General features: G+C 42.8%; 59 protein-coding genes and 1 rRNA gene (1 of these 60 running past the window's edge). 38 read left to right on the top strand and 22 right to left on the bottom strand.

The window, feature by feature from the left end; translation table 11 throughout:
- The 4 genes from FTU92_RS11350 to FTU92_RS11335 all read left to right on the top strand — a co-directional run.
- On the top strand, positions 1-374 hold the 3' portion of the coding sequence (locus tag FTU92_RS11350) for a hypothetical protein (RefSeq protein ID WP_179995475.1). 202 nt of this gene lie to the left of the window's left edge; only the last 374 of its 576 coding nucleotides appear in the window; its start codon lies beyond the left edge, outside the window; the stop codon is at positions 372-374.
- 18 nt (positions 375-392) lie between these two features.
- Positions 393-1,721: a DUF445 domain-containing protein gene (locus tag FTU92_RS11345; RefSeq protein ID WP_180038027.1), complete on the top strand. Its 1,329-nt coding sequence runs from the start codon at positions 393-395 to the stop codon at positions 1,719-1,721.
- A gap of 158 nt (positions 1,722-1,879) precedes the next feature.
- Complete coding sequence (locus tag FTU92_RS11340) at positions 1,880-3,034, top strand: methionine aminotransferase (protein WP_180096276.1); 1,155 nt, start codon at positions 1,880-1,882, stop codon at positions 3,032-3,034.
- Positions 3,035-3,148: 114 nt separating this feature from the next.
- Positions 3,149-4,516 (top strand): MATE family efflux transporter, encoded by a 1,368-nt coding sequence (locus tag FTU92_RS11335; protein ID WP_096901501.1) that lies wholly within the window; start codon positions 3,149-3,151, stop codon positions 4,514-4,516.
- Positions 4,517-4,542: 26 nt separating this feature from the next.
- Here the strand turns inward: FTU92_RS11335 and FTU92_RS11330 are convergent, their stop codons facing one another.
- A complete protein-coding gene (locus FTU92_RS11330) occupies positions 4,543-5,382 on the bottom strand; it encodes an SDR family oxidoreductase (RefSeq protein ID WP_180096274.1) in 840 nt (279 codons plus the stop codon).
- Between the two features lie 213 nt (positions 5,383-5,595).
- On the opposite strand from FTU92_RS11330, the gene FTU92_RS11325 reads away from it, so the two are divergent.
- The 3 genes from FTU92_RS11325 (at position 5,596) to phoR (ending at position 8,880) form a co-directional block, all read left to right on the top strand.
- The gene (locus FTU92_RS11325; protein ID WP_004974164.1) at positions 5,596-6,315 is read left to right on the top strand and encodes a TetR/AcrR family transcriptional regulator; all 720 of its coding nucleotides are present in this window, start codon (positions 5,596-5,598) and stop codon (positions 6,313-6,315) included.
- Between the two features lie 486 nt (positions 6,316-6,801).
- Positions 6,802-7,512, top strand: a complete 711-nt coding sequence (phoB, locus tag FTU92_RS11320; protein ID WP_004974162.1) for a phosphate regulon transcriptional regulator PhoB — start codon at positions 6,802-6,804, stop codon at positions 7,510-7,512.
- Positions 7,513-7,521: 9 nt separating this feature from the next.
- Positions 7,522-8,880, top strand: a complete 1,359-nt coding sequence (gene phoR, locus FTU92_RS11315) for a phosphate regulon sensor histidine kinase PhoR (protein WP_178867065.1) — start codon at positions 7,522-7,524, stop codon at positions 8,878-8,880.
- Positions 8,881-8,976: 96 nt separating this feature from the next.
- Here phoR and asd read toward each other — a convergent pair whose 3' ends face one another.
- The 3 genes from asd to pncB form a co-directional block, all read right to left on the bottom strand.
- Positions 8,977-9,837, bottom strand: a complete 861-nt coding sequence (gene asd / locus FTU92_RS11310) for an archaetidylserine decarboxylase (RefSeq protein ID WP_096901498.1) — start codon at positions 9,835-9,837, stop codon at positions 8,977-8,979.
- The gene (locus FTU92_RS11305) at positions 9,834-10,676 is read right to left on the bottom strand and encodes a sulfurtransferase (protein WP_180080029.1); all 843 of its coding nucleotides are present in this window, start codon (positions 10,674-10,676) and stop codon (positions 9,834-9,836) included. Before FTU92_RS11305 ends, asd begins: the two co-directional genes overlap by 4 nt.
- Positions 10,677-10,839: 163 nt before the next feature.
- Positions 10,840-12,045: a nicotinate phosphoribosyltransferase gene (gene pncB / locus FTU92_RS11300; protein ID WP_131261228.1), complete on the bottom strand. Its 1,206-nt coding sequence runs from the start codon at positions 12,043-12,045 to the stop codon at positions 10,840-10,842.
- A 234-nt stretch (positions 12,046-12,279) separates the two neighbouring features.
- On the opposite strand from pncB, the gene dtd reads away from it, so the two are divergent.
- Complete coding sequence (gene dtd, locus FTU92_RS11295) at positions 12,280-12,720, top strand: D-aminoacyl-tRNA deacylase (RefSeq protein WP_004974142.1); 441 nt, start codon at positions 12,280-12,282, stop codon at positions 12,718-12,720.
- 62 nt (positions 12,721-12,782) lie between these two features.
- Here dtd and FTU92_RS11290 read toward each other — a convergent pair whose 3' ends face one another.
- The 3 genes from FTU92_RS11290 to serB all read right to left on the bottom strand — a co-directional run bounded on the left by FTU92_RS11290 (position 12,783) and on the right by serB (position 15,429).
- Entirely contained in the window at positions 12,783-13,262 is a 480-nt protein-coding gene (locus FTU92_RS11290) for a hypothetical protein (RefSeq protein WP_004974140.1), read from the bottom strand.
- Positions 13,263-13,471: 209 nt separating this feature from the next.
- Positions 13,472-13,807, bottom strand: coding sequence for a ciprofloxacin tolerance protein AciT (gene aciT / locus FTU92_RS11285; RefSeq protein WP_004974137.1), 336 nt, complete (start codon positions 13,805-13,807; stop codon positions 13,472-13,474).
- Between the two features lie 401 nt (positions 13,808-14,208).
- Positions 14,209-15,429, bottom strand: coding sequence for a phosphoserine phosphatase SerB (gene serB / locus FTU92_RS11280; RefSeq protein WP_004974136.1), 1,221 nt, complete (start codon positions 15,427-15,429; stop codon positions 14,209-14,211).
- Between the two features lie 78 nt (positions 15,430-15,507).
- Between serB and FTU92_RS11275 the strand changes: the two genes are divergently transcribed.
- Complete coding sequence (locus FTU92_RS11275; RefSeq protein WP_004974135.1) at positions 15,508-16,767, top strand: hypothetical protein; 1,260 nt, start codon at positions 15,508-15,510, stop codon at positions 16,765-16,767.
- Between the two features lie 106 nt (positions 16,768-16,873).
- Here the strand turns inward: FTU92_RS11275 and ppk1 are convergent, their stop codons facing one another.
- The 4 genes from ppk1 to mhpT form a co-directional block, all read right to left on the bottom strand.
- Positions 16,874-18,937 carry a polyphosphate kinase 1 gene (gene ppk1 / locus FTU92_RS11270; RefSeq protein ID WP_131261229.1) on the bottom strand — a complete coding sequence of 688 codons (2,064 nt, stop codon included), beginning with the start codon at positions 18,935-18,937 and terminating at the stop codon, positions 16,874-16,876.
- 232 nt (positions 18,938-19,169) lie between these two features.
- Positions 19,170-19,796, bottom strand: a complete 627-nt coding sequence (gene pncA / locus FTU92_RS11265) for a bifunctional nicotinamidase/pyrazinamidase (protein WP_104852749.1) — start codon at positions 19,794-19,796, stop codon at positions 19,170-19,172.
- Positions 19,797-19,843: 47 nt separating this feature from the next.
- On the bottom strand, positions 19,844-20,245 hold the full coding sequence (locus FTU92_RS11260; protein WP_131261230.1) for a hypothetical protein: 402 nt from the start codon (positions 20,243-20,245) through the stop codon (positions 19,844-19,846).
- 196 nt (positions 20,246-20,441) lie between these two features.
- Positions 20,442-21,668 carry a 3-(3-hydroxy-phenyl)propionate transporter MhpT gene (gene mhpT / locus FTU92_RS11255; RefSeq protein ID WP_131261231.1) on the bottom strand — a complete coding sequence of 409 codons (1,227 nt, stop codon included), beginning with the start codon at positions 21,666-21,668 and terminating at the stop codon, positions 20,442-20,444.
- A gap of 971 nt (positions 21,669-22,639) precedes the next feature.
- On the opposite strand from mhpT, the gene dapA reads away from it, so the two are divergent.
- The 4 genes from dapA to FTU92_RS11235 all read left to right on the top strand — a co-directional run bounded on the left by dapA (position 22,640) and on the right by FTU92_RS11235 (position 25,481).
- Positions 22,640-23,539, top strand: a complete 900-nt coding sequence (gene dapA, locus FTU92_RS11250; protein WP_180096272.1) for a 4-hydroxy-tetrahydrodipicolinate synthase — start codon at positions 22,640-22,642, stop codon at positions 23,537-23,539.
- 14 nt (positions 23,540-23,553) lie between these two features.
- Positions 23,554-24,153: a hypothetical protein gene (locus tag FTU92_RS11245; RefSeq protein WP_026438344.1), complete on the top strand. Its 600-nt coding sequence runs from the start codon at positions 23,554-23,556 to the stop codon at positions 24,151-24,153.
- A 36-nt stretch (positions 24,154-24,189) separates the two neighbouring features.
- On the top strand, positions 24,190-24,909 hold the full coding sequence (gene purC / locus FTU92_RS11240) for a phosphoribosylaminoimidazolesuccinocarboxamide synthase (RefSeq protein WP_154320162.1): 720 nt from the start codon (positions 24,190-24,192) through the stop codon (positions 24,907-24,909).
- 359 nt (positions 24,910-25,268) lie between these two features.
- Positions 25,269-25,481 (top strand): cold-shock protein, encoded by a 213-nt coding sequence (locus FTU92_RS11235; protein ID WP_004974113.1) that lies wholly within the window; start codon positions 25,269-25,271, stop codon positions 25,479-25,481.
- Between the two features lie 114 nt (positions 25,482-25,595).
- Here FTU92_RS11235 and FTU92_RS11230 read toward each other — a convergent pair whose 3' ends face one another.
- A complete protein-coding gene (locus tag FTU92_RS11230) occupies positions 25,596-26,864 on the bottom strand; it encodes a replication-associated recombination protein A (RefSeq protein WP_004974112.1) in 1,269 nt (422 codons plus the stop codon).
- Between the two features lie 117 nt (positions 26,865-26,981).
- Positions 26,982-27,434, bottom strand: coding sequence for a YcgN family cysteine cluster protein (locus FTU92_RS11225; protein ID WP_136144131.1), 453 nt, complete (start codon positions 27,432-27,434; stop codon positions 26,982-26,984).
- A 191-nt stretch (positions 27,435-27,625) separates the two neighbouring features.
- On the opposite strand from FTU92_RS11225, the gene FTU92_RS11220 reads away from it, so the two are divergent.
- The 10 genes from FTU92_RS11220 (at position 27,626) to FTU92_RS11175 (ending at position 34,922) form a co-directional block, all read left to right on the top strand.
- Positions 27,626-27,784 carry a DUF1328 domain-containing protein gene (locus FTU92_RS11220; protein WP_004974108.1) on the top strand — a complete coding sequence of 53 codons (159 nt, stop codon included), beginning with the start codon at positions 27,626-27,628 and terminating at the stop codon, positions 27,782-27,784.
- Between the two features lie 206 nt (positions 27,785-27,990).
- Entirely contained in the window at positions 27,991-28,731 is a 741-nt protein-coding gene (locus FTU92_RS11215; protein ID WP_131261234.1) for a dienelactone hydrolase family protein, read from the top strand.
- Between the two features lie 69 nt (positions 28,732-28,800).
- Positions 28,801-29,163, top strand: a complete 363-nt coding sequence (locus tag FTU92_RS11210) for an HIT family protein (RefSeq protein WP_070155794.1) — start codon at positions 28,801-28,803, stop codon at positions 29,161-29,163.
- Between the two features lie 136 nt (positions 29,164-29,299).
- Positions 29,300-30,334, top strand: a complete 1,035-nt coding sequence (mutY, locus tag FTU92_RS11205; RefSeq protein WP_131261235.1) for an A/G-specific adenine glycosylase — start codon at positions 29,300-29,302, stop codon at positions 30,332-30,334.
- Between the two features lie 60 nt (positions 30,335-30,394).
- Positions 30,395-30,934 (top strand): M23 family metallopeptidase, encoded by a 540-nt coding sequence (locus FTU92_RS11200; RefSeq protein WP_131261236.1) that lies wholly within the window; start codon positions 30,395-30,397, stop codon positions 30,932-30,934.
- An 18-nt stretch (positions 30,935-30,952) separates the two neighbouring features.
- The gene (locus FTU92_RS11195; protein ID WP_104852758.1) at positions 30,953-31,198 is read left to right on the top strand and encodes a hypothetical protein; all 246 of its coding nucleotides are present in this window, start codon (positions 30,953-30,955) and stop codon (positions 31,196-31,198) included.
- A 40-nt stretch (positions 31,199-31,238) separates the two neighbouring features.
- Positions 31,239-31,802, top strand: a complete 564-nt coding sequence (locus tag FTU92_RS11190; protein WP_180008545.1) for a DNA-3-methyladenine glycosylase I — start codon at positions 31,239-31,241, stop codon at positions 31,800-31,802.
- A gap of 94 nt (positions 31,803-31,896) precedes the next feature.
- Complete coding sequence (locus FTU92_RS11185; RefSeq protein ID WP_180096270.1) at positions 31,897-32,919, top strand: NAD(P)-dependent alcohol dehydrogenase; 1,023 nt, start codon at positions 31,897-31,899, stop codon at positions 32,917-32,919.
- Between the two features lie 552 nt (positions 32,920-33,471).
- Positions 33,472-34,176, top strand: coding sequence for an FKBP-type peptidyl-prolyl cis-trans isomerase (locus tag FTU92_RS11180; protein WP_004974091.1), 705 nt, complete (start codon positions 33,472-33,474; stop codon positions 34,174-34,176).
- Between the two features lie 56 nt (positions 34,177-34,232).
- Positions 34,233-34,922 (top strand): FKBP-type peptidyl-prolyl cis-trans isomerase, encoded by a 690-nt coding sequence (locus tag FTU92_RS11175; protein ID WP_004974089.1) that lies wholly within the window; start codon positions 34,233-34,235, stop codon positions 34,920-34,922.
- A 77-nt stretch (positions 34,923-34,999) separates the two neighbouring features.
- Here the strand turns inward: FTU92_RS11175 and murJ are convergent, their stop codons facing one another.
- Together murJ and ampD are read right to left on the bottom strand one after the other, a co-directional pair.
- The gene (gene murJ, locus FTU92_RS11170; RefSeq protein ID WP_171287394.1) at positions 35,000-36,550 is read right to left on the bottom strand and encodes a murein biosynthesis integral membrane protein MurJ; all 1,551 of its coding nucleotides are present in this window, start codon (positions 36,548-36,550) and stop codon (positions 35,000-35,002) included.
- Between the two features lie 50 nt (positions 36,551-36,600).
- Complete coding sequence (gene ampD, locus FTU92_RS11165) at positions 36,601-37,200, bottom strand: 1,6-anhydro-N-acetylmuramyl-L-alanine amidase AmpD (protein WP_004974083.1); 600 nt, start codon at positions 37,198-37,200, stop codon at positions 36,601-36,603.
- Positions 37,201-37,377: 177 nt separating this feature from the next.
- On the opposite strand from ampD, the gene nadC reads away from it, so the two are divergent.
- The gene (gene nadC, locus FTU92_RS11160; RefSeq protein ID WP_180096268.1) at positions 37,378-38,223 is read left to right on the top strand and encodes a carboxylating nicotinate-nucleotide diphosphorylase; all 846 of its coding nucleotides are present in this window, start codon (positions 37,378-37,380) and stop codon (positions 38,221-38,223) included.
- 106 nt (positions 38,224-38,329) lie between these two features.
- Here nadC and FTU92_RS11155 read toward each other — a convergent pair whose 3' ends face one another.
- Positions 38,330-38,551, bottom strand: coding sequence for a hypothetical protein (locus FTU92_RS11155; protein ID WP_179994338.1), 222 nt, complete (start codon positions 38,549-38,551; stop codon positions 38,330-38,332).
- 177 nt (positions 38,552-38,728) lie between these two features.
- On the bottom strand, positions 38,729-39,445 hold the full coding sequence (gene rph / locus FTU92_RS11150) for a ribonuclease PH (protein ID WP_004974074.1): 717 nt from the start codon (positions 39,443-39,445) through the stop codon (positions 38,729-38,731).
- A 204-nt stretch (positions 39,446-39,649) separates the two neighbouring features.
- On the opposite strand from rph, the gene FTU92_RS11145 reads away from it, so the two are divergent.
- Complete coding sequence (locus tag FTU92_RS11145; protein WP_180096266.1) at positions 39,650-40,306, top strand: TetR family transcriptional regulator; 657 nt, start codon at positions 39,650-39,652, stop codon at positions 40,304-40,306.
- Positions 40,307-40,420: 114 nt separating this feature from the next.
- Here the strand turns inward: FTU92_RS11145 and FTU92_RS11140 are convergent, their stop codons facing one another.
- The gene (locus tag FTU92_RS11140; protein ID WP_004974070.1) at positions 40,421-41,041 is read right to left on the bottom strand and encodes a thiol:disulfide interchange protein DsbA/DsbL; all 621 of its coding nucleotides are present in this window, start codon (positions 41,039-41,041) and stop codon (positions 40,421-40,423) included.
- Between the two features lie 181 nt (positions 41,042-41,222).
- Between FTU92_RS11140 and ubiG the strand changes: the two genes are divergently transcribed.
- From ubiG to FTU92_RS11095, 9 genes are all read left to right on the top strand, one after another.
- Positions 41,223-41,939 carry a bifunctional 2-polyprenyl-6-hydroxyphenol methylase/3-demethylubiquinol 3-O-methyltransferase UbiG gene (gene ubiG / locus FTU92_RS11135; RefSeq protein ID WP_004974063.1) on the top strand — a complete coding sequence of 239 codons (717 nt, stop codon included), beginning with the start codon at positions 41,223-41,225 and terminating at the stop codon, positions 41,937-41,939.
- The gene (locus FTU92_RS11130) at positions 41,936-42,643 is read left to right on the top strand and encodes an HAD family hydrolase (RefSeq protein ID WP_131261238.1); all 708 of its coding nucleotides are present in this window, start codon (positions 41,936-41,938) and stop codon (positions 42,641-42,643) included. The genes ubiG and FTU92_RS11130 overlap by 4 nt, the downstream gene beginning before the upstream one ends.
- A gap of 81 nt (positions 42,644-42,724) precedes the next feature.
- A complete protein-coding gene (locus tag FTU92_RS11125) occupies positions 42,725-43,471 on the top strand; it encodes a YciK family oxidoreductase (RefSeq protein ID WP_131261239.1) in 747 nt (248 codons plus the stop codon).
- A 207-nt stretch (positions 43,472-43,678) separates the two neighbouring features.
- Complete coding sequence (locus tag FTU92_RS11120; protein WP_004974057.1) at positions 43,679-44,098, top strand: hypothetical protein; 420 nt, start codon at positions 43,679-43,681, stop codon at positions 44,096-44,098.
- A 129-nt stretch (positions 44,099-44,227) separates the two neighbouring features.
- Positions 44,228-44,383 (top strand): hypothetical protein, encoded by a 156-nt coding sequence (locus FTU92_RS11115; protein WP_004974054.1) that lies wholly within the window; start codon positions 44,228-44,230, stop codon positions 44,381-44,383.
- Positions 44,384-44,629: 246 nt separating this feature from the next.
- Complete coding sequence (locus FTU92_RS11110) at positions 44,630-45,019, top strand: RcnB family protein (RefSeq protein ID WP_180096264.1); 390 nt, start codon at positions 44,630-44,632, stop codon at positions 45,017-45,019.
- A 202-nt stretch (positions 45,020-45,221) separates the two neighbouring features.
- Positions 45,222-45,605 carry an RcnB family protein gene (locus FTU92_RS11105; protein WP_004974051.1) on the top strand — a complete coding sequence of 128 codons (384 nt, stop codon included), beginning with the start codon at positions 45,222-45,224 and terminating at the stop codon, positions 45,603-45,605.
- 145 nt (positions 45,606-45,750) lie between these two features.
- Positions 45,751-47,097 carry an amino-acid N-acetyltransferase gene (gene argA / locus FTU92_RS11100; protein ID WP_004974049.1) on the top strand — a complete coding sequence of 449 codons (1,347 nt, stop codon included), beginning with the start codon at positions 45,751-45,753 and terminating at the stop codon, positions 47,095-47,097.
- A 418-nt stretch (positions 47,098-47,515) separates the two neighbouring features.
- Entirely contained in the window at positions 47,516-48,193 is a 678-nt protein-coding gene (locus tag FTU92_RS11095) for a TetR family transcriptional regulator C-terminal domain-containing protein (protein WP_136144515.1), read from the top strand.
- Positions 48,194-48,273: 80 nt separating this feature from the next.
- On the opposite strand, the gene FTU92_RS11090 is transcribed toward FTU92_RS11095, so the two are convergent.
- Positions 48,274-48,840, bottom strand: a complete 567-nt coding sequence (locus FTU92_RS11090; RefSeq protein ID WP_004974047.1) for a hypothetical protein — start codon at positions 48,838-48,840, stop codon at positions 48,274-48,276.
- Positions 48,841-49,046: 206 nt separating this feature from the next.
- On the opposite strand from FTU92_RS11090, the gene ribF reads away from it, so the two are divergent.
- The 4 genes from ribF to FTU92_RS11070 all read left to right on the top strand — a co-directional run bounded on the left by ribF (position 49,047) and on the right by FTU92_RS11070 (position 53,969).
- Positions 49,047-50,048: a riboflavin biosynthesis protein RibF gene (ribF, locus tag FTU92_RS11085; protein ID WP_131261250.1), complete on the top strand. Its 1,002-nt coding sequence runs from the start codon at positions 49,047-49,049 to the stop codon at positions 50,046-50,048.
- 67 nt (positions 50,049-50,115) lie between these two features.
- Entirely contained in the window at positions 50,116-52,962 is a 2,847-nt protein-coding gene (gene ileS / locus FTU92_RS11080; RefSeq protein WP_180096262.1) for an isoleucine--tRNA ligase, read from the top strand.
- Positions 52,955-53,494, top strand: a complete 540-nt coding sequence (gene lspA, locus FTU92_RS11075; protein ID WP_004974039.1) for a signal peptidase II — start codon at positions 52,955-52,957, stop codon at positions 53,492-53,494. Before ileS ends, lspA begins: the two co-directional genes overlap by 8 nt.
- Positions 53,487-53,969, top strand: a complete 483-nt coding sequence (locus FTU92_RS11070) for a peptidylprolyl isomerase (protein ID WP_179990202.1) — start codon at positions 53,487-53,489, stop codon at positions 53,967-53,969. Before lspA ends, FTU92_RS11070 begins: the two co-directional genes overlap by 8 nt.
- A 424-nt stretch (positions 53,970-54,393) precedes the next feature.
- Here the strand turns inward: FTU92_RS11070 and FTU92_RS11065 are convergent, their stop codons facing one another.
- The 3 genes from FTU92_RS11065 to rrf all read right to left on the bottom strand — a co-directional run.
- Positions 54,394-55,563: a PQQ-dependent sugar dehydrogenase gene (locus FTU92_RS11065; protein ID WP_180096260.1), complete on the bottom strand. Its 1,170-nt coding sequence runs from the start codon at positions 55,561-55,563 to the stop codon at positions 54,394-54,396.
- Between the two features lie 191 nt (positions 55,564-55,754).
- Entirely contained in the window at positions 55,755-57,113 is a 1,359-nt protein-coding gene (locus tag FTU92_RS11060; RefSeq protein WP_004974034.1) for an MFS transporter, read from the bottom strand.
- Positions 57,114-57,443: 330 nt separating this feature from the next.
- Positions 57,444-57,548: ribosomal RNA gene (gene rrf, locus FTU92_RS11055) — 5S ribosomal RNA — on the bottom strand; the annotation flags it as partial.

The following is a 57,548-nucleotide window of genomic DNA, read 5'->3' as shown; positions in this document are numbered from 1 at the left end:
CAGCACAAACCACGCTGCAACATGGTTTTCGCTTTTTTAAAGTTTTAGATGATCCGAGTAATCGTAGCCAGAAACCACCTAGACAAGCCGTGGTTTACCCTGCACCAAGTTACTATCCGTATAGCTATTCGCCGTATGGATATTATCATCGTCGCGCACCATTCTGGCCTGACCCATTCTATGATATGCCGCAAGTGGTCACCCTCGATCCGACTCAAGTGTCTTACACCATTCAGTGTTTTAAAGATCAAAAATCTGCACCTGAAGATGCCTTTGATGCGAGCCTAATTTTACAATCACTGGGGGCAAAATATGGTTTAAGTCCAACAGGACAACCATTAACCCCACCAACCTCTGCCCCTGCCGCGCCCTAATGAGATAAGGATGCCTGCATGAATACAGCGTCTGACCACACTTTAGCGAGCAGCTCGCAGCATAGCTCTCCGAGCCTGCAACGCAGTAAACGCTTTGCCACCATTGCTTTAGTGATTGCCGTGCTAGCATGGCTGGCATTAATGCTGACCGCAAAATTACTGCCTGAATATACGTGGTTGATTCACATACTAATGCTGTCTGCCGAAGCAGGCGTGGTCGGTGGTCTGGCAGACTGGTATGCGATTACGGTGCTGTTTCGCAATCCTTTTGGCAAAATGCCAATTCCTAAATTCTTACGTGATCACACCGAAATTATTCCACGCAACAAAGACCGTATTGCCGAGTCGATGGGGCGTTTCGTACAGGAAAACTTTTTATCGCCCCAAGTGGTACAAAAAAGCCTGCACAGCACTGACTTATCTTTATCCGTGGGCAAATGGTTGGCGAATCCACAAAATAATGCGCAAGTGACCCAAGTCATTCAGCAGACTGTACCGAAAATTTTTGAATTTGTCGGGCAAGAACAAATTGGGCGCTTTATTCAAAGCAACAGTGTGCAATGGGTTCGCAACACGCAGGTCAACCACTTGGCCAGTGAAATGCTGCGTGCGGTTTTGGAAAATGACTTTCATCAGGATGTGCTGCAACGCGGTTTAGACCTTGCCCATGACTGGATGCTGAAACATCCTGAAAAAAGCCGTGAATTGACCCGTCAATTGTTTAAAGAGCTTGGCGTGTGGAAACTGGCCAAAGGTGCGAGCTGGATTGGAATTGATGTGCAGCAACGCACCATAGATTCTTTACTGCAACGGGTCGAATCTATGTTGGCAGACCCTGAACACCCTTGGCGACAAAAAATTGAAGATGCTGGGCAACAACTGATGTTACAACTGGCAGATAACAACAGCAGTGCCAGTCTACGTCTAAATGACACTAAAAATGCCCTATTAGACAGTCCGCAAGTCTTGAATTTTATTAGTGGTGCAGTGGTGATTCTCTGCAATGCGATTAAGGAAGATTTACAAAAATCTGATTCGGGAATTGCGCAAAACCTGCGTATTGCCATTCAGCAAGTCGGTGAAAATATCATTGCCAATACCGCAGTACGTCAATTACTGAATGAAAAAATGAGTACGATTGCGGTGAACTTGTCAGATCAATATAGTGAAAAAGTGATTCGCTTTATTAGTGAGCGCATTCATGAATGGGACTCGCGCGAAATGATTGGCAAAATTGAAAACGAAGTCGGTGGTGATTTACACATGATTCGGGTCAATGGTGTAGTGGTAGGTGCATTTATTGGTCTGGGATTGGGGATTATTCGGGCATTGGTGGAGTTGATTTGAGATGAAATTTTTTTGATAAGTCGATCTTGAGGTGTTCAATCAAAAATAACGCCTCGAACGATCTATTCAAGCCACATCATCACCCTTTACCCCATTTGCATTCCCCCCTGAAAACGCTACGATGTAAAACAAGCTGCTGCCACAACCAGAACCCCACTATGCTCGATATTCACGCGAAACTGCCTGCTCAAGGTCTGAGTATTTTTAGTACCATGTCTAACTTGGCACAACAACTGAATGCCTTAAATTTATCGCAGGGTTTTCCCGACTTTCCCCCACCTGCAGCATTACTGGATGCTTTAAGCCAAGCCACACACGCAGGCTTCAATCAATATCCTTCGGGCGATGGTTACTTGCCACTACGCGAACAACTGGCACAGCAGTTTTTACAACGTGATCAGCTAACACTTGACCCGATGAGTGAAATTACCATCACACCTGGGGCAACACTGGCTATTTTTAGCATTATGCAAACCGTGCTGCAGGCAGGCGATGAAGTCATTCTTTTTGATCCAAGTTATGACAGTTATGCACCCTGTGTAAAATTGTTGGGTGCAAAAGCTATTCATATTCCAATGCAAGCTCCACATTTTCAGGTGGACTGGAATAGAGTCAAAGATGCCATTCATGCAAAAACCCGCATGATCATCATCAACACGCCACATAATCCCACAGGTACAGTGTGGTCAGCGCAAGATTGGCGGCATTTAATTGATGTTATTCAGGAACATAATATTATGGTGCTGTCCGATGAAGTCTATGAACATTTAGTCTTTGATACGCATCAACATCGCTCTGCGCTGTCTTTTCCTGAGCTTAGGGAACGCAGTTTTGTCGTGGGTTCCTTTGGTAAAACTTTTCATGTCACAGGCTGGAAAACAGGCTACTGTGCAGCGGCACCTGCCTTAATGCAGCTCTTTCGCCAAGCCTATCAATTTATTAATTTCTGCGGGGTTAGCGCTGTGCAAGTGGCTTTGGCAAATTATATGCAGCAGCATCCTGAACATATTGCAGAATTGGCAAAGTTTTATCAGGACAAACGTGATTTGTTTAATCAAGGGATTGCCAATTCACGTTTTCAATTCAGCCCTGCTCAAGGCACTTATTTTCAAAATTTAGATTACAGCAATATCCGTCCCGGCTTAAATGCTGTCGATATGTGCCATTTTCTAGCCGAGCAGCACGGCATTGTCGGTATTCCTGTGTCTGCATTTTATCAAACCCCACCCGATGATTTACGTTTAATCCGTTTCTGCTTTGCTAAAAAAACCGAAACCCTGTTGCGTGCAGGTGAAATTTTATCGGCAATTTAAGCGATGAAGCTCCACTGAAATGTCACTGAGTTACTGAAAAGCTAAGGCTTTTTATGACCAAATCATGCTAGGGTGAAATTTCAAACAACCGCATATTGAAGCGCAGGATTTGGCATGGCAAGACCTCAGGCACTGGTCGATCACCCTCAGCTTTGGAAAACCTTTTTGGTGTTTCTATTGCCACTGATTGCCACCAATATTTTGCAAAATCTTTCGGGCACCATTAACACGATTTTTGTCGGGCAAATGCTCGGTGTGGAAGCCATTGCTGCGGTGTCGGTATTTTTTCCCATTATTTTTTGCCTGATGGCCTTTGTGATTGGGCTTTCGGCAGGATCGACCGTGTTGGTCGGGCAAGCGTGGGGCGCACAAAATGTCGAAAAAGTGCGTTGTATTGTCGGTTCGACTTTATTTATGACCCTAATTGGCGGCAGTTTCATTGCCTGTTTGGGGGTGATTTTTGCCGAACAAATTTTAATATTATTAGGCACAGACCCTAAAGTGATGCATCTATCCCTGCCGTATGTGCAATGGATGTTGGCAGGCAGCCCACTGCTGTTTGTTTATATTATTTATACCTCTATTTTACGTGGAGTGGGCGATAGCCTTACGCCACTCATTGCCCTGAGTTTGACTAGTTTAATGGGATTGGTGATTACCCCCATCCTGATTGCAGGTTATTTTGGCTTTCCTCGCTTGGGCATTATTGCCCCTGCAATTGCCACCATTCTGGGCTATCTGGCTGTTTTAATTTTTTTGGTGATTTACCTGAATAAAAAGAATCATCCCTTAAAAATGGATGTGCATCTACTACGTCAAATTCGGCATCAACCCAATTTAAGCAAGGTGATTTTACGCTTAGGGATTCCCACAGGCTTACAAATGGTCACTACCTCTATGGCAGGTTTGGTGATTGTCGGTTTGGTCAATCGGCATGGTGCTGAGGCCACTGCCGCCTATGGCGCAGTTAATCAGGTGTTGAACTATATTCAATTTCCTGCGCTATCTATTGCAATTGCCGCTTCAATTTTTGCTGCACAAGCCATTGGTGCAGGCAAAGCCGAATTACTGGCTAAAGTGACCCGTACAGCCTTAGGCATGAATTTGCTGATTACAGGTATTTTAGTCACCTTGGGTTATTTATTTTCTAAATATCTGATGGCGTTGTTTATTACCGATCCTGCGGTGGTGGTACTGGGTCAGCAGCTCTTATTTATTGTGTTATGGGCCATTTTATTTTTTGGTGCCAGTGCAATTTTTGCCTCCATTATGCGCGCCAGTGGCACGGTCAATGTTCCAATGATCATCAATATTTTAGCGATTGTTTTAATTGAAGTACCGTGTGCTTATTTCTTCAGTCAGTGGTGGGGTTTGCAAGGAATTTGGTATGCCTATGCCTTGGCATTTGTGAGTCTGTGCATCGGTCAAGGTGCGTATTATCAATTTGTCTGGAAGAAAAAAACCATTCAGGTTTTGGTCTGAATGGTCTGTTATATTTGTAAGTTAGATTAACCGCGTTTCTTGCCCAACTTAGTCGCCCATGCGGTAACTTTCTGATAACCCGTTGGAACAATACGCTGGATTAAATCCAAAGTTTTGGCATCATTACCAATCAATAAACGGCGCTTGTCTTTTTGTACCGCTCCTAAAATTTGGCGCGCCGCTTCTTCAGGCGGGCAACGCAATAATTTATTAAAAGCACGTGCCGATTTTTCAGGATTCATGCCCAAAGTGCGCATGCTGTCGTTCATTTTAGCATTGTTGGCAATATTGGTACGAATCCCGCCTGGATGCACGCTCAACGCACTCACACCACAATTTTCCAAATCCAATTCCTGACGCAAAGACTCGGTAAAACCGCGCACCGCAAATTTGGTTGCGTTATAAGCCGACTGCGTTGGCTGTGCAGTTAAACCAAATAAACTGGAAATGTTAATGATATGACCATCTCCCGTTTGTTTGATTAAAGGCAAAAATTCTCTGGTGCCATAGACCACACCCCAGAAATTAATACCAACAATCCACTCCAACTCTTCGTAACTTGCACCTTCTACGGTAGAACCCAACGCCACGCCTGCATTATTAAAAATCATATTGACCGAGCCGTGGTCTCGCACAGTTTCAGCTGCCCATTCGCGCATTTGTTCTAATTTAGAAACATCCACCTTTTTAATGGTCACGCGCACATTACTGTCTTTGAGCAAATCCACTGTTTGCGCCAAACCTTGTTCATTCACATCACTGAGCGATAAATGACAGCCTTGCTTCGCCAATAGAACAGCCAATTGCTGCCCAATACCCGAGCCTGCGCCTGTAATTGCGGCAACTTTATTTTTAAAATTTTTCATGTGATTTCCTTGAGTATGTGGCGTGCACAGTTCAGACCTGCTTGTTGTTTTGTAGGGCTGTGCGATGCGCTGTGGTTTAAATATAATTTTGACAATAAGTATTGTCAATATAAGCCAGTACGAATATCGCAAATGAATCTGAAAACATAGGTTTAACAGATAATTATTGCTAGTATAAAGCCTAATTACGGTTCTTATTTGGCTTAACTGAACATGACAGAACAACTGCCCGTGACTGCAGAAACAGAAAAAACCACCCAGAAACAACAAAAAGAACGTCAGTTTAAAGGCTTGTCTTTAACTGAGCGCAAACAGGCGCGTCGTGAAAAACTGATTGAGGCAGGTATTCAAGCCTATGGCACGCATGGTTTTTTTGCCGTGACCGTAAAAGATATTTGTACCGAAGCCAAACTAACCGAGCGCTATTTCTACGAATCCTTTAAAAAAAGCGAAGAACTGTTTCAGACCATTTTTTTAAAATTGATTGATGAATTACAGCAAAATGTCATGCAAGCCATTATGCAAGCCTCGGCTGATCCTAAAAAAATGATTGATGCAGGACTGACTGCTTTACTGACCACGCTAAAAAATAACCCGCAAATGGCACGTATTATTTATATTGATGCCATGCTGGTGCAAGAACTACATAACCAAGCCACCATTCACGAAACTATGTCGCGTTTTGACCGCATGATTCAGGCCTTTGTCATGCTGATGATGCCGCATTTAGACCGCCCCAACCGAGAAATTTCACTGGTAGCGACAGGCTTAAATGGTTATGTCACCCAAATTGCGATTCGCTGGGTGATGAGCGATTTCAAACAATCCATGGAAGATGTCTTGTCTTCTTGCCGTATTGTATTTTTATCGTTATTACAGACCTTTTCGGAAAAAGAGCAAGCTTTTGTGAAAGATTCTTCGACATTGTCATAAAATCGAAAAATATTCATAATATTTTTCAAATTCAGAGGGGTCTGCTGACATTTCATAAATGGCTTGCGCTGTAGGCTAAAACTGAGCAGATCAGGCAGGGAATAGTGGGTCTATTGCCAAGTTTCATAACGCAATCTGAGAAAGTTTTAGCTACAGTCCTTCGGAACGAGCATATTTTTTTGCCGCTATTGCGTTATGAGTCAGTCACTTAGAATAACTAAATTTCCTGCCTCATGCCTTATATCAGCTAAAAAATCTTGCGAGATATATCTCTCACGTCGCAAACATAGACGAAGTGTCAGCAGACCCTATTTACTTTGACTGAACCTGTTCAGTTTTTTCATCAAATCGACACTATTTTGTCACAAATTATTGCAAAAATAGCCCATTCAACCCTTTCTGCAATGATACTGTCATAATTAATCTTTGTAATAAGCCTGTCATAAATAAAACGGTCCACCGTTAACATCTATAGGATATTGCGTTGTGAAAGATGACTACATTTTAATCGTCGATGACGAACTTCCAATTCGGGAGATGATCCATACCTCTTTAGATATGGCAGGCTTTCAGTGCTTACAAGCAGAAGATGCAAAACAAGCTCATCAGATGATTGTCGATCAACGTCCAGCGCTTATCTTGCTTGATTGGATGATGCCAGGCGGTGTCAGCGGTGTAGACTTGTGCCGTCGCCTAAAACGCGATGACAACCTTGCTGAAATTCCTGTGATTATGCTCACTGCACGTGGCGAAGAAGATCACAAAGTTCAAGGTTTAGATGCTGGCGCGGACGACTACATGACTAAGCCGTTCTCGACCCGTGAACTGGTGTCACGTATTAAAGCGGTCTTACGTCGTGCCAATGCCTTAAGCGGTGAAAAAACTATTGATGCCAACGGTTTAATTTTGGACCCAGTCAGCCAGCGTGTTAGTTTTGGTGACAATATTTTAGAAATGGGCCCAACCGAATATCGTCTATTGGCGTTCTTTATGACGCACCCAGAGCGCGCTTACACCCGAGCGCAATTGCTTGACCAAGTCTGGGGCGGCAATGTATATATTGAAGACCGAACTATTGATGTGCATATTCGTCGTTTACGTAAAGTTTTAGAACCGTATGGCGTAGACCGTTTTGTACAAACGGTACGTGGTACAGGCTATCGCTTCTCGACACGTGCGGATGTTGCTTTAGGCTAAAATTATTTTATGTACGAACCTTACCCAGTCCCTGAACTCGCCCGTGACCTCAAACAAGTTCGTTACAGCAGTTTATGGACTTTTGCCAAACAAGATTTTCGTTTATTGGCCTTTTTCCTAATTATTGCAAGCTTGATTGGTTTTGGGATTGGGTATTTTTGGATTTGTATTAGCCTCGCCTTTTTGCTGTTTTTTCTTCAGCAAATGCGCTCCCTCTATTTAGTTAATGATTGGATTTCCAATCGTCCTTATGATGTGCCGCCAAATCTGCATGGTATTTGGGGTGCATTACTGTTCAATGTTTATCGCTCACAACGTCAGGAACGTATCGTTCAGGCCGAAATGGTCGGGTTGATTGATCGCGCCCAGTCTTCATTGGTCGCGTTGGATGAAGCCGTGATGCTGATTGATGAAAATCATCAAATTGAATGGTGGAACCCTGCTGCTGAAAAGCTATTGGGTATTCAGCCTTTAGACCGTGGACGCAACATCCTCACTATTTTGCGCCAACCTAGTTTTATTGAATATTTTAATCATATTGATCAAGCACCTGACGGTTTAAAAATGAAATCTAGCGTGCATGAAGGGCAATATGTGCAAGTCAAAATGACTCAGTTTGGTGGCGATAGCCGTTTGTTATTTGCTTACGACATGACGCGTATGCATAACCTAGAACAAATGCGTAAAGACTTTGTCGATAATATTTCACACGAATTACGCACTCCGCTAACGGTGCTGAGTGGTTATATCGAAACCTTTACCGATCAGGAAGATATTAACCCGCGTTGGAAACGTGCTTTTGAGCAAATGCAGTCACAAACCCGACGCATGAACGCTTTGGTAAATGACCTGCTGCTGCTGTCGCGTCTGGAAAATGAAAAAACCATCGCCAAAAATCAAATTATTGAAATGCCAAGTTTAATGAATCAATTATTTGACGATGCACATGCCTATAACGTCGATTATGGACATACACTCAACTTAAATATTGACAGTCATTATGATCTGATTGGTTCAGATGTAGAATTGGCCAGCGCCTTTAGCAACCTAATCACCAATGCAATTAAATATACCCCGAAAGGTGGGACGATTACCATTGGCTGGCATGATGATGGCAATCAAGGTTATTTTACTGTGGAAGATACAGGCATCGGGATTGATCCGAAACACTTACCACGCTTAACCGAACGCTTTTATCGTGTAGACAGCGCACGTAGCCGACAAACAGGCGGTACTGGTTTAGGTTTAGCAATTGTGAAGCACGTTTTGATGCAGCATAATGCACACTTAGAAGTCGAATCTAAAGAAAATCAAGGCTCTATATTTAAAGTCGTGTTCCCAAAAGAGCGTTTGTATTACGAAACTTAAGCGCTGGTTGAGCTAAAATAGACAATAAATTACAGATTTAAAAAACAAAAAAACGCCAAATTACTTTGGCGTTTTTTATTTCTTTATTCACATATTTTATTCAGCAGAAACGATATGTCCCAGGGCTTTCCCCATTTCCACTACAGAATTGGCTTTGAATTCAGCATCCCACTGCATTTTATTTTCTTCAAACAAAACAATCGCGGTTGAACCCAAATAAAAACGTCCTAATTCTGCACCTTTTTCAAGGAATAATTGGTGTTGATTCAGTTCCAAACGCCCCGATGGTTTGACCTTGCCTGTCGCCACGGTTTCAATGCCCGCTACAATCATGGCACCCACTAAAACAACTGCCATACGCCCCAGTTCGGTATCAAACAAACACACCATGCGCTCATTGCGGGCAAATAAACCCGGAATATTTTCGGCTGTGGTTTGATTGACAGAAAACAACTCACCTGGCACATATAAAGTTTCGGTGAGTGTGCCTGCAAAAGGCATGTGCACACGGTGATAATCACGCGGAGATAAATACACGGTTGCAAACTGACCATTTTTAAATGGTTCAGCCAATTGCGGGTCGGCAATTAAGTTTTCAACCGTAAATTGCTGACCTTTGGCCTGAAAAATTGCCCCATCTTCAATTTTACCCAACTGTGAAATCGCCCCATCTGCAGGCGATACAATGCTGTTCGGATTGCTGTCAATTTCCCGCACACCCTGCTTTAAAGAACGGGTAAAAAATTCATTAAAAGATTTATATTTCAAGGCATTGCTTTGTTCTGCCAAAGACATATCAATGCCGTATTGCGCCTTGAATGCAGTGATCACCGCATTTTTGAGCACAGGATGCTCACTGGCTGCAAGTTTACCCACAACACGTGATAATTGATGTTGTGGCACAACGCGTTGTGCCTGAATGAAAATTTGTTTTTTTAAACGTGATGTGAGGCTCAAGACGGCAACTCTCCAGTAATAACAGGACTGTCAGGGCGGTTGCCCCATTCACTCCACGCACCATCATAGGCCTGAATTTTCCAACCCAATAAACGCCCTAAAATGTAGGCCAAACCTGAACGGTGATGTGACTGACAATACACCACTACAGGTTCGTTTAAATTGAATCCGAGTTGTTCCAGACGCTGTCGTGTGCGTTCTAAGGGATGCAATTTTAAATGATTTTCACGATTAAGGGCAGTACTCCATTCAAAATGCAATGCCCCAGGAATGTGACCGCCGCGTCGTGCAGCCAAACGCAGCCCTGTATATTCATCTATGGTGCGGCAATCCCAAAGTTGCACCGACTGGTTTTGGCACTTTTCTAATAGCTCATCATATTGAATTCGATACTGATTTTGCTCAACAACAGAAACAAGCGTGCTGACGGGTGTTAGTGGTTCAACCTCAGAAGTGGTTGGAAAACCTGCTACCAACCATGCGTGAATCCCACCATTCAGTAAACTGGTATTTTCAAAACCTAAGCAGTGCAAATTCCAAATCAGACGCCCTGCCCATGCGCCGCCTTCATCGTCATAGGCGACCACATGATGCTCAGGGGAAATACTCAAATACTGAATCAAGTCTTGTAAAGCCTCGGGTTCAGGCAATAGACCCGACGTATCTTCATCCTGACGTAGCAACATGCTCGGTTTGACCTGCAAAGCATGCGGAAGATGCAATTGCTCGTACACCGAATTGCGGCTCAAATCGACAATGCGCAATTTTTCATGCCCTAAAAAGGGAACTAAATCTTCTGCTTCAATCAGCAGTCCAAAATTGAATGGAGAAGTGCTCATTTTTATGCGGTTCAGTCTGTTTGGCAATCAACTTTAACTTAGTATAGGTCATTTTTGATGGCATGCTGTTTTTTTCATAAATTTCGCAGAATTTTAACAATCACATGCTTTAATCTAGAAAAAAACCGAAGATTTTCTTCGGCTTTTTCAAGTAGCTCAGGTTTTAAACAGGCGTTTGTATTTCAAAAACTTGGCGTAAATATGCCAAGAAGGTGTCATTATCGGTCATGGTTTTACCCGGACTATCAGACAATTTCGCCACCGACTGACCATTACATTCCACCAGTTTCAACACAATATTCAGCGCAGTTTGCCCCATATCATTGGTTAAGTTGGTACCAATCCCAAAACTAACCTGAAAACGGTCTTTAAAATACTGATGCAAAGCCCACGCTTTTTCGACATTTAAGCCATCACTGAAGGTCAGCATTTTAGTTTTACTGTCAATTTTCAACTTTTTATAGTGTGCATAAGCTTTATCGCCCCACACATACGGGTCGCCACTGTCATGTCGTAAGCCATCAAACAACTTGGCAAAATACAGATCAAAATCACGTAAGAAGGCATCCATTCCGACCACATCAGTCAAGGCAATGCCTAAATCACCCCGATATTCTTGCACCCAAGTTTCTAGTGCGGCTTTTTGGAAGTCACGTAAACGTACATCTAGCGCCTGAAATGCCTGTAAAAACTCATGTGCCATTGTCCCAATTGGGGTAATGCCTAATTCTTTAGCCAACAGTACATTACTAGTACCACGAAACACTTCAGGTACAGCTTGATGAAAAGCCGCAATCACGTGCTTTTGCCATGCAAAACTATAACGGCGGCGCGTACCAAAATCTGAAACCAAAAATGGTGGATCTTCAGGCAGTTGCTGCTGTTGGTAACTTTGAATCAGGGCAATTTTTTGCTGTAAACGGCGCTCACCTTCTGCCCAAACCTCATCATTACGGATGCGCTGAAAATACAGTTCATTGACAATTGCCAGGACAAAAATCTCGAACATCATGGCCTGTACCATCGGGCCTTCTACCCGAATATCCAAACGACCTTGCGCATCAATACTGGCGTGAATAAAACGACGCTTGAGCTGAAATAATTCTAAATAATCGACAAAGTCACTTTTAATAAAGCGTAAATTACGCAAATACTGCAATTCATCTTCTTTAAATTTCAACTGACACAAATGATCAAGCTGCGCATTCAACTCAGCTAAAATATCGCTCAGTGGATACGCGGTATCTTCAAGATTACGGCAGCGGAATTGATACACACTGTGCGTTTGCGGAAATTTATGCAGCACCACCTGTAACATGGTGAATTTATATAAATCAGTATCGAGCAGAGATTGAATAATGGGGGTCATAGGGATCATCATTTCGCGGTACTTCTTGCATTAAAGCATACTTTATTCAGCAAAAAAGGGCTTTTATCGACAATCTTGTTACAACTTTGCTGAAGTGTAGCCTTCCCAAGATATTTTACCTCTCTGCGGGCAGCTACCGTTGTGATGCTTTCGTGATTGATGTTAATGCACGCCAAAGTGCCTAAGTTTGCTACAATCTGCAGCCATCCCCCACACTGAGAAAATTAGTCCCCCATGCGCGCATTATTACAACGAGTTCTTGAAGCCAAAGTCGTGGTCGATGGTGAAATCACTGGCGAGATTCAACAGGGTATTTTGGTATTTTTGGGCTTAGGCAAAGACGATAATTTTGAGAAAGGCAAAAAGCTGATTGATAAAATTTTAAAATATCGTTTTTTTGATGATGAACAAGGCAAAATGGGTTGGAATGTCAGTCAGGCCAATGGCAGTGTGTTATTGGTTTCACAATTTACCCTCATGGCACAGACTCAAAAAGGTTTACGTCCTGATTTTGGCCCTGCGATGCCCCCAAACGATGCCAAAGCGCTGTATGAACAATTGGTGGACTATGCCAAAAGTCAGTTTGACAGGGTGGAAACAGGTATTTTCTCTGCCGATATGAAAGTGCATTTGGTAAATGACGGGCCTGTGACTTTTTGTTTGGAAGTCGAGTAAATCACATATAAAAAAACCTCTGTCAAAAATTGATCAGAGGTTTTTGTTTGGGTCTGAGCAGCTTATTTACCCGTTTTTTGTTTAATAAACTGGCGTGCCATTTTAATTTTTTCTTTTACAGGTTTTGGTAGTTTAGGTGGAATCAATTTCGCTGCTTGGTTAAACCACACCAATAAGCCAAAATCACCTTCCATTTTAATGCTGCCATTTTGCATGCCTGTCATAAATGCAGTTGGATCACCTTTCATTAAGGTTTTTACGCCTTGCTCGCTGTCTGCAAACTGCAAAATAAAATCAGCTTTTTCTGCATCGCCTGCCACAGTGTCAATATGTCCATTGTTGACAATAATTTGACGCGCCATACCCAAGTCTGTGCCAATTTGAATACGGAACTGGCGTTCATGCACCAACTCAATAAATTTTGGACTGGTACGTGCCAGTTGTTTCATACGCAATGCCAAACCTGCCACGAGAAGGTCAAGTGGATCGGTGCTGACATCAACCAAAGGAAGTTTGACCACAGGAATTGCAGAAAGTTTCATGACAGTGAAGCCTATTGTAATTGTTGGATAATGAACAGACTCATCCTATCACAACTCCCGCTTTTTGCTGCAAGGCTTTGTATAACAATCTTTAGGAGGGTGTTAAAATTTTGTCGCTGTTTGGATGGCGCAAACTGCCGTACAGATAAAGCAAAAAAGATGCAAACCAGTTGCATCTTTTTAAAGTTTTTGAATTTAGTCTGTACGATTTAGCGGCTTGAGCACTGCTGCTGATCGTCTTCATAGACTGGGGTATGTTCGATATAGCGACGTTTTGCCAAAGCACGCTCTGCCCGACGGTCTTCTCGTAATAATAATAAAGTCACCAAAGTCATCGCCAAGAAAATTGCCGACAAGTAACTGTAGGTAATTGGCAGTTCAAATACGCTTTGCACACTGTAGCGCACCACTTCCAATAAACCCCAAAACACCATACCTGCCAACATAAAGTTTAACCAGCGACGATAAGGCGAAAAGAAAACAGCAATCAACGCAGCTGCGACGAGGCTTAAGCCTACAATGGTCGCTAAATTCGCTGTTAGCATAAAAACCTCCGTCTAAAGATGCAGCCTCTTTTTGAATTGGTCTGCGACTTCAAATACCGTTTAAATAAATAATGGATGTCGATTTAAATTCTATGTCTGCATTATGCTGCGTTTTCTAGATAAAAAAAGACTTGTATTTTTATAAAGCGACACACCTTGTCGCAATATTATATTGTCATTACATTTTTTAAATTTTGTAGTTTTCGGGAAGCTAAGCTAGCTCTTTATTCGCGTGTCATTACAAAAAAACACCTTATTTTTTTGCCTTAAAAAATATTTTTTTCATTCAATGCTGTTGCGGTTTTTATCGACAGTTTTTGTTTACCGTTCATCGTTATCTGCTGATTATACAAACAAAAAACGCAGCATGACTGCTGCGTTTTTTTCATTGAATTGTCATATTAGGCACGGTTCAAGTCTTTGTCATGCACGCCCAATAAGTACAGCACACCATCTAAGCCCACGCTTGAAATGGCTTGATTGGCGTTTTGACGTACCAACGGTTTAGCACGGAACGCCACACCTAAACCTGCAATAGAAAGCATTGGTAAGTCGTTCGCACCATCACCCACCGCAATGGCTTGTTCCAAAGAAATCCCCATTTTGTCTGCCAGTTCACGTAGCAATAATGCCTTACGCGCACCATCCACAATGTGACCTTTTACTTCGCCTGTAACCATGCCATTTTCCACATCTAGAATGTTGGCATGCACTTCATCAATCCCCAATTTTTCCTGCAGATATTCTGCGAAATATTGGAAACCGCCCGACAAAATAGCGGTGCGATAACCCAAAGATTTCAGGGTTGAAATCAGGCGTTCAGCACCTTCGGTCACGGTCAGACGTTCGGCAATTTTAGGCAACACAGCAGCATCTAAACCTTTGAGCAATGCTACGCGCGCGCGGAAACTTTGCTGAAAATCCAGTTCACCCTGCATGGCACGTTCGGTAATGTCCGCCACCTGATCGCCCACACCTGCCTCAATCGCCAACTCATCAATCACTTCTTGTTCAATGAGCGTTGAGTCCATGTCAAAACACACCAAACGGCGGTTACGACGGTAGGCATTGTCTTCTTGTACCGCGACATCCACACTCAGTTCATTCGACAGGCTTAAACACGCAGCACGCATGGCAACTGCATCTAGCATTTGTCCACTTAATCCAAACTGAATGCAAGCACGTTTAGGTTCATCTTCGGCTACATTAAGCTGTGGGCGACCCGACAAACGGGTTACAGTTTCAATGTTAAAACCTTGGCTAGATACAATATGCGTGACCGCCTGTAAATGTGAGGCATTCAGCTCTGGTGCCAGTGCAGTCACGATATAACGGGTACGACCGCCTTCTTTGACCCATTGCTCATATTCAGTTGCAGAGATTGGTTTAAAACGCACAGTTAAGCCAATATCATGTGCTAAAATCAGAATCTCCTTCATGGCTAAAGCAGTTGCAGTCTGGTCTTCTGATGCAACAACAATACCTAAAGTCAGTTGATTATGAATAACAGCTTGGCCAACATCTAAGATTTGTAAGGAATGAGCGGACAATACCTGCATTAATCGAGTAAACTGATTAGGTTGGTCAGGTCCTAAAAATGATATAAGAATGATTTCTCGCATGAATTGACTCGGGTCTGAGCTACAACTATTGTGAGAATCATAATCTAAATTGAATATAAATGCCTTGGAAGTTTTACCTTGAATGCGCCTAGACAAGGGCTATTTGCTAGCCTATTGATTGTAAGTTTTGCTTTTCACACCTTTTTATTGGTGCTTGCAACAACACACCAATTAAATGAAAACCGCGCCAATCAGGGGCAGTTAATGACCAGCCAACTGGTCACAGACAGCCTTTCTGAGCTGGAACCTGCCAATACAGTATCACTGGCATTATTGGTGAATCGTTATGCCACCAATCCAAGCATTGCTTCTATTCGTATTTTAGATGCGCAAAATCAGGTCTTGGCGACAGGTGGACAGTCACGTACCCGTGAAGGTGAAGTCTTTGTCCGCGATGCAATCATCAATGAAAAGAAAGTCGGCAGCATTGAAATTACCTTAATTCAGCCAAGTATTGGTGAAATTCTGCGTACCCAATGGTTAGCGACACTTTTATCATTATTGGTTCATGGCTTGTTATGGTTGGCTTATCGCGCGATTGCCCGTCCAAGTCGTAGTGAATATTTAGCACGCATTAATAATGAATCTCGCCTTAAACACGAATTACAATTATTGACGCAAGCCCTTGAACAAGAAAAACATCAAACGGCTTTGGCACTTGCGCAGGCACAGCAACAGCCTAAACCTGTGATGTCGCCTAAAGCAAACAAAGCCATTGAGCAAAGCCAAGAGCAAAACAACATTGCGCTGAATATTCAGTTTTATGACCCGAAACAATTATTAGACACGGTCACGCAAAGTGTGTCTGTGCCTTATTTTAGCTTATGTCAGATTTTCCTGAACAAAAGCATTGAACTGTGCGTACAACACTACAAGTTAAACCGTTCCGACATTCAAACAGTACAACCATTCCATGAAGATGGCGCAACACTCAGTATTGCAGCCAATACACCAAATGCAGCAGCCTGTATGGCCATGATTGGCACGGTGTTCCAGTTATTGTCTGAAGTGCTGTATAAGCGTTATCGTGAAGAAAAGCGTTTTGTGTTGCAAACTCGCAGTGGTTTATCAACCGCAGTCGAAGCCATGCAGTTATCTGCAGTGCAGGCAGCAGAGCGTTTGGTGCATCAATTATCTGCTCGTGAAAATGCAGTGCATTTACCGAATGAATTACTAGATGAACTGTCTACGCATTATGAATTGGTGAGTATGCCAAATCCGACCAATGTGCTGATGCGCCATGCCTTTATGGTTAATGGCATGGACAGCCAATCGGCTGAGTTGGCGCAAAGCCTGCGAACTGAAATTCTAAAAGGCAAACATTCAAGAGCTTCTTAAAATAATCCATGAGATGCCTTAAAAGCATAAAAACCTGAGTATGCACACATACTCAGGTTTTTTATACTCACAGATGCTAGATCACATCCATTCACTACAGCCCAATTTACACATTCAACTGCTTCTGCTCGACCAAATACATTTGCGCATTGTGTACAGCAGCCTGCCCCACCACAGCAGCTTTCTGCCATTCGCCATTGGCTTGTAGCTCCCACGCATTTTGATTGTCATGCAAATAACTCAGCAAGCCATCTTCTACAATACGCTGTTTAATTTTCTCATCCAAAATAGGGAAGCAAGTTTCCACCCGTGAAAATAAGTTGCGCCCCATCCAGTCTGCGCTGGCGCAGTACAATTTTTTTGCACCACCATGCTCAAAATAATACACGCGGGTATGTTCCAAAAAGCGTCCCACAATCGAACGGACATGAATACGCTCAGACATACCTTTCACTTTTGGAATCAAACAACAAATCGAGCGGATAATTAAATCGACCTGTACCCCTGCCTGCGAAGCACGGTACAAAGCCGTAATTAACTCAGGCTCAGTCAATGCATTGACTTTAATGATAATTCGGGCAGCTTTGCCTGCTTGTGCAAACCCGATTTCTTGTTCAATCAGTTTGAGCAATTCACTGTGCAAGGTAAATGGTGCATGCAGCAAGTTTTTTAATTTTGCCGATCTGCCCATGCCTGTGAGTTCCTGAAACACCCGATGCACATCTTCACAAATATCAGGATGTGTGGTCATCAAACCATAGTCGGTGTACATACGTGCATTGCCCGCATGATAGTTGCCTGTACCCAAATGCACATAGCGCACCAACTGATCTTGCTCACGACGCACAATCAAAATCATTTTGGCATGGGTTTTATAGCCGACAATGCCATACACCACCACTGCGCCTGCCTCTTGCAAGACGTTGGCGACCATAATGTTGGATTCTTCATCAAAACGTGCGCGTAGCTCGATCACGGCAGTGACTTCTTTGCCATTACGTGCGGCTTCTGCAAGTACCTGCACAATTTCAGAATCTGGGCCACTACGATACAGCGTTTGCTTAATCGCCAACACATTTGGGTCTTTCGCCGCTTCTTTGAGTAAATTAATCACCGGCTGAAAAGAGTCAAATGGGTGATGTAGCAACACATCCTGCTTTTTCAGAATCTCAAACATCGGTTTTTGCTTCCGAAATATTTTTGGAATCACAGGTGCAAAAGGTGGATATTTCAATTCAGGTCGGTCAAAACTACTGGTCAGACGCGACAGGTTAATCGGCCCGCTAATCCGATATAATTGCTGCTCATCTAAATCAAACTCTCTGAGCAAATAATCAATAATATCTTGCGGGCAATCATCTTCAATTTCTAAACGTACCGCACGCCCAAAACGACGTGACGATAATTCATCTTTTAAGGCAACTGCCAAATCATCGACATCTTCGGCCAAAATCAGGTCGGCATTGCGGGTCACTCGAAACGCATAGCAACCTGTGGCTTTCATGCCTGGGAACAGATCATTGATATGCTGCTGAATAATCGCAGTCAAGAAAATATGTTCAGTCGCACTACCTGCCACTTCTTTTGGCAAATTGATTAAACGTGGCAAAGAGCGTGGCGCAGGCACAATCGCCATTTCAATTTCACGTCCAAAAGCATCTTTGCCTTGTAAACTGACAATAAAGTTCAGACTTTTATTGACCAAACGCGGAAATGGATGCGATGGGTCTAGGCTAATTGGCGTTAAAACAGGCTGTACCTGACGGGCAAAATAATCGGCAATCCACGCTTTATGTTTATCCACAATGTCATGGTATTGAATAAAGTGAATCCCTAAACTTTGCAGCTGCGGCAAAATGGCATAATTTAAAGTGTCGTATTGCTGCTTCACCGCCTGATGCACTTTATCAGACAGTTCTACCAAGACCTGTTCAGTCGGAATGGCATCTGGGGTACGGGTAATGGCATTCAAATCGAGTTGCTTCATTAAACCTGCAACGCGAATTTCAAAAAACTCATCTAAATTACGTGAAAAAATAATTAAAAAATTGAGTCGCTCTAAAATAGGTAACTCTGGGTCTAAAGCTTGCGCCAAGACCCGACGGTTAAACTCAATTAAAGAGAGTTCACGATTAAAATAAGTATCAGATGAATGCTGAAAGTGTTCCATATCTTCTCTATGCTGTTTTTAAGACAGTCTGCTTATTTCGCCTCTGTGCAAGGCATGGTAGGTAGAGATTATGACAATCATGTTACACCCACAATCAATCGCAGAACATTTCGTCAAAATTGAGTATATGTAAAAAATTGATTTTTATTTATTTTATTTTACATTTAATCTATTTTTATAGAAAAAAGGAAGATTTCGCCCTTCCCTTTCGCGGCCAGTTCGTTATCTAGTTTTAGCCAAGTAAGTGCTGACTTTGTACTCGCTGTACTCCTTGTGCCAACATCTGTTGCCATGCTTGTTCTAAAGAGCCATTTAAATCAATCGCTTTGGTGGCATCTTCAATCACATAGGTGCTAAAACCCAACTCACAGGCATCTATTGCCGTCCACGCCACACAAAAGTCGGTGGCAATGCCCACAATATAAACCGTATCAATTTCACGGGCTTTTAAATAGGCCGCCAAGCCTGTGGTGGTTTTGCGGTCTGCTTCCATAAAGGCAGAATAACTGTCTATTTGCTCGTGAAAACCTTTGCGTATAATCAATTGTGCTGTAGGCAAATCTAGATCTGGGTGTAATTCAGCATCAGCTGTGCCTTGCACACAATGCACAGGCCACAACACTTGCTCGCCATAACTGAGCTGAATCTGCTCATAGTCCTGTTTGCCTGCATGGTTGGCAGCAAAGGACACATGCGTTGCAGGATGCCAGTCTTGGGTGATCACAATGTTCTGAAACACACGTCCCAACGCATTAATGCAGGGAATAATTTGATCGGCATTTGCAACCGCCAAATTACCTCCTGGACAAAAACCATTTTGCACATCAACCACAATCAAGGCATTATTCAGCTGCTGCATGCTGTTTCCTTTCCCATCTTAAACGCTACCCTCAGCATAGCTGAAATTTAAGTCTGAGTTGTATCGCTTTGATAAAAATAAAAAGAATCGTTTTCGGCACAATGTTGATAGTTCGGTAGCTGTAACAATAATTGCCGTACAAAACGTGGATAGATTTTGGCTTTGCGTGCAGTCGCGGCATGAAAATAAAAATAAGGCAGTGGATGCCGAGTTAAATAATTGACCAAATGCTGTCGGGTTAAACGCATCACCTGAAAGGCATCAATACCTGCGTTGACATCTTCATAAGTAGCTTGATCGGCAAATGCCAGCCACGCGTTTTGTTTTGGAGAAGTCCGTGTTGCTCGAAAATGGCGTTTCAGTTCTAAAATAAATTCATATTCAATCAGATACAGCGAAAACTGCTGTTGATCCAACTGAAATTCTGCAATCAATTTTTTCTGCTTCAAATGATACTCTTATATTTACTGTTTTTTAGGACTTATTATACCCTGCTTGCGTCATTGTCACCCAGTAGAACAGGCAGCTTTGCGACAGTACTTGTCACACTTCATTCGAGCATTTTTTCTCAAAAATCAGCGATCAACATACAAAAAAATAGCCTGCAGGTGCAGGCTATTTGGTCTTTCAACTGTTCTCATCCTTTTAAACAGTTTGAATACGACGTACCAATAACAACATGAAAATGGCTGAAATAATAATACATGGAATGGCTGCTGAAATAACCCCAGCCGCACCAAAGCCTGCTGCCAACAACTGACCTGCAATAGCAGGGCCAAGCATTGCGCCTACACGACCAACAGCAGAGGCAACACCGACCCCAGTACCACGTACTTCGGTTGGGTAGACAATACTACCAAAAGCATATAACACGCCCTGACAGCCAATCACAAAAGCACCGACCAAAGCTGAAGCCATATACATTTGCATGAGTGAACCCGCTGCATTTAGAGCAAATAAACCTGCCAAAATACCACCATACATCAATAAAATCACGTAGGCTTTTTTCCAACGGTCGGTCAGCATACCCAAAATTACAGTACCGACTGTCGCACTCACCATGAAATAGAACTGTGCAGTACTGCCTTCTTTACGCGAGAAACCTAATTCCATAAATAAAGATGGTAACCAGCTCAACATGATGTAAACCACCATCAAGGTAAAGAAGTAACTCACCCAAATAAATAAGGTACGCAATAAGTTTTGTGAATTAAACAAATCTTTAAAAGATGCTTTTGGCGCAGCATTTTGTGCTGTGACATCTTTACCTGCCGCTTGTGCTTTTAAGAATTCACGTGATTCTGGCAATAACCACATCATCAATGGAATGACAATAAATGGCAGCAAACCACCCAAATAGAAAATGTTTTTCCAGTTTGAGCCAAAATCTGTACTGGCAATTAAAGATAAAATGGCTGCACCCACAGGCATACCACAATACATCAAGCCCACAGCACGACCACGGTTTTGTGGCGAAACAGCTTCAGATGCCAAAGTAATTAAAATTGGCATGGCTGCCCCTAAACCCGCACCTGCCAAGAAGCGCACCGCCAATAGGCTTTCAAAGCTATTCACCCACACCGTACATAAGGTAAATAAAGCAAAGACTGCTGTAGACCAGATTAATACTTTTTTACGACCAATACGGTCTGCAAAACGTCCGCCAACCAAAGCACCTGGCAATAAACCTAAAATACCCGCACTAAAAAATACCCCAAGCTGCGAGCTGTCTAAACCAAAATGCTCACGGATACCTGCCGCAGCAATACCTGCTGCCTGAATATCCAGACCTTCAATCACTGCAATTAAAAAGCAGATCGCGACGGTAATAACCGCATGCCGCTGATCGCTATGTTGTGTTGATCTATCCATTGGGTCCCTCTACTAGAATTAGATAGCCATGTGAAAGCCTGCATCTTGCGCAGTTTTAAACTGCAGCAATAGCTATCAATAAGTGTTAGACCAAAGTGAATTTTTTCAGATCAGCGCAAACGTGTTGCGAAGCATGTAGAAAAAAACATAGCGAAAAAAACAATAAATCTGGCAAATTACACGCTATTTTCCCGCTTAAAGCAGTAAATTCAGCGCAAGATTTCTCACCATTTAAGAAGTCAGCGACAACATAGGTAGACTTAAAAGCTATTATTCTTAAGAATCAAAAATCAAAATATCCCGATTAAAACAGTCAGATATAAGAGCTATAAGGTCTGAATTGAGCGTTTTTTTATATAAATACCTAGGGTCTGTTGACAATTCATCTATGTTTGCGACGTGAGAGATATATCTCGCAAGATTTTTTAGCTGATATAAAGCATGAGACAGGAAATTTAGTCATTCTAAATGACTGGCACATAACGCAATAGCAGCAAAAAATATGCTCGCCCTGAAAGGCTGTGGCTAAAACTTTCTCAGATTGCGTTATGAAACTTGGCAATAGTCTCGCTATTCCCTGCGTTTCATGCCTGATCTGCTCAGTTTTAGCCTACAGCGCAAGCCATTTATGAAATGTCAACAGACCCTATATTCAGCGTTGTATTTCAAACTTGAGGCTAAAAAAGTGCTGATGAGGGTTGCGCCATACCAATGAAAATTTGGGTACAAAGGAGATGGTTATTATTTTTTTATTTTGAACAACAAGCTGCTGATCCTAAAATACTAAATTAAACAAAGTTTATGATTGCTTTGACGAAAGCATATTGTTCTGACACACTGAATCAGTCATAATTTGGCTAAGCATTATTTAATCAATTTGATTGAATTTTGACCCAAATCAAAATACTGCAACCATCCACATCTACCTTTTCTACACCTCTGTGGATGGAAAAATAGGATCTTTTTAAAAAATGACTCAGCAAGCACAGACCATTCAAGGCTCAATTGTCGCAATTGTCACCCCAATGTTAGAAGATGGCAGCGTAGATTGGAAAGGTCTCGAGAAGCTCGTTGAGTGGCACATAGAACAAGGTACCAACAGTATTGTTGCTGTAGGTACAACTGGTGAAGCATCGACCTTAAGTATGGAAGAGCACACCAAAGTGATCGCAGAAATTATTCGCGTCGCAAATAAGCGTATTCCTGTCATTGCTGGTACTGGTGCAAACTCAACGCATGAAGCCATCGAACTGACCAAAGAAGCACAACAATTGGGCGCAGATGCGGCCTTATTGGTAACGCCTTATTATAATAAGCCAACTCAGGAAGGTTTATACCAGCACTATAAAGCAATTGCAGAAGCAGTTGATTTACCTATCATTTTATATAATGTACCGGGTCGTACTGGTGTAGATATGTCAAATGAAACGGTCATCCGTCTTGCAGACATCCCAAATATTGTGGGCGTAAAAGATGCAACGGGCGATGTGCCACGTGGTCAGCAATTATTGGCTGGCTTAACAGGCAAAAACATGGTGGTGTATTCAGGCGATGACGCTACGGCATATCAATTGATGCTGCACGGTGCAAAAGGCAATATTTCTGTAACTGCCAATGTTGCACCAAAAGCCATGAGCCAAGTTTGCGCGGCTGCAATCGCAGGTGATGCTGCAGGTGCAGAGCAACAAAACAGTGCGATTGCAAATTTACACAATATTCTATTTTTTGAATCGAACCCAATTCCTGTGAAATGGGCACTTCATGAAATGGGATTAATTGGTACAGGAATTCGCCTGCCATTAACTCCGCTTGCAGAACAATATCGTGCACCGTTACGCGAAGCCCTTCAGGCTGCGGGTGTCATTCAATAAAAGAGCTTAGTATGATGCAATTACGTTTTGGTTTTATCGCCGCACTTTCAGTATTGAGTTTGGCTGGTTGTAGTTCTCTTGCCATCAATAATGGTTCATTGGACTATAAAGACGCCGCTACTTTAGCACCACTTCAATATCCAGAAGGTTCTGTGGTTCGACCTGCAACACCGTTGTATCCTGCACCAAGCGTTGACCCTTTAGCAACGGCAAATGCACCTAAGCTTGAAAATGCACGTGGCAACCGTTTTGCGATGCCACGTCCTGAAGCCATGCAAGCCAGCAGCAACACAGTTCAAGACAGTACGCAAATTGGACGTCCTCAACCCGTAGTTGACGGAAACCAAAATCCGTTGCTCAAAATTGATGGAAATTCTGCTACAATTTGGCAATACACACTTGCCACCCTCAGCAGTCTGAATTACAGCATTGTTGGTCAAAGTAAGAACCGTTACGAGGCAACCATTAAGGTCGATCAACAGATTTATGTCTTAAGATTGACCTCTGTCGGTTCGAGCAACAACCTAGCTGTATTCAATGCCGATAACAGCTTTGCAGATCAAGAAAAAGCTGCAGATCTGTTGGCCCAGATTTACCAAAATTGGCCAGCCTAGCCGTACTAGGCATTTTTTTTTGAAAAAGGTTCCCTCATGTTAAAACAAACCTTGCTCTATACTGGTAAAGCAAAATCTGTTTATACCACAGACAGTGCAGACCACCTGATTTTAGTCTTTCGTGATGATGCCTCTGCGTTCAATGGCGAAAAAATCGAACAACTAGATCGTAAAGGTAAGGTGAACAACCGTTTTAACGCCTTTATCATGGAAAAATTGGCTGAAGCGGGTATCGAAACTCACTTTGAAAAACTACTTACACCAAACGAAGTATTGGTGAAAAAGTTAGACATGATTCCTGTAGAGTGCGTTATTCGTAACTACGCTGCAGGTTCACTCTGCCGTCGTTTAGGTGTAGAAGAAGGTAAAGAACTGACCCCACCTACATTTGAATTGTTCTTTAAAGATGACGCTCTTGGCGACCCAATGGTAAACGAATCTCAAGCGATTGCTTTAGGTTGGGCCAATGCTGAACAATTGGTAAAAATGAAAGAATTAACTTACCAAGTCAACGATGTATTAAAAGCATTGTTTGATGCAGGTAACATGATTTTGGTCGACTTCAAACTTGAGTTTGGTGTATTCCACGACCGTATTGTGTTGGGTGATGAGTTCTCTCCAGACGGTTGCCGTTTATGGGACAAAGACACCAAGAAGAAACTCGACAAAGACCGTTTCCGTCAAGGTTTAGGCGGTGTGGTTGAAGCTTATGAAGAAGTTGCTGCACGTTTAGGCATCGACTTAGACAATATCTAATTCAAGCTTTTCAATTTTAAAAGCTGAATTCCCAAAACCGAGCAACATTGCTCGGTTTTTTGTATTTTGCTGTAGACCAAACAGGGTTTACAAACCAAATCTTTGAAAAAATCGCCCCATCCACAATGCCCAGTCTGTCTGCCTATTTTTAAATTTATCTGAATTTAAATTGTGTATTCTGCAATTCCGTGTATGCTTGTTGTCATACTAGAAAAATATGAAGTTCGTTTTAATCGTCTAAGTCCGTAGTTTTATTTTGTAATCCTTCGTTTGTTCAGATTTTAAGTCGCATCTTTTTCCCAGTTATTCCAAATCTTTTTTAGATTGCAACATATTAAAATTCAGCAGGATATTTCCCTATGTCAAATCCGACAATGAAAGGCACGGTAAAGTGGTTTAACGAAACTAAAGGTTTTGGTTTTATTCAACCAGAATCTGGTCCAGATGTGTTTGCGCATTTCAGCGAAATCGCACACTCAGGCTTCAAGACTTTACACGAAGGTCAGCAAGTTGAATTCAGCATTGCGCAAGGTCAAAAAGGCCCGAATGCTGTAAACATCAAACCGCTTTAAACCTTTGAATGCAGCACTCAAGGCTGCAAACAAATCTAAAAAAGCTCAAGTTGATTCTTGAGCTTTTTTTATGCCAATACTTTTACAAATATCTTTTCAGCTATACCAAATCGCTTAGGATTGAGTCTGCTGCCAACGACGTTGTTGTAAACGCTCACCTTCCACTTCACGTTTATTACGTGCCGACTCATACAACTTTGTGCCTTTCAGTTCAGGCGGCAAATAGTCCTGTAGCACAAAATGCTCTGGGTAATTGTGCGGATACAAATAATCTACGCCATAGCCTTGTTCTTTCATCAGTTTGGTCGGTGCATTACGCAAATGCAGTGGCACAGGTAAGTTGGCGGTTTTTTCAGCCAAATCCATGGCTTTATTAATTGCCAAATAAGTACTGTTACTTTTGGCACTGGTTGCCAAATATACTGCACATTGTCCTAAAATAATCCGCGCTTCGGGCATACCCAGCACTTGTACCGAGCGGAAACACTCGCCTGCCAATAACAAGGCATTCGGATTTGAATTGCCAATATCTTCCGAAGCAGCAATCAACATGCGACGCGCAATAAAGCTCGGGTCTTCACCGCCTTTGAGCATGCGCGCCATCCAATACAATGCAGCATCGGGGTCACTGCCACGAATTGACTTAATAAAAGCCGATACCAAATCATAATGTTGCTCGCCTGACTTGTCATAACGGGCAATGTTTTGTTGCGCAACCTTGACCACAATCGCGTTGGTGATGATATTTTCCACCTCGGGTTCAAAGGTGCTTGCCACCAAGTCCAGTAGGTTTAAAGCCTTGCGTGCATCACCTGCAGCAAACTGAATCAGAGCATCAAATTCTTCAATCTGAATATAACGGTCTTTTAAGAATTGATCTTGCTGAATGGCTTGAGTAAGCAAAGTCTGAATCGAATCGGCATCTAAAGCCTTTAAGGTATAGACCTGACAACGTGAAAGCAGCGCACTATTGACTTCAAAAGATGGATTTTCAGTGGTCGCACCAATTAAGGTGATTTTGCCCTTTTCCACCGCATTTAATAAGGCATCTTGCTGCGACTTATTAAAGCGATGAATTTCATCGATAAACACCACTGGTGTGAGCAAATCGCCGCCTTCGGCAATAATTTCACGCAGCTCTTTGACCCCAGTATTCAAGGCAGAAAGGCTGATAAAAGGACGATCTACCGCCTGCGCCAACAGCAAAGCGATGGTGGTTTTCCCCACCCCTGGTGGCCCCCAGAAAATAATTGAAGGCAAATGCCCCTGATCAATCATTTGGCGTAACGGCGCTTGCTCACCTAAAAGATGATCTTGACCAATAATTTGCGATAAATCGCGTGGACGCAAACGCTCAGGCAGTGGAATATGACTCTCTGACATCTTGTTATTTCTATACTTGACTTCAACCTAGTCTACTATGATCTCAAGCTTTGGAGTATTTCTAATCGTACCGATTTATCGCTAAAACACGATTCAAAGTTTATTCTGCAGTATGAATTAACGCACCCAACGCACCACATAATCTTCTATATCTTCTTCTGCAACATCCAGTTCTGAAATACAACGCCCTGCCGCAGATTTTTTGGCTTTAATCACACTTTGGCGTGAGCCCGTATTTAAGTAATGCCAAGATGGCAAATTTTTGCCCTGTTTTAAACGACGATAGGCACAACTTGGCGGCAACCAGTGAATTTTTTCTAGTTTTTCGGGGGTAAGTTGAATGCAATCGGGCACAAAGTCAAAGCGATTGGCATAATCTGAACAACGTGCTGTGTTACAGTCCAGTAACTTGCACGCCACTTTGGTATAGGCCACTTCTTGCGTGTCTTCATCTTCTAGTTTGACCAAACAGCATAAACCGCAACCATCGCACAAGGCTTCCCATTCCGCAGTATTTAAGGCATTCAGCGGATAGTTTTTCCAAAATTCAGGTCGTAATTGATCAGACATAGCGCACAGAAAATAACAAAACTGCGTCATTATAACAGCCTTGTTTCAACTTGTTGCTTTTGTTTAGTCTTTAAATGAATCAAACACTTAACTCAAACAACTGAACATTTAATACACAAAAACAAAACAGTGTGCTGCGTTCAGCTCCCTATACTAAATTCAGAAGCTATAAAAACACATGGAGAACAATTATGTTTCGTTGGGCTATAATCTTCGCAGTGATTGCGTTAATCGCGAGTTTACTTGGTTTTGGTGGTGTCGCAGGTTTATCCAAAGACTTTGCCATTATTTTATTGGTGATTGCTGTGATTTTGGCAATTGTTGGTTTCCTCTCTCGCGGAAAAATCTAGTGACCTCGTCTATAAATTCCTAAAAATCAGATAAAAAAGAAGGATTTTTCCTTCTTTTTTATGTCTGCTTTTTACGCAACAAATGCCAATTTGGCTCTTTTTAAAATATTTTCTCACATTTATAGGCAGTATTTCCCCTGTTTTTAAAAATGCGTGCCATATTATTATGCTTTAATCATGGCATTGAAAACGATAAGGAATAAGGCATGGCTTTAGCAATCAAAACTCGCGAAATTGAATATACCGCTGCAGATGGCAGCAAACTGATCGGTTATTTTGCTGCACCAGAAGCAGCGCAAGCTATCGCGGGGGTGATTGTCGCACCTGAATGGTGGGGACGTAACGAATACACCGAACAACGTGCGCGTGAATTGGCTGAACATGGTTTTGCAGCCTTAGCGATTGATATGTATGGCGATAAAAAAGTCACCACCACCGCAGCCCAAGCCAATGAATGGATGATGCAAACTTTTGCAGATGCTGACACAATTGTGACTCGTGCGTCTGCAGCTTTGGACACTTTAGCTGCCCAACCTGAAGTAAATCGCGATAAACTCGCTGCAATTGGTTTCTGTTATGGCGGCAAAGTCGTTCTGGATTTGGCTCGTTCTGGCGCAGCATTAAAAGCAGTGGTGACCTTCCACGCCAACCTCAGCCCGAAAGCCCCTGCACAACAAGGTCAGGTACAAGCCGAGATTTTGGTGTTGCATGGTGAACTGGACAGCATGGTGACTTTAGACGACGTCGCAAGTTTCCGTGAAGAAATGCACGCGGCTCAAGTAGAGCATGAAGTGATTATTTTTGAAGATGCCAAACACGGCTTTAGTAACCCTCAAGCCGATGAACGTGCCAAAGCCAATGGGGTCGATTTAGGCTATAACGCATCGGCAGAGCAACAAGGTTTAGCTGCCATGTATGAAGTGTTGGATCGTCGTTTAGCAGATTAATCTGCTGTTCACATTACGCAGCATATACTCAACGCAAGCCAAGAAAATTTTAAAGAAGAGGATATAACAATGACTGAGCAATGCCCTTATTGCAATTTTGATGATTATGATGTTTTGGCAAAAAATGAATTTGGGGTAATTTTGCCTGAACCCAATGCCCTGTCTAAAGGACATTGCGTGATCATTCCGCTACGTCACGTCGGCTCTTTTTTTGACATTACAGACAAAGAACGTAAAAGTTTATTGTCTTTATTAGAATTGGCGCGCAATGAGTTGCAATTGCGTCATCAACCTGCAGGTTTCCATGTGGGTTTTAATGATGGCGATGTGTTTGATGCTAAATCTGAGCATTTACACATCCACATTATTCCACGCTATGAAGGTCAGACCTTAAAATTGGATAACCGTTGGGGTATGAGCGGTCAAATTTAAACCACGACTCGTTTTATCCCAAACCAAGTGAAACCAAACCTAAAGAAGAAGATGCACGCTCATCTTCTTTTTTTATGCACGTAATTCCCACGCCAGTTTGGCTATACTAAGCCGCTACTTTACAAACTGGGTTCGCATGACTGCTTTTTCATTTTCCGATGCTCTCCTCACGTGGTTCGATCAACACGGACGCCATGACCTGCCGTGGCAAGTCGCCGATGATCCCTATGCGGTGTGGGTGTCTGAAATCATGCTGCAACAAACTCAGGTCAAAACCGTATTGCAATATTTTGAGCGTTTTTTGCAGCGCTTTCCGACAGTGCAAGATTTAGGACGTGCAACTTGGGATGAAGTTGCACCGTATTGGGCAGGTTTAGGCTATTACGCCCGCGCCCGCAACTTGCATAAAGCCGCAGCCATTGTGGCACAGCAAGGACATTTTCCAAGTACGCTCGAACAGTGGATGGCTTTGCCGGGCATTGGTCGCTCTACGGGTGGTGCCATGATGTCGCTGGGTTTACGCCAATACGGCGTCATTATGGATGGCAACGTCAAACGGGTTTTAGCACGTTTTTTTGCTATTGAAGATGATTTATCCAAACCTGTACATGAACGTGCCATGTGGCAACTGGCAGAACAGCTCTGCCCCGAAGTGCGTAATCACGACTATACGCAGGCTATTATGGATTTGGGCGCCACCATTTGTACCCCCAAAAAACCACTGTGCTTATATTGCCCAATGCAACAACACTGCAAAGCACATCAACAAGGTTTAGAGCAGGAATTGCCCTTTAAAAAACCGAAAAAAGCCGTACCCGTTAAATCTGCACAGGTCTTAGTACTGCAATGCGCAGATCAGTGGTTATGGCAACAACGTCCCAATACAGGACTTTGGGGTGGACTATGGTGTTTGCCTGTCATTGAAGATGCACAGGCTTTTGAGCAACTGTGTCAAAGCTTGAGCCTTAAACAGGTACAGCAACGCGCACAGATTTCACATAGCTTTACCCATTTCACTTGGCAGCTTGAAGCACTGTGTTTTCAGGTCGATGCTGATCTACAAGAACACTTGGCAATAGAACTGAATGCAGATTGGTATAGTCCGCAACAAGCCAGCGATTTGGGCATTCCGACGGCCATGAAAAAATTGATCTCGGCAATCAATCTGTGACATAGTCAAGCATCGTGATGAATGAAATCTTTGCTTTCACTGCCATTACAAGGATGTCTTATGTTTCGATGGATTGCTGTTTTAAGCCTGTCACTCTTTACCTTATTGATTGCGGCCTGTAGTTCTGCACCGAAACGTCCTAGTACCCCACTCCCGCCTGCCTTGGTGCAAAAACTCAATCAAATGAGTTTAAAAACTCGCTTGCCCATTCCTGTGCAGGGCATTAAAGCGCATCAGTTGAATGACACTTGGGGTGCATCTCGTAGTAGCGGACGTTTGCATGAAGGCATTGATATTCTTGCCGCCAAAGGCAGCAAAGTGTATAGCGCTACAGAAGGTTTAATTGCAGACTTACGCGATAATCGCTTAGGTGGTAAAGTAATTTGGATATTAGGGCCTGCAGGCACTTGGCATTACTATGCACACTTGGATGGACATAAACGCGGTTTAAACGTGGGCGATTATGTCAAGGCAGGAACGCATATTGGCTATGTCGGCAATACAGGCAACGCCCGACACACTGCCGCACATTTGCATTACGGACTTTATTTAAATGGTAAAGGACGCGGTGCGGTCAATCCTTATCCTTATTTACGTTAATTTTGTTAGGAACATTTCATGTCTGAAGCCTTGATAAATCGATTGGTGGAATTTGCAGAATCTGGCAATCAACAAAAAATTGTATTGGCAGGACAAGTCCATCAAGGCTGGGTCATGGAAATTACTGAAGATGCCCTGCTCATCAGCACAGGTTATTCAGATAAAGTCGGTAAAGACAACTGGATTTCCTTTCACGATCTGCAACAGGCAGAACTATATTATTGGGATAACCAACATGACCAATGGGCAGCATTTCAGCTTTAAGTCTGTCCCATTCACATCTATTCAACAAGGAGCATGACCCATGACGATACAACGCTGTGGCTGGTGTTCCGATGATCCGCTCTATATTGCCTATCATGATTTAGAATGGGGACAAGCTGTATTTGCCGAAGCGCATTTATTTGAAATGCTGTGTTTAGAAGGACAGCAAGCAGGCTTGTCTTGGATTACTGTATTAAAAAAACGTGAAGCGTATCGTCAGCATTTTTTTCAATACAGCATTGCTGAAATTGCCGCCTTCAGTGATGATGATATTGCGCTCAAATTACAAGATGCTGGATTGATTCGACATCGAGGTAAATTACAAGCAATTCGTGACAACGCACGTGCATGGCAAAAACTAAAAGACGCCGATATAAACGTCGTGACATGGCTTTGGGGTTTTGTTGCACAGCAACCTATTAGGAATGATGTACCTGACTATCGTCTTGCGCCTGCACAAACCGACGCTAGTGTTGCCATGTCGAAAGCCCTAAAGAAAAATGGTTTTAAATTTGTAGGCCCGACCACCTGCTATGCTTTTATGCAAGCTGTAGGCATGGTCGATGATCATGAAAATCACTGTCACTTTAAAACAACATCTTAAAGCAACATCCAAGCTTTAGTATTCAAAACTGCTCAACCCATAATAGCAAGATCACCAATCAATACAGTCAGCCTTATGACAAGGACGGTGCAATATGAGTAATACCATTCGAGCCTATGCCGCAATGCAGGCAGATGAAGCCCTGCAAGCCTATCAATTTGATGCGGGTGAACTGCAGGCGCATCAGGTAGAAGTCAAAGTCGAATATTGTGGCTTATGCCATTCCGATCTTTCAGTCATTCAAAATGACTGGCATTCCTCGGTATATCCTGTGGTGGCAGGACATGAAATTATTGGCACGATTACCCAATTAGGCAGTGAGGCCAAAGGCTTAACCGTGGGGCAACGTGTAGGCATTGGCTGGACTGCAGACAGTTGCCAACACTGCGATGCCTGTATTGCAGGCGAACAAGTGCTGTGCAGCAATGGCACTACCGCAACCATTGTGGGACATGCAGGTGGTTTTGCCGATAAAGTCCGTGCAGGTTGGCAATGGGTAATTCCATTACCCGATGAGGTCGATCCTGTCAGTGCAGGGCCTTTGCTCTGTGGTGGAATTACCGTATTTGATCCGATCTTGAAACATCAAATTCAGGCAGTACATCATGTTGCGGTGATTGGTATTGGTGGCTTGGGGCATATCGCCATCAAATTATTAAAAGCATGGGGCTGTGAAATTACGGCGTTCAGTTCCAATCCAGACAAAACCGCAGAATTACTGGCTATGGGTGCAGACCATGTAGTGAACAGCCGTGATGCTGCTGCCCTTAAAACCCAGCGTGGCAAGTTTGACCTGATTTTAAGTACGGTAAACGTAAGCTTGGACTGGAATGCTTATTTAAGTACGCTTGCACCACATGGCACTATTCACATGCTAGGTGTAGCGCTAGAACCCATGCAAATTAAGGCGGGCAGCTTAATTGGCGGTGCAAAATCGGTTACTGGTTCATCGACAGGTTCGCCTGCAGCGCTGCGTCAATTACTACAATTTGCCGCACGCAAACAGATTGCCCCACAGGTGGAAGTTTTTCCGATGTCACAAATCAATCAGGCAATTGAACATTTGCATCAGGGCAAGGCACGCTATCGGGTGGTGTTAAAGGCCGACTTTGACTGATTTTTAAGATAAGTCATGATAGTCAAATATATTTCTATCTTTATTTAGGTAAAACCGCTCATCTAAAAACCTAGATCACATGAGGATACTCGGAAGTGTCATCCACAACCTGCGTAGCATTAGACCATTATTGTTTCTGCGAAATAATGAATGAGATACAAGAATTAAACAGGTTTTGTGGATGACAATGGTTTTGCCCACTTTTGCCGAAACAAAAGTGGGTCGAACCGAAGGTTAATCCTATTATTGGACAACAACCCATCAGGACGCTGTCTTGATCATTTATGCGATTACAATAAAAATTTACCTACAGCCCAAACGCAATCTGACTTTTCTTAAATGACCCACATCTAGTCCTGAATTGATAAGATTTATGTATAAAAAATGTTTTAGATATTCAGTCTGTTATAGAATAAACTGCGTAAGCAGCATATATTAAAAAGTTGAATCGACACAGGCTGCAAAGCCACGTGCCAAACTAGAAAAGTCTGTGAAAAAGTCTGCTAAGATGAATGCTGCTTTTTTAACTATAAAATGAATTTGAGAAAACCTATGAGTAAAGCCTTACCCATCGCTGTTGCTGTAATTTTAGGCGGTGCTGCACTTGTTCCTGTTTATTATGCCTCTCAAAACCCAGCAGTGGCGACCTCTAAAGCGTCGGCAAATGCTTCTGCGGTTGAAAAAATCAGCTACGCTTTGGGTTATGAAGTGGCACATCAAACCCCACCAGAGCTAGACATCAACAGCTTTGTAACAGGTGTGCGTGAAGGTCATGCGCGTAAACAACCTGCCTACACCGAAGAAGAATTACAAAAAGCCTATGAGCAATTCCAGCAAGAGTTGCAACAAAAACAAGCCACTCAGGCGCAAGCTGCACAAACAGCCAGTGATTCATTCTTAACTGAAAATGGCAAAAAAGCAGGCGTACAAACCACAGCTTCTGGCTTGCAATATCAAGTGATTAAAGAAGGCACAGGCAAACAGCCAACGGCAAGCTCTGTGGTCAAAGTGCACTACACGGGTAAACTGGTCGATGGCAAAGTATTTGACAGCTCGGTACAACGTGGTGAGCCAATTGAATTCCCACTGAATCAAGTCATTCCGGGCTGGACTGAAGGTTTACAGCTCATGAAGGAAGGCGGTAAAGCTACGCTCTATATTCCATCGAAACTGGGCTACGGCGAACAAGGTGTACCAGGCATGATTCCTGCCAACAGCACCTTAATTTTTGATGTTGAACTGATTGAAGTGAAATAACAACATCACCCTTTCAGGAGAGCTTGGCTCTCCTGTATGGTCTTAGGACGAAAAGAATGAAAAAACACCTTGCCCTTGTGTGTATCGCACTGCTCAGCAGTGGCAGTTTTGCCAAAACCGTGACCAATAAAAGTCCTGTTGCAGATCAGGTCGGTTATAGCTTTGGTTATTTAATGGGGCGCAGCAATGCGGAAACCTTAAAAGATATTGATCTCGAAGCCTTCATTGCTGGCTTAAAAATGGCAACACAAGACCAAGCCGCCAGTTTAAGCGATGAAGAAATGGCACGAGTGCTGACTCAATTCAAAAAGCAAGCCGAAGCCAAACAACTGATTGAGCTTAAAAAAGTAGCCGATAGCAATGCTAAAATTGGGCAAGCCTTTTTAAACAATAATGCCAAAAAGGCAGGGGTCAAAGTCACCAAGTCTGGCTTGCAATATCAAGTCTTACAGGCAGGTACGGGCAAATCACCCAAAGCCACCTCTACCGTTAAAGTCCATTATGAAGGTCGTTTAATTGATGGTACGGTATTTGACAGTTCTATCGCCCGCGATCAAGCTGCAGAATTTCAGGTCAGCCAAGTCATTCAAGGTTGGACTGAAGGCTTACAACTCATGAAAGTTGGTGCCAAATATCGCTTCTTTATTCCTGCTGCTCTAGCCTACGGTCAAATTGGCTCAGGCGATGCAATTGAGCCAAACAGCACGCTTATTTTTGATGTGGAACTTTTAGAAATTGTAAAATAATCCAAAGCCGCATCATCTTTAAACAAAAAAATACCGCAATTTAAATTGCGGTATTTTTTCAGATCAACTTCGCTTCATTAAGGTTTTAAATGACGTGGTCTAAAACCCGTTGCCAACAATCCAACCCCATAGGCCACTACGCCCACCACACACAGCGCAGTGACTTCTGCCACACGCATCCATTGTGATACATCACCGTTATACCAAGTTAAGGCATACCACAACGCAGCAATCATCACGGCATTTGCCACTGCAAACTGCACCATGAGTTTTTTCCAGTGCGCACCAAAACGGAAAATCTTGCGTTGATGCAAATAGAAATACAACATGCCTGCATTCACCAAAGCCGAACCTGATGATGCCAGTGCCAATGCCATGTGTTCAGCTTGCCAGTCAATCAGTTTAAAGAAGCCAATAAACACCACGTTTAAAATCGCATTGGCAGCCACAGCCATTAAACCCACACGTACTGGTGTTTTGGTGTCTTGCTGTGCATAAAAACCCGGTGCAAAGACTTTAATCAGCATGAATGAAATCACCCCTGCACTCATACATTGCAAGGCCAAAGCGGTCATTTGCGTATCTTTAAAACTAAACTGACCACGCTCAAACAAGGCTTGGATAATAGGCGTTGATAACATAAACAGTGCAATACTGGCAGGGACACCTACCAAAATAATCACCCGTGCAGCCCAGTCCATCATGCCGCGGAATTTATCCATATTTTGTTCTGCATGACGCGCAGACAGTGACGGTAAAATGACCGTCCCAATCGCTACACCAATTAAGCCCAAAGGTAGCTCTGTCATACGTTCCGCACTATACAACCACGACACCGAACCATCCTGCATAAAAGATGCCCAAATGGTGTTGAGTAGCAGGTTAATTTGCGTGACCGATACCCCAAATAAAGCAGGCAGCATCAGCTTCATAATCCGATCCACCCCTTCATGCTTGAAATCAACTTTAGGGGGAATCAGCAGCTTTTTACGCCATAGTTCTGGAATTTGAATCGCAAGTTGTAAAGCACCCGCGATAATCACCGCCCAACCCAGTGCCATAATCGGCTCTGCCATGTACGGTGTGAGCCATAATGCACCTGCAATCATCGCCACATTCAGCAATACAGGCGCAAAGGCAGGCGTGGTAAATGAGCCATAGCTGTTCAAAATACTGCTGGCAAATGCCGTCAGCGACATAAACAACAAATAAGGAATGGTCAGGCGGAACATATCGGTGGCTAGCGCAAACTTTTCAGGGTCGCTATGGAAACCCGGTGCGTAGATATACATCACCGCAGGCGCAGCCACCATGGCGGTAAAGGTTAGCCCTGTCATTACCGTCATTAAACAGCCAAAAACCCGACTAATTAAAATTTGTACTTCGGCATGAGTGCGGCTGGTTTTATATTCGGTCAATACAGGAATAAATGCCTGCGAAAACGCCCCTTCGGCAAACAGTCGCCTGAAAAAGTTGGGGATACGAAACGCCACCACAAAGGTATCGAAATCTTTACCTGCACCAAACACATTCAGCAATACCACATCACGGACTAATCCTAGCACCCGTGACAGCATGGTCATTGCACTGACAATAAAGGTCGATCGCCAAAGCGCCATCGTTACCACCCAATTAAAAATTTAGTCGCTATTGTAATCAAAGCATCAACAAAGTTTTGTTATTGATTGATCAATTTTTCCTGTGATGTCGAAGCTTTAAGTTGAGATAACTGTTCACGAAAATACTGCCAGTCAAAATACGGCCCCGGATCAGTTTTACGTCCCGGTGCAATATCGGAATGTCCTGCAATATGCTGTTGAATACTCGGATAGGCCTGCTGCAAACTGTGTACCACCTGCACCAAACTCTGATATTGCGCTGTTTCAAAAGGCAAGTCATCACTGCCCTCTAATTCAATCCCAATTGAATAGTCATTACATTCAGGCTGTGCCAAATAACTAGAACGCCCCGCATGCCACGCCCGATCTGCAAAATTAACAAATTGCAGCACCTCGCCTGTTCTTAAAATCAACAAATGTGCCGAAACCTGCAGGCCCTGAATGGTCTGAAAGTAAGGATGCTGCGACCAATCCATTTGGTTCTGAAAAAATTGCTCAATATAACCACCACCAAATTGTGACGGCGGCAAACTAATATTGTGAATGACCAGCAATTGAATCTCTTGGTCTGTCGGACGGGCGTTGAAATTCGGAGATGGGACTTGTCTTGCCCCTTGTAATTGACCCTCAACCACCTGAAACGACGGCACATGCTGCATAAGGCAATCCCCAAACCATTAGAATAGAAAAATAGAACAGAAATTTCAGTTTAATGCCAACGCGTGACAATGAACATCTTAAATTACACCCGAACGTGGCTAAAAAACACATCCTGACGCAGAACAGTGTTAATATAACGCGCAATTTTCATGGGCAAGATCGACACGGAAAATCTTATGAGCATCTCTCCAGCTTTGCTTGAACAATCCATCCAAATCAATATTCAGCAAGCCTTGCAAGAAGATATTGGCGATGGTGATATTACCGCATTATTGACCCCTGAAGATGAGCAGGCCACTGCCACCATTATTAGCCGTGAAGACATGATTTTGGCAGGTCAACCGTGGGTAAATGCCCTGATTCAAGCATACGATGCCAATGTGCAAGTCACGTGGTTAAAAAATGATGGCGACCACGTTGCTGCCAATGAAGCCTTTTTGAAATTGGCAGGTTCTGCACGCAGCCTGTTAACGGTAGAACGCCCTGCGCTGAATTTTGTGCAAACCCTGTCTGCTGTTGCGACTAAAACCGCAGCCTATGTGCAACAACTTGAAGGCTTAAATACCAAACTGCTAGATACCCGTAAAACCTTACCGGGTTTACGCATTGCACAAAAATATGCTGTCACGGTCGGTGGTGGACAAAACCATCGTTTAGGCTTATTTGATGCCTTTTTGATTAAAGAAAATCACATTATGGCAGCAGGCGGCATTACTCAGGCAATTGCCAAAGCACATACCATTGCTCCGGGCAAACCTGTAGAAGTTGAAGTGGAAACTTGGGATGAACTAAATCAAGCCCTTGAAGCCAAAGCTGATATTGTGATGTTGGATAACTTTAGCCAGCAACAAATGATTGATGCGGTCAAGCATGTGGCAGGTCGTTGTAAACTTGAAGCGTCGGGCAACATCACCATTGAAAATTTACGTGAAGTGGCTAGTACAGGCGTAGATTATATTTCGATGGGTGTTTTAACCAAAGATGTCAAAGCTGTGGATTTATCAATGCGTTTTAATGCGTAAACGATTACTTTTAAAATTAAGGGTGCAATCTGCACCCTTAATTTTTTCCAAAAATTGATTTTAAGGAGGCAAATGAGCCTCCTTTTTTTATGCCTCAATTTTGAATTTAATCATCGTCCTTGTTGTCGTTGTCGTTGTCGTTGTCGTTGTCGTTGTCGTTGTCGTTGTCGTTGTCGTTGTCGTTGTCGTTGTCGTTGTCGTTGTCGTTGTCGTTGTCAGAAGCTTGACCGAGTACACTACGATTGTCTTCATTTTCACGCTCAGTACGTGAATCACATGCAGTTAAAAACAACATCATGGCAGACATTAAAATAATCAATAGTTTCATGCTTTCCTCCTCTTTTCATTCAGGCTCTTTGCATACAGTTTTCCATCTTAAAAGAACGCATCCTGCAATATTGTAGCTTTTTGCTTCACGCTTCCTATCGCAATCTAAATCTCATCCATAAAAAAACGCATCCGAAGATGCGCTCTTAAACAGCAGAAAAACATCAAAAAGCTTAGCTTACCAACCTAAAGCTTGCTGCTGTTTTTTTACCAATTCCTGAATACCTTTTTCTGCCATTTCCAACATGGCATTACATTGCACACGATTAAACGGCTTATCTTCAGCAGTACCCTGAATTTCAATAAATTCACCTGCTTGTGTCATCACCACGTTTAAATCAGTTTGGCAATTTGAATCTTCTTCATAGCACAAATCCAATAACACTTGGTCTTGGTACATGCCCACAGAAATTGCAGCCACCAAACCCTTTAATGGGTCATGCTTAATTTTTTTCTTTTCCAGCAACACATTCATAGCATCAATCAATGCCACTGCTGCACCTGTAATGGCTGCAGTACGGGTACCGCCATCGGCCTGAATCACATCACAGTCAATGGTAATGGTGTTTTCACCCAGTTTCTTCAAATCGACCATGGCACGCAAGCTACGACCAATTAAGCGCTGAATTTCCTGTGTACGTCCGCTTTGTTTACCACGCGCCGCTTCACGGTCACTACGGGTATGAGTTGAACGTGGCAACATGCCATATTCTGCAGTTACCCAACCTTGTCCCTGCCCTTTTAAAAAGCGCGGTACAGAGTTATCAATACTTGCGGTACACAAAACTTTGGTATGACCAAACTCTACCAACACTGAACCTTCAGCATAGCGAGTATAGTTACGGGTAATTTTTACCTCACGTAATTGATCTAAAGCTCGTTGGTCAATACGCATAATGTGTCCTTATTTTTGGCTCAAATAAATTGCCCGCAAGTATAACAGATGCCACAGCGCAGGTCGCTTTTCCAAAGCTTGACGTGTGCTGTTTCGGTAAATTTTGCCTGTATTTTTACAAAGTGGCTTCATTCATCTTTTAGTATTATCGTGAAACACAGGTTTTTGTTAGACTGCGCGGCACTGGCAGAATCAGGAAATACAATGTCGATTCGGGAAGAACGAAAACAACAAAGTCGTCAGGCAATTATTGATGCAGTGCTGCAACTCAGCAGCGCAGGACGTGCATTTAGCAGCATTAGCTTAAGAGAAATTTCACGACAGATTGGACTGGTGCCCACCGCATTTTATCGGCATTTTCAAGATATGGATGAGTTGGGGCTAGATTTGGTCGATCAAGTTGCCTTGCACATTAAAGGTATTTTGTATCAGTTGGGACAAGCTTATTTATACCAACCCGATGCACAGACCGAAAAGGCATTGACCCTATTTTTTAAATCTGTCGATCAACATCCACAACAATGGATTTTTTTAATTGCCGAACGCTGGGGCGGTTCGACCATTTTACGGCAAGCCATCGCCCGTGAAATTGATTTTTTAATTGAAGATTTAGCTAATGATTTACAACGGGTCGAAAGCGTACAACATTTTCAGCATGCTGAAGATTTTCACATTCTGGCCAATATTTTAATTAATTTATCGTTAAATTGGGCAATGAGCTGGATTGGTTTAGAACGCCAATTTGAAGCCGAAAAATTACCTGAACAACAGCAGCGTTTTATTCAACAAACCATTACTCAAGTACATTTATTATTTCGTGGCATTTGCCACTGGCAACGTCCGCAGCCTGTCGCAGATTAAACATACAACACACTTTTAACCTGCATTAAAAAAACCGCAATGACGTTGCAATCATTGCGGTTTTTAGCGATGCGCTGCTGATTCAGCCTTGCATCATCTTGTTATTGCATCTGCTTATTTCTTAGCTTTACGCTCTTGATCAACCAAGTAGTTCACTACTTGAATCACTTTGCCGTTATCGCCTTGAACGATATATTTACCATTCACCACCACCGCAGGTACACCTGTCAATTGGTACTGACGCGCCAATTGTTTAGCTTGTGAAATTTTAGAGGTGATCGCAAACGAGTTAAACATGCTGTTAAATTTCGCTTCAGGTACACCATATTTCACAAAGAATTTAGCTTGTGATTGTTGGTCAAAAATTTGCTGACCTTTGTCATGAATGGCATGGAAAAGTGGCAAGTGAGTTTTCTTGCGCACACCCAAAGCTTCAGACACATAATAACCACGTGCATTCATTTCCCAAACAGGATTCATGGCTGCAGGAGTACGCACAAAATTCACATCTTTAGGTAACTGGCGTAACCATGTTTGCATATATGGTTCTAAAGTAAAGCAGTGACCACAGCCATACCAAAAGAACTCACGCACTTCAATTTTACCTGGTACATCAACCTTACCCGGGTTGGCGACAACGCTATAATCTTTACCTGCTACAAAATTTGCCGCCATAGTGCTACCAGAAATAGCAAAGATGGCAGTTGCCAAACTACCTAAAAGGAATTTTTTCATTGCGTTTATAATCCTCTAAATCATTCTGTTTAGTGTATGGCAACACTATAAATCAATTATGCTGATTTCGTTTTCCTTCTGTGAACTTTTTTACAGCTTTTATCGCTTTTTTTAGAATTAACGCTACACTAGGGTTTATATCTATTTTTCCAATTATCACGACCCAATTGAGGTGGCACCCATGTCGCATTTGAATGTTGATCCACAAGAAATTGCCAAATTTGAAGCATTTGCAGCCATATGGTGGGATCAGCATTCCGAGTTCCGTCCCCTGCACATGATTAATCCACTGCGCTTAAACTGGATTGATGAGCACGCAGGCGGCTTGGCAGGCAAGAAAGTGCTAGACGTCGGCTGTGGTGGTGGTATTTTGGCAGAAAGCATGGCTCGTCGCGGTGCCAATGTGCTTGGAATTGATATGGGCGAAGCACCTTTAAACGTGGCACGCCTGCATGCAGAACAAGAAGGCGTACACAATATTGAATATCGCCAAATTCCTGTTGAGCAATTGGTAGATGAGCAAGCTGGTCAATACGATGTGGTGACTTGCATGGAAATGTTAGAGCACGTACCTGATCCGGCCTCGATTATTCAAGCCTGCCAAAAACTGGTCAAGCCGGGCGGTCATGTATTTTTCTCGACCATTAACCGCAACCCTAAATCATACCTATTTGCCATTATTGGGGCAGAATACGTGCTGCGCATGTTAGCCAAAGGCACACACGATTATCATAAATTTATTAAACCGTCTGAATTGGCACACGACATTCGCCAAGCGGGTTTAAAACTTAAAGATATGACGGGTTTACACTACAACCCACTGACTAAACGCTATTGGTTGGCACCTAATGTTGATGTGAACTACATGGTTTACACGGTCAATGAGGCAACAGAATGAAAGCCGTTTTATTCGACCTCGATGGCACCTTAATTGATACCGCTGCAGATTTTATTCGCATCATTCAAGACATGTGCCACGATAAAGGCTGTGAGATTGTGGCAGCAGAAGCCATTCGCACGCAGGTGTCTGAAGGTGCACGGGCTATGGTAAAACTGGTCTATCCAGAACTTGAAGTAGATGACCCTGTATTTCTTGCGCATCGACAACGCTTTTTAGACCTGTACGGCGCTGATATTGCGGTAGAAACCGATTTGTTCGAGGGCATGTATCCACTGCTCGAAGCTTTGGAACAGCATCAAATTCCGTGGGGAATTGTCACCAATAAACCGCGCTGGCTCAGTGAAGCCTTACTCAAGGCACTGAATTTAACTGACCGCTGTGCGGTTTTGGTCTGCCCTGAAGATGTCAGCCACACCAAACCTGACCCAGAACCCATGTATTTGGCAGCCAAACAGATTGAAATTGCCCCTGAAGATTGTATTTATGTGGGCGACCATCCACGTGATATTGATGCAGGCCGCAATGCCAATATGTACACCATTCTGGCCGCTTACGGTTATTTACCGTTACAACACAAAGATGACTTAACAGCGTGGCAAGCAGATTGTATAGTGGATTCAGTCGCTGAATTACATACGGTTTTAGACAAATTGGTGCTGCAAGCCGCAACATTATCAAGCAGCCTGAATGCCAATGCCTGAGTTGATTCTATAACACCTGTCAAAGCACGAATATCACCTTTAAAACATGACCAATAAAAAATCAATATAGGAGGGATGACCATGAAATACTCAGAATATCAACCTCGCCCCGATCTGTTAAAAGATCGCATTATCCTCATTACCGGTGCGGGAGATGGTATTGGACGTGCCGCTGCCCTCAGTTATGCCCTGCATGGGGCCACTGTGGTATTGCATGGTCGTACCCTCAATAAACTTGAAGTCATTTATGATGAAATTGAAAGTTTAGGTGCACCACAACCTGCTATTTTACCGCTGCAACTGTCTAGCGCTTCGCCACGTGACTATGAGTTGCTGGTCGATACTCTAGAGAAACAATTCGGACGTTTAGACGGTATTTTGCACAATGCGGGCATTTTAGGTGAACGCACCGAGCTGGCCAATTACCCTGCAGATGTCTGGGATGATGTCATGGCGGTAAATTTACGTGCGCCTTTTGTCTTGACTCAGGAATTATTGCCGCTCTTGGCAAAATCAGAACATGCCTCGGTGGTATTTGCCAGTTCAGGGGTTGGCCGTGAAGCACGTGAACGCTGGGGGGCTTATTCAGTTTCTAAAATTGCGATTGAAGCAGTCAGCCAATTATTTGCCAAAGAGCAAGTTCACCCGAATATTCGCTACAACTGCATTAATCCAGGTGCGACCCGCACAGCCATGCGTGCCAAAGCCTATCCTGATGAAGATCCAAAAACTTTACCTACACCCGATGCCATCATGCCTGCCTATTTATATTTAATGGGCGATGACAGCTTGCACATGAATGGTCAAAGTATTGATGCACAGGATTAGTTCTGTCGTTTGATCCGAAGAAAGGAAGCGCTTGCTTCCTTTTTTATGGACTTAACCTAGCATATTGCCAATTTTTGCACATTGATTTGCGGTAAAATGGCATCGCACAAGCATTTTCAGGTTTCTATCCTGCCTATTTTTGGCAATGCAAAGCCTGATTACCATGCTTCCACATCTCAATTCAACCTCAACGATGCAGAGAGCAACATGACTGAATTAAACAACATCACCGTGACACCACTTGAAGATGGTATGGTGTCTTTACTGATTGATGGTCAGCCTATTTCTGAAAAATATGGCATGAAGTTTGAAGCCAGCATCGTAGATGACATTCAGGCACTCGACAACGGTCAGAAAATCAAACTGTTTGATCAGTTTGTATTTTCACATACCGACCTTAATTTTGAACATGCTTACCACTATGTCACAGGCATTGAAAAACTGGACGATGCCTACAAAGTGGTTAAAAACTTTGTTTATCGTATTAAAATTGAAGGGCAACCTGAAATTGAACACGTGATTAGCAAGCAAGGCGCACCAATGAGTACTGAAGATGTACGCGAATTTATCAATGCACATATTCAAAAATCATTGACCGACTACACCGATTTAAACTACGCCTATTAAGCAAAACTCATGGCAACGGTGGCAATAATCGTTTTATTGGATTGTTTTTATAAAATTATACGGTTTTCCAAATCAATATACATCACCTATGCTTGATGTATCTCCACAACAAGCATTAGGTAAATTGTGATGACTGATATTCAACGTAAAACTGCCGTGATTCAAAGTATTGAAAGCTTGCAATTAGGTCAGCATTTAATTGTGGCTTTGGATGATCGTGAAACAGCCGAATGTGTTGCCATCGCTGTGCAATCTTTACAAGGCTTAACTGAACATTGGAACTAAAGCAGACCATAGCAGTACGCTGCTATGGTGATGTCTCATCCTTTCCTTAGCACAAGAAAAATCATCCCACCCCTATTTTCTGAGCGATAGCTACTAAATTTCGTATTTTGTCGCATAATAGAATCAATACCATGCCGCATCCTGCAGAGCGTATTTAAAAAATTCATGTGCTTTCTTCACAGTTTCTCTGCATTTAATGGTTAAAGTATGAACTGTGATATCAAGATGAGAGAATGAGGGGTTTACATGAAAAAGATTTTGACAGTTCTGGCAATGTCTTTCAATGCTTTACTAAGCAGCAATTTTGCAACTGCCGCTCCTCAATTTGATCGAGACTCAGCTGACCATCCTCGTAACCAAGCACACAATAAACATGAATTTCGTGCCGATGCAGAAGAGCGTATGCAAGACAAACGCCGCATGCGTGAAGAACGTGGTGTAAAACGCTTACAACAACATAAATGGCAAACGGGTTATGTCATGCCGCAGCATTATCGTGGCAATGGTTATAAAGTCGATTATCAGGAACATAACTTGCCCCGCCCTGAACGCAAACAACAATGGTATAAAATCAACCAAGACTACATTTTGGTCGATGTCGAAAATCACCATATTTTGCGTATCGCAGGTTTATAGACCTACTGTTGTACATACACAATATCTAAATACATAGCCCAAAGCTCACTTTGGGCTTTTTTTATAGAGCGATAGTCCGCTCAGGCTCTCCTTGTTTTCTCCATAAAATTCACAATTCACCTCAATTTCCACCATCATTTATCTTGAGTATTTGACTAATTTGGACACATCTACCCCATATTTAAAACTGAAGGTAAGTCGCATGAAAAAATTACTCAGCACCTTAGCACTGTCTTTAAGCGCAATCATGGCAACATCGGCTATGGCAGCACCCGACCATCGTTATGATGATCGTCGTCATCAAGCGAGTGCCACCTATAAACATCACGACAAGCGTTGGGACAATCCACGTCATCATGCACAGTGGGAACAAAAGCGTTATGATCAAAAACGCGTGAATCCAAGTCGTGACTGGCGTGTAGGTCAAAACCTCCCACGCGGATATGATGCGAACCGCTACAAAGTCAGTGATCGTGAAGCACGTCGTTTACCCAACACAGGTCGTTATCAGCAGTGGTATAAAGTCAACGGTGACTATGTGCTGATTAATGAGCGCACCCAGCGTATTATTCGTATTATTGGCTAAAACCGTTCAGCCTGAGCTGAAAAATAGCATTTCTCCACAACACCTGAAGCACCATTCAGGTGTTTTTTTATATTTAGTCTTCCGCTGCAGAATTTTTTGATTAGAATCAAAGACAGCACCATCGATCATTACAGCAGGCCAACGAATGACTCCAACTGAAAACCCGCACAGCACAACCTTACAATATGTGCATTGGTTTAGACATTCTGCGCCTTATATCAATGCCCACCGCAATAAAACCTTTGTGATTATGTTCGATGGTGAAGCGGTTTTGCATGAAAACTTTCAGCACATTATTCATGATATTGCCCTACTACACTCGCTTGGTATTCGTTTGATTTTGGTACATGGTGCGCGTCCACAAATTAATCAAAACTTAAAATTCAGCCAAATTGATACACCGTTTCATTTGCAACGTCGTGTCACCACTCGTGAATCTTTATCGTGTGTCATGAATGCTGTCGGTTCAATTCGCCTGCAAATTGAAGCCTTATTGTCGATGGGGCTAGCGAACTCCCCTATGTACGGCGCACGGATTGATGTGGTGTCGGGTAACTTTATCACCGCCAAACCGTATGGCATTCGTGATGGGGTCGATTATCAACTGACTGGCGAAGTCCGCACTGTAGATGTCGATGCCATTCAACGCCATTTAGAAAATCATAATATTGTGTTGCTCGGTCCAACAGGTTATTCCACCACAGGTGAAGTGTTTAACTTGTTGGCTGAAGAAGTGGCAACTAAAACTGCCATTCAATTAAAAGCTGACAAACTGATTTTCTTAGGCGCGCAGCACGGTTTGCAGAATGCCGAAGGTCAATTGCAACGTGAAGTTCATCCGCAACATTTAAATCCATATATTGAAGATGCTCAGCGACATCATCCTGAATTGGCTTTACACTTAAATGCAGCCCAAGATGCCTCATTAAACGGCGTACATCGGGTACATCTCATTTCCTATGCCTACGATGGTGCTTTACTCGAAGAACTGTTTACCCGTGATGGTTCAGGGACGATGGTGAGTGATGCACATTATGAAGAAGTGCGTACGGCCAATATTCAGGATGTAGGCGGTTTGATTCGTTTATTACGTCCTTTAGAAGAAGAAGGCGTGTTGGTATATCGTTCACGTGAGCGTCTGGAAAATGAAATTGGACAATTTGCAGTGATTGAACGTGACGGCATGATTCTCGCCTGTGCCGCCTTGTACCCCATTCCGACCACAGGTCATGAACTCAAGTCGGCCGAAATTGCCTGTGTCGCGGTGCATCCTGCTTATCGTAAATCCAACCGTGGTCGCCAAATTCTGGATTATTTAGAAGATAAAGCCAAAACCATGGGTATTCAGCAATTATTTATTTTAACCACTCGCACCGCACACTGGTTTTTAGAACAGGGCTTTGCACCTGCCAGTGTCGATGATTTACCCGATGCACGTCAGGCTTTATATAACTATCAACGCAACTCAATTGTGTGTAAAAAACGGCTCTAAGCGAAACTTTTGGTACGCTGAATGACACAGCACAATCAAAACCCAGAAATGTTTCACGTGGAACATGCTGCCGATTAAATCAGGTCATCACACCTATACCTGTCAGCACGACAGTGTAGGGATGATCAAAATTGGCAGCATCCACACCACTGTTTAGTTTTTTTAAATAAAATTGATGCAAGGCAGGAAGAAACTTTACTTTTATCATTTATATAGAAAATTCAAAAAACTTATTCATTCAGTCAGAAAATACAAAAACAAGATACTCCCCCTCTCTAATCATGCTTTTCACGGATTTAATAGCTAAACTACAGAATAAACTAAAAATATTTTAAAAATACATCTTTAAAAGATGCACAAGCCTGATGATTTGCCGTACAATTAATAATTCCCTTTTTTCATTGTTTTAAAATTACGAATGGAACAAAAAAAGAGTACACAAAAACGCCATCAGCTTCTCAATGCTGCACTCGACGTATTTTCTTTATACGGATTTAGCGGCGCGAGTTTGGACGAAATCGCACAAATTGCAGAGATGCATAAGTCGAATATTTTCTATTATTATGAAAATAAAGAAGCCTTATATGTTGAGGTACTGACTACAGTACTACAAAAATGGCTGGCACCTTTGCAAATGCTCGAAGCTGAACTCGAGCCTGATGAAGCAATTACCAATTATCTGCTGCAGAAAATTGAGGTTTCACGTACTCAACCGAAAGCATCACGTCTATTTGCATTAGAAGTGATTCAAGGTGCGCCACATATTCAGGAAATTTTAAAAGGCCCTCTGAAAAAACTGGTCAAACGCAAAGCCAAAGTCATTACCATGTGGCAAGAGCAAGGCAAACTGTCTAAACAGATTGATCCTGAATTGCTGATTTTGAATATTTGGGCGATTACCCAAAACTATGCCGACTTTGCAACGCAAATGGAAATGGTGACAGGTAAAACCCTGCGTAACCGCAGTATGTTGCAACGTGTCTTGCAACATACGGTTCACATGATGCTCTACGGTATTATGCCGCGTCAGGACGAAGTGGATGCACCTCAAGCCGCTGTGGTCACTGCCACACCTGAACAAGAATCAGAAGACTAATTGCACAGCACTAACTAAGATACGCACTTTTACTCACGACCCTAGTTAAAACTAGGGTCGTGGCGTTTTGGGCAACTGTATTACTTAACACTTTGATATAACGATAATAATTTTTGTGCGCCTAGCAACAAGTTTTCTTCCCAGTCTAAATGTGCCGTATCATTGGCACCATCGGTAATATATTTGACCGACAACATGCGCACGCCTAGTTTTTTACAGACTTTGGCAATCGCATAGCCTTCCATATCGACCAGCTGACACGGCACTTTCGGTGTCCCCGTTTCAAAACTATCGCCTGTACCGCAAATTCCGTTAGGTAAATGCTCAAAATAGCGTTCCAGCTCAATTTCTGCAGGATGCTCCTGATCCATAGGCGTCACCCCCACCTGAAAACCCAACGGTGAAACATCCATATCTCGCTGTACAAACTGACTCACTTCCACCAAAGCATGCGCATCAAAATGGGAGCTGCCCGCAGTGCCTAAATTGAGCAAGGTTTTACAGCCTGTTTTCTGAATCACTTCAAAGGCTTTAAATGCGGCATTCACTTTACCAATGCCACTGTAATGCACCTGAATCCCAGCTTGCTCAAACAAGCCTTTAGACTCACTGGGCAATGCCATAATTAAAGCAAAATCAGAATTCATAGCCATCTACTCGTGCAGTTCATTAAAACCGCCCCATTAGAAAAGAAGTTTGAATGCGGTGCAAACCCGATTGCGATTTGCAGATTAAATTGTCGGATTTTGCCTGATTTTTCGATAATTTTTCAGGTTAAAAACACAACAACAAGACGAAAGCGCGAGAATATGGCAATATATAGCTCTTACAAATTTTCAACTTTCATTCGACCATGCAGCTGCTCCGCCTGAATGCTTTATCTTCTACCACCGACTTAGCTCAAACTGCCGTGACCATTGGCAATTTTGATGGCGTGCATGTCGGTCATCAGGCGATGATTCAACAACTCAAAGCAGTGGCTGCCGCACAACAACTAAAAACGGTGGTGATGCTATTTGAACCACAACCACTGGAATTTTTTAAAGGTTATGATGCCCCGCCACGTATCAGTTCTTTGCGGGAAAAAGTCGAATATCTGACTGAATTGGGCATCGACTATATTGCCGTGGCCAAGTTTGACAATCACTTCCGTAGTTTAAATGCTGAAGCCTTTGCCCACCTTTTAAAAAATAGCTTAAATGCCACACATTTAGTTTTGGGTGATGATTTTCATTTTGGCAAAAACCGTCAAGGCAACAGTGACTTTTTACGTAACTTTGGTTTTCAAGTTACCAATTTAAGCACTGTAAATTTATCGGGTGAACGGGTCAGCTCCACACGTATTCGCCAAACCCTACAAGCAGGTGACTTGGCTCTCGCTGCACAACTGCTCGGACGTCCTTATAGTATTACCGGACGCGTACAATATGGCGATCAAATTGGTCGTACCCTAGATTTCCCCACCATTAACGTACGTTTAAACCGTCATCGTCCTTGTTTAAACGGTATTTATGGCGTTGAAGTGGTCTGCGAAACCACCTCCTTAACCGACACAGTCAGCAATGCACATCCTAGCAAAACAGGTGTTGCAGGCTACAGCCCAAACAGTTTATTTGGTGCAGGGCATGTCGGAACTCGTCCTGCCATCAAGCAAGAACATCCCGAATGGCGATTAGAAGTACATTTCCCCAATGTTTCTGCTAATCTGTATGGCTTGTTAATGCGGGTCACGTTTTTAAACTATTTACATGGCGAAAAAAACTACCCTTCGCTTGAAGCACTCAAAGCGGGAATTGATGATGATGTTGAAAAACTTCTTGAATTTCGACAAGATCATCCAAATTTCCCTTTTTAATTTTACCCTGAATATTTAATGTAAAACGCGTCAGTCCATGGGCTGATTCAACTGGAAGACAACTTGCATGAGCGATAAGCAAACTCCTGAAAATGCAGTGGATTATAAAGCCACGCTAAACCTCCCAGGTACTGAATTTGCAATGAAAGCAAATCTGGCAGTACGTGAAGCGAAATGGTTAGAAGAGTGGTATGCCGACAACATTTATCAGCAGATTCGTGCATCGCGTATTGGCAAGAAAAAATATGTGCTTCACGATGGCCCTCCATACGCCAATGGTCAAATTCACTTAGGTCATGCGGTCAATAAAGTCCTAAAAGACATCATTATTAAAAGCCGTGTCATGGATGGCTATGACGCACCTTATGTTCCAGGTTGGGACTGCCACGGTCTACCAATTGAGCTCAAAGTAGAAGAAAAAGTCGGTAAAGTTGGCGTTAAAGTTGATGCCTCAACTTTCCGTAAAGCCTGCCGTGAATATGCTTACACACAAGTTGAATTACAGAAAAAAGACTTCGTGCGTATGGGCGTATTTGGTGATTGGGATAACCCTTACCTCACCATGAATTTCAAGCAAGAAGCCGACATCGTACGTTCACTCGGTGCGATTGCTAAAGCAGGCCATATCGAACCTGGTCTAAAACCTGTGAATTGGTGTCTAGATTGTGGTTCTGCACTGGCAGAAGCCGAAGTTGAATATGAAGATAAAAAATCCGATGCGATTGATGTCGGTTTTGCTGTTGTTGATTTAGCCGATTTATCTGCACGTTTGGGCGTTCAAATTACCGATGCAACAGATATCGTGATTTGGACCACAACACCGTGGACATTGCCTGCTAACCAAGCTGTTGCCTTGCATGCCGAAATTGAATATCAATTGGTAAAAGCACGTAGCGATGAAAAAGCAGCACAAAACTTTATTTTAGCCAAAGAATTAGTACAGTCTGCAACTGAACGCTATGGCTTTAACAGCTATGAAGTGTTGGCAGACTTTACTGGTGACAAACTTGAAAACCTGATCTTGCAACACCCACTAATTCAAGACCGTCAAGTACCTGTCATTTTAGGTGAACACGTCACCGCTGCCAGCGGTACCGGTGCAGTACATACCGCACCTGGTCACGGTGTGGACGACTATAAAGTCGGTTTACAATACAACCTAAAAGTCGATAATCCGGTTGGTGGCAATGGTGTTTATTTACCAACCGCACCAATTTTTGCAGGCGAGCACATTTACAAAGCCAACCCACAAATTATTGCGGCTTTGGCAGAAAGCAATAAGCTGTGGGCACATCACCCAATCAAACACAGCTACCCACACTGCTGGCGTCATAAAACTCCAATTATTTTCCGTGCGACACCACAATGGTTTATCAGCATGGATAACCAAGGTTTACGTCAAGGTGCATTGAATGCGATCGAAAATGAGATCAGCTTCGTGCCAGATTGGGGTAAAAACCGTATTCAAGCCATGATTGAAGGCCGTCCAGACTGGTGTATTTCACGTCAACGTACTTGGGGTGTGCCAATTCCATTCTTCGTACACAAAGACACCAACGAATTACACCCTCGTACACCTGAATTGATTGAAGACGTTGCAAAACTGATCGAGCAAGAAGGGATTGATGGCTGGTACAACCGTGAAGCCAAAGACTTCATTGGCGAGGATGCCGAGCACTACAATGCAGTACGCGACACCTTAGACGTTTGGTTCGACTCAGGTACGACGCATTATGCAGTTCTACGTGAGCGTGAAGAGTTACAAGACCCAGCCGATTTATATCTTGAAGGTTCAGACCAACACCGTGGCTGGTTCCAGTCTTCATTGCTCACCTCAATTGCGATCAATGAACGCGCACCATACAAAGGCTTGTTAACCCACGGCTTTGTAGTGGATGAAAAAGGTCGCAAAATGTCGAAATCGTTGGGTAACATTATTACCCCACAAGACATTATTAAAGACATGGGTGCAGACGGCCTACGCTTCTGGATTGCATCGGCGGATTATCGCTATGAAATGACCGCAGGTAAGGAAATCTTTAGCCGTGCCTCTGACGGTTATCGTCGTATCCGTAACACCTTGCGTTTCTTGTTGGCCAACTTAAATGGCTTCAAACCCGCTACAGATGCACTGCCTGTAGATCAGTTGATTGCACTGGATCAATACATCCTGCAACGTGCCGCAGAAGTACAGAAAACCATTCAGCAAGCCTATGAAGATATGAACTTCCATATCGTGACCAGTGCACTGACCAACTTCTGTATTAATGACTTGGGTGGTTTCTACCTCGATATCATCAAAGACCGTCAGTACACCACCAAAGCAGACTCGCAAGCACGTCATTCTGCACAAACCGCTTTGTATCACTTGGTTCAGGCTTTCGTTCGCTGGATGGCACCAATCTTAAGCTTTACGGCACAAGAAGCATGGCCGCTAATTCCTGAGCAATCAGAAAAATATGTCTTCACTGCAGAATGGTATGACATTCCAGTGGCTTCTGAAGCCAACATCTTGGCAGAAGCGGAATGGCAAACCCTAATTGCAGTTAAATCTGCCGTCAATAAATTCATTGAAGCTGCACGTACCGCCAAAACAGTCGGTTCCAACTTATCTGCTAAAGTTGAACTTTGGGCGAATGACGAACTCAAAGCCGTATTGGATAAACTAGGCGATGAGCTGCGTTTTGTTCTGATTACTTCACAAGTGATTGTGAATAGCTTTGATGCTGCACAAGGCGAAGCCTCTGATTTAGATGGCTTGAACGTGAAAGTTTCTGCAGCAGATGGCGAAAAATGCGTACGTTGCTGGCATGTACTCCCTGATGTGAATACACATTCTGCACATCCAGGTTTGTGCTCACGTTGTATTATCAACCTTCCAACAGGTCAAGGCGAAGAGAGAAAATATGCCTAATCCACAACACAAAAAGGGCTTATTCCAGTTCTATCCACATAATTTATGGTGGGTGGGCTTGTCAATTGTCGCGATTATTCTCGACCAATGGACCAAATGGATTGCAGTATCGCATCTGAATTACGCAGATCCAGTGCCTGTATTGCCCTTTTTGAATTGGACTTTACTGCATAACTATGGCGCTGCCTTTAGTTTCTTGTCCGATGCAGGTGGATGGCAACGTTATTTCTTTACCTCACTGGCAGGTTTAGTGTCTGTAATTTTTGTATTTTGGCTAATGCGTATGCCAAAAAATGTCATCGTACTGCCTTTGGCGATTGCCTTGATTTTAGGCGGTGCGATTGGGAATTTAATTGATCGGGTCAGTCTTGGCTACGTGGTCGATTTTATTCACGTGTACTACAACAACAGCCACTTCCCTGCCTTTAATATTGCAGACAGTGCCATCACACTTGGCACCATTCTGCTGTTAATTGATACGTTTTTCCTAGAAAAGCACCGAATTGAACGAGCGCAGGCGCAACATGACTGAAATTATTAATCCAAATGATGAAACTCGTATTGAAGATGGCTCAAAAGTCGAATTGCACTTTTCTGTCGCCATTGAAAATGGTGTAGAAATTGACAACACCCGTAGCCGCGCTGAACCTGTGAGTTTGGTTATGGGCGATGGCAGCCTATTACCCGGTTTTGAAAAATCATTATTTGGTTTACGTGCAGGTGACCGTCGTACCGTGAGTCTTCCACCTGAAGAAGCATTTGGTCCATGGAATCCTGAAAACGTACAAACTTTTGATACGGTTAAATTTGAGCAACGTCCAGTTGAAGGACACATGATTGAGTTTGAAGATAAAGCCAAACAAAGCCTCTATGGCGTGGTGAAATCTGTCAACGATGATGTGACTGAAGTAGACTTTAACCACCCTTTAGCGGGTAAAAATATTACCTTTGAAGTTGAAATCTTTAGAGTGACCCCAGCAGGACAACAAGGTATTAAGTTGATGTAATCAATTTGCATACTTACTGCATCTTTCTGCTGTTCAAATCTCCCAAGTACAAGAAAATGAATTTGGGAGATTTTTTATTGAATAAGATAATTATTAAATATAATCAAATACTTAAAATTAAATAAATCCAGTTTATTGATCTATATTTTACCGATATATCGTTGTACGTTTTAGCTTACATGCACTGCAGAAAATTGACGCTAGGCAAAGATCAGCTTTCATTTTATATTTAACACATACAGAAACAGGATGTTTCTAAAAGCAAGAATAACAATAATAAATAATATAACGGCAGGACGCTGAAAGGTATAACAGGAGTAATACCTAAACATAAATCTGAAAAAGCCCCGACATGATGTTGGGGCTTTTTTCTATTTGTTTTTTGTCCTACTTTGAAATAAGTTTAGACCTGAAGAAATTTATTTTATGGAGCCACCAATTTAAGCAATCTGGCAGATTGACCATCTTCAATCACCCAAATATTGCCATCCTGTGCTTGAAGTACGCCACGAATCCGCTGACCCATCTCGATACGCTGTAACTCCCGAACAGGCTGTGCTTGCGTATCCACCACAATAATTGCTTTTGAAGATAAACCACCAAGAATGGCTTTATGCTTCCAGTGTGGAAATACATCTCCCGTATAAAACATCAAACTTGAGGGAGAGATGACAGGCGTCCAATCCAGCACTGGGGCTGTAAATTCAGGACGAGTCGCATGGTCTGGAATTGGCAAACCATTATAATGATCACCGTTCGACACCAACGGATAGCCATAGTTTTCGCCTTTGGCAATCAGATTCAACTCATCACCCCCTTTAGGTCCCATTTCTGCAACCCAAAGCTGCCCTGTAGAATCGAATGCCATGCCTAAAGGGTTGCGATGCCCCAAACTCCAGACTTGCTTGGCAATCTCTCCATGTGTTTGAAATGGATTGTCTAAAGGGGTTGTGCCATCTGCATTTAGACACAAAATTTTGCCTAAATTAGATTTTAAATCCTGAGCAGGTTCAAACTTTTGTCGCTCACCAGAACTTATCCACAATTTGCCATCTGCACCAAACTTTATACGATGCGCATAGTGCCCCTGTCCCGATACTTTCGGCACTTGCTGCCAGATTCTTTGAGTTTCGGTGAGTTTTGGCGTGGGTTTAGCATCTAATACAAGCTTGCCCCGAATCACGACTGCACCGTAACCACCCGCACCCGCTTCGGCATAACTTAAATAAATCTGCTGATTCTGTTGAAAGTCAGGATCTAAAATGACGTCACCCAAACCACCTTGTCCGCCATAGGTGACTTCAGGGATAGCTTGAACATCTAAGCTTTGACCTGTTTTTGGATCAAAAAGTTTTAATTTCCCCGCTTTTTCTGTAATTAATAGGCGTCCATCGGGTAATTCTGCCAATGCCCACGGCTCATTAAAATCTGCAATTGGCTGTATTTGATAGCGTTGTAAATTTTGTGCAGAAGTTGATTTTGACTCTAAAGCAGCCGTGTTCTGTTTCGGCTCAACTTGCGCATTACACCCTGTAGTTAAACCCAATACAACTAGACATATAAATCCATAGTATTGCCGATTTATCTTGAGCATCCTAATTGCTCCTCTATTCATTCAATCTTTGCTTGTGCTAATCAAGACATCATAATCAATGAAATGTACCTCGTGCACAGTAGAAATGTAGCGATACACACTTTCTTACTTAAATCTTCTACAAAGTGAATAGGCAAAAAATTAAGGAGCAATGCTCCTTAATTTCAAAGTCCCAAAACACTAACGATCAATTAACTATAAGATCGGCTGGCTTTTTTAACCACGCTTGGCTCACTCACCACCTGTGATGTACTTTGTAAACGAATCAGTGCTACTGCAATTGCACCAATCACTGCAGGAATCGCCACCGCCAAAAAGTTCATTTTATGTGGTAAATCCATGCCCAAAAGTACGCCAATAATAATAGGGCCTACAATCGCACCGACACGCCCCACTGCAGAAGCACAGCCGATACCTGTAGAACGAATCGTAAGTGGATAATACTGAGCAACAAAGCTATACAATAAAATACTGCTGCCAATGGCAGAAGCACCTGCTAAGCCCACCAATAAATAAATCACAGGCTGTGGTGAGTTAAAGCCTAGACCCACTAGAGAGAATGCGCCCAATAAAAACATGCCAATAATCACAGGTTTTAAGTGGAAACGGTCTGCTAAAATCCCGCCACTGATGGTTCCGATCACAGCACCAATGTTCATCGCCATTAAGAACATTAAACTGTTACCCAGCGAATAACCTGCTGCCATCATCAGTTTTGGCAACCAACTGCCCAAAGCATAAACCATCAACAAACACATAAAGAAGCAGCACCAAAACAGCAAAGTACTCATGCCACGGTTATTTTTAAATAAGGCTGCAATTGAGGCATCTGCGGTTTGTACTTCATTTAATACAAATTGTGTTTGTGGGCTGATATTTTCTTGTGGGCTAATTTGCTGGACGATGTGACGCGCTTTTTCATGTTGCTGTTTTTTCACCAAAAAAGTTAAAGATTCTGGTAAGAAAAACCACAATAAAGGCAAAATAAGTAACGGTAATCCCGCAATATAGAACATCACTTCCCAGCCAAAGCTAGGCGTCAACCATGCACCAAGTAAGGCTGCCATAATGCCGCCCACGGCATAGCCGCTGAACATGGTGGTAACTAAGGTACTACGCATTTTTTGTGGTGCATATTCAGAGGTTAAAGCCACGAGGTTAGGCAATACCCCGCCAATCCCTAAACCTGCAATAAAACGTAAAATACCAAACTCTGTTGGGTTGGATGCAAAGCCGCCCCAAAAAGTAAAGCCACTAAATAACGTCACACAAATTAATATGACATTTTTACGGCCAATTTTGTCTGCCAACATGCCAAACAGCATGGCGCCAAACATCATGCCTGCCAGTGCCGTACTCGCAAGCATACCTGCCTGTACAGCCGTCATATTCCATTCTTGCATCAGTAGTGGTAAAGCCACACCGTTAATCGCCAAATCATAACCGTCAAAAATAACGACAAATACGCACCAAAGTACAATTTTTAAATGAAAAGGTTTAAACTTTGCTTGATCCACTACAGCATTCACATTCATTGTTGTTGCTGTCATTTTTCCCTCACCTCCAATTGTGAGCTTTTTATTTTATAAAAAATGAATGGTTATTCACTTTTGTATATAAAATGAATCAATATTCACTTTTTGTCTACAGCAAAAACTTAACTCTGGTTAATTTTCTTAAAAACCTAGACTAAAGTTGTAGATAAATTCGACTAAATAGACTTGCAGTAATTTATGATATTTTGATATATGCTATATTTTTCACATAATTTATTATTGTAAATATATTGTTTTAAACTTCTTTCTTCTACTTTTCTTCTTAATATTTTCTTTCTACATAAAAAAACACCCCCAACGTGAGTTGAGGGTGTTCGAATAATGAGCTGGCGATGACTTACTCTCACATGGGTAACCCCACACTACCATCAGCGCGAAGAGGTTTCACTTCTGAGTTCGGGAAGGGATCAGGTGGTTCACTCTTGCTAT

Source organism: Acinetobacter sp. YH12205 (genome assembly GCF_013418125.1).
GTDB lineage: Bacteria > Pseudomonadota > Gammaproteobacteria > Pseudomonadales > Moraxellaceae > Acinetobacter > Acinetobacter towneri.
This window is presented reverse-complemented; position numbering and strand designations above follow the sequence as displayed.

Excerpts from the sequence above, each read along its gene's own strand:
- FTU92_RS11345 (WP_180038027.1), top strand. The coding sequence starts at position 393 with ATGAATACAGCGTCTGACCACACTTTAGCGAGCAGCTCGCAGCATAGC.
- FTU92_RS11340 (WP_180096276.1), top strand. The coding sequence starts at position 1,880 with ATGCTCGATATTCACGCGAAACTGCCTGCTCAAGGTCTGAGTATTTTT.
- FTU92_RS11335 (WP_096901501.1), top strand. The coding sequence starts at position 3,149 with ATGGCAAGACCTCAGGCACTGGTCGATCACCCTCAGCTTTGGAAAACC.
- FTU92_RS11330 (WP_180096274.1), bottom strand. The coding sequence starts at position 5,382 with ATGAAAAATTTTAAAAATAAAGTTGCCGCAATTACAGGCGCAGGCTCG.
- FTU92_RS11325 (WP_004974164.1), top strand. The coding sequence starts at position 5,596 with ATGACAGAACAACTGCCCGTGACTGCAGAAACAGAAAAAACCACCCAG.
- phoR (WP_178867065.1), top strand. The coding sequence starts at position 7,522 with ATGTACGAACCTTACCCAGTCCCTGAACTCGCCCGTGACCTCAAACAA.
- FTU92_RS11305 (WP_180080029.1), bottom strand. The coding sequence starts at position 10,676 with ATGAGCACTTCTCCATTCAATTTTGGACTGCTGATTGAAGCAGAAGAT.
- pncB (WP_131261228.1), bottom strand. The coding sequence starts at position 12,045 with ATGACCCCCATTATTCAATCTCTGCTCGATACTGATTTATATAAATTC.
- dtd (WP_004974142.1), top strand. The coding sequence starts at position 12,280 with ATGCGCGCATTATTACAACGAGTTCTTGAAGCCAAAGTCGTGGTCGAT.
- FTU92_RS11290 (WP_004974140.1), bottom strand. The coding sequence starts at position 13,262 with ATGAAACTTTCTGCAATTCCTGTGGTCAAACTTCCTTTGGTTGATGTC.
- aciT (WP_004974137.1), bottom strand. The coding sequence starts at position 13,807 with ATGCTAACAGCGAATTTAGCGACCATTGTAGGCTTAAGCCTCGTCGCA.
- serB (WP_004974136.1), bottom strand. The coding sequence starts at position 15,429 with ATGCGAGAAATCATTCTTATATCATTTTTAGGACCTGACCAACCTAAT.
- ppk1 (WP_131261229.1), bottom strand. The coding sequence starts at position 18,937 with ATGGAACACTTTCAGCATTCATCTGATACTTATTTTAATCGTGAACTC.
- pncA (WP_104852749.1), bottom strand. The coding sequence starts at position 19,796 with ATGCAGCAGCTGAATAATGCCTTGATTGTGGTTGATGTGCAAAATGGT.
- mhpT (WP_131261231.1), bottom strand. The coding sequence starts at position 21,668 with ATGGATAGATCAACACAACATAGCGATCAGCGGCATGCGGTTATTACC.
- dapA (WP_180096272.1), top strand. The coding sequence starts at position 22,640 with ATGACTCAGCAAGCACAGACCATTCAAGGCTCAATTGTCGCAATTGTC.
- FTU92_RS11245 (WP_026438344.1), top strand. The coding sequence starts at position 23,554 with ATGCAATTACGTTTTGGTTTTATCGCCGCACTTTCAGTATTGAGTTTG.
- purC (WP_154320162.1), top strand. The coding sequence starts at position 24,190 with ATGTTAAAACAAACCTTGCTCTATACTGGTAAAGCAAAATCTGTTTAT.
- FTU92_RS11235 (WP_004974113.1), top strand. The coding sequence starts at position 25,269 with ATGTCAAATCCGACAATGAAAGGCACGGTAAAGTGGTTTAACGAAACT.
- FTU92_RS11230 (WP_004974112.1), bottom strand. The coding sequence starts at position 26,864 with ATGTCAGAGAGTCATATTCCACTGCCTGAGCGTTTGCGTCCACGCGAT.
- FTU92_RS11225 (WP_136144131.1), bottom strand. The coding sequence starts at position 27,434 with ATGTCTGATCAATTACGACCTGAATTTTGGAAAAACTATCCGCTGAAT.
- FTU92_RS11220 (WP_004974108.1), top strand. The coding sequence starts at position 27,626 with ATGTTTCGTTGGGCTATAATCTTCGCAGTGATTGCGTTAATCGCGAGT.
- FTU92_RS11215 (WP_131261234.1), top strand. The coding sequence starts at position 27,991 with ATGGCTTTAGCAATCAAAACTCGCGAAATTGAATATACCGCTGCAGAT.
- FTU92_RS11210 (WP_070155794.1), top strand. The coding sequence starts at position 28,801 with ATGACTGAGCAATGCCCTTATTGCAATTTTGATGATTATGATGTTTTG.
- mutY (WP_131261235.1), top strand. The coding sequence starts at position 29,300 with ATGACTGCTTTTTCATTTTCCGATGCTCTCCTCACGTGGTTCGATCAA.
- FTU92_RS11200 (WP_131261236.1), top strand. The coding sequence starts at position 30,395 with ATGTTTCGATGGATTGCTGTTTTAAGCCTGTCACTCTTTACCTTATTG.
- FTU92_RS11195 (WP_104852758.1), top strand. The coding sequence starts at position 30,953 with ATGTCTGAAGCCTTGATAAATCGATTGGTGGAATTTGCAGAATCTGGC.
- FTU92_RS11190 (WP_180008545.1), top strand. The coding sequence starts at position 31,239 with ATGACGATACAACGCTGTGGCTGGTGTTCCGATGATCCGCTCTATATT.
- FTU92_RS11185 (WP_180096270.1), top strand. The coding sequence starts at position 31,897 with ATGAGTAATACCATTCGAGCCTATGCCGCAATGCAGGCAGATGAAGCC.
- FTU92_RS11180 (WP_004974091.1), top strand. The coding sequence starts at position 33,472 with ATGAGTAAAGCCTTACCCATCGCTGTTGCTGTAATTTTAGGCGGTGCT.
- FTU92_RS11175 (WP_004974089.1), top strand. The coding sequence starts at position 34,233 with ATGAAAAAACACCTTGCCCTTGTGTGTATCGCACTGCTCAGCAGTGGC.
- ampD (WP_004974083.1), bottom strand. The coding sequence starts at position 37,200 with ATGCAGCATGTGCCGTCGTTTCAGGTGGTTGAGGGTCAATTACAAGGG.
- nadC (WP_180096268.1), top strand. The coding sequence starts at position 37,378 with ATGAGCATCTCTCCAGCTTTGCTTGAACAATCCATCCAAATCAATATT.
- FTU92_RS11155 (WP_179994338.1), bottom strand. The coding sequence starts at position 38,551 with ATGAAACTATTGATTATTTTAATGTCTGCCATGATGTTGTTTTTAACT.
- rph (WP_004974074.1), bottom strand. The coding sequence starts at position 39,445 with ATGCGTATTGACCAACGAGCTTTAGATCAATTACGTGAGGTAAAAATT.
- FTU92_RS11145 (WP_180096266.1), top strand. The coding sequence starts at position 39,650 with ATGTCGATTCGGGAAGAACGAAAACAACAAAGTCGTCAGGCAATTATT.
- FTU92_RS11140 (WP_004974070.1), bottom strand. The coding sequence starts at position 41,041 with ATGAAAAAATTCCTTTTAGGTAGTTTGGCAACTGCCATCTTTGCTATT.
- ubiG (WP_004974063.1), top strand. The coding sequence starts at position 41,223 with ATGTCGCATTTGAATGTTGATCCACAAGAAATTGCCAAATTTGAAGCA.
- FTU92_RS11130 (WP_131261238.1), top strand. The coding sequence starts at position 41,936 with ATGAAAGCCGTTTTATTCGACCTCGATGGCACCTTAATTGATACCGCT.
- FTU92_RS11125 (WP_131261239.1), top strand. The coding sequence starts at position 42,725 with ATGAAATACTCAGAATATCAACCTCGCCCCGATCTGTTAAAAGATCGC.
- FTU92_RS11120 (WP_004974057.1), top strand. The coding sequence starts at position 43,679 with ATGACTGAATTAAACAACATCACCGTGACACCACTTGAAGATGGTATG.
- FTU92_RS11115 (WP_004974054.1), top strand. The coding sequence starts at position 44,228 with ATGACTGATATTCAACGTAAAACTGCCGTGATTCAAAGTATTGAAAGC.
- FTU92_RS11110 (WP_180096264.1), top strand. The coding sequence starts at position 44,630 with ATGAAAAAGATTTTGACAGTTCTGGCAATGTCTTTCAATGCTTTACTA.
- FTU92_RS11105 (WP_004974051.1), top strand. The coding sequence starts at position 45,222 with ATGAAAAAATTACTCAGCACCTTAGCACTGTCTTTAAGCGCAATCATG.
- argA (WP_004974049.1), top strand. The coding sequence starts at position 45,751 with ATGACTCCAACTGAAAACCCGCACAGCACAACCTTACAATATGTGCAT.
- FTU92_RS11095 (WP_136144515.1), top strand. The coding sequence starts at position 47,516 with ATGGAACAAAAAAAGAGTACACAAAAACGCCATCAGCTTCTCAATGCT.
- FTU92_RS11090 (WP_004974047.1), bottom strand. The coding sequence starts at position 48,840 with ATGAATTCTGATTTTGCTTTAATTATGGCATTGCCCAGTGAGTCTAAA.
- ribF (WP_131261250.1), top strand. The coding sequence starts at position 49,047 with ATGCAGCTGCTCCGCCTGAATGCTTTATCTTCTACCACCGACTTAGCT.
- ileS (WP_180096262.1), top strand. The coding sequence starts at position 50,116 with ATGAGCGATAAGCAAACTCCTGAAAATGCAGTGGATTATAAAGCCACG.
- lspA (WP_004974039.1), top strand. The coding sequence starts at position 52,955 with ATGCCTAATCCACAACACAAAAAGGGCTTATTCCAGTTCTATCCACAT.
- FTU92_RS11070 (WP_179990202.1), top strand. The coding sequence starts at position 53,487 with ATGACTGAAATTATTAATCCAAATGATGAAACTCGTATTGAAGATGGC.
- FTU92_RS11065 (WP_180096260.1), bottom strand. The coding sequence starts at position 55,563 with ATGCTCAAGATAAATCGGCAATACTATGGATTTATATGTCTAGTTGTA.
- FTU92_RS11060 (WP_004974034.1), bottom strand. The coding sequence starts at position 57,113 with ATGACAGCAACAACAATGAATGTGAATGCTGTAGTGGATCAAGCAAAG.